This is a genomic window from Streptomyces sp. Ru71 (assembly GCF_002920535.1).
Classification (GTDB): domain Bacteria; phylum Actinomycetota; class Actinomycetes; order Streptomycetales; family Streptomycetaceae; genus Streptomyces.
Map to the genome: position 1 here is coordinate 1 of NZ_PQSS01000027.1, position 57,434 is coordinate 57,434.

The window sequence follows — 57,434 nt, forward strand, 5'->3', positions numbered from 1 at the left end:
TGCGCGCCGGGACCGGGTCGCGATCCAGCTGCCGATGATCCCCGAGGCCGTGTTCGCCATGCTGGCCTGCGCGCGGCTCGGACTGCCGCACAGCGTGGTGTTCGGCGGGTTCTCCCCGGCCGCGCTCCAGTCCCGTATCGAGGACGCCGAGGCACGGCTGCTGATCACCTCGGACGGCCAGTACCGCCGGGGCCGGGCGGAGCCGATGAAGGCGCACACGGACGAGGCGACCGCGGCCACGCCCTGCGTGGAGCACGTCCTGGTGGTCCGCCGCACCGGCATCGACGTGCCCTGGACCGAGGGCCGCGACCTGTGGTGGCACGAGGTGGTGGACGGCCGGCACGACCAGCACACCGCCGAGGACTTCGACGCCGAGCACCCGCTGTTCATCCTGTACACCTCGGGCACGACCGGCCGGCCGAAGGGCATCCTGCACACCTCCGGCGGCTACCTCACCCAGGCCGCCGCCACCCACAGCACGGTCTTCGGCCTCGATCCCGACACCGACGTCTACTGGTGCACGGCCGACATCGGCTGGATCACCGGGCACACCTACATCGTGTACGGGCCGCTGGCCAACCGCACGACGTCCGTGATGTACGAGGGCACGCCCAACACCCCGCACGAGGGGCGCCACTTCGAGATCATCCAGAAGTACGGGGTCTCCGTCTACTACACCGCCCCCACCCTCATCCGCACCTTCATGAAGTGGGGCGAGGACGTCCCGGCCCGCTACGACCTGTCGTCGATCCGGGTGCTCGGCAGCGTCGGCGAGCCGATCAACCCCGAGGCGTGGCGCTGGTACCGCGAGCACATCGGCGGCGACCGGGCGCCGGTCGTGGACACCTGGTGGCAGACCGAGACCGGCGCGGTCATGATCGCCCCCCTGCCCGGCGGCCCCGCCGCCAAGCCCGGTTCGGCGCAGACCCCGCTGCCGGGGATCTCCGCCAAGGTGGTCGACGACCAGGGCCGGGAGGTCGGCAAGGGGGAGAGCGGCTACCTGGTCCTCGACCAGCCGTGGCCGTCGATGCTGCGCGGCGTGTGGGGCGACGACGCGCGCTACCGGGAGACGTACTGGTCCCGCTTCTCCGCGCAGGGCTACTACTTCGCCGGTGACGGCGCCCGCTACGACGAGGACGGCGACATCTGGCTGCTCGGCCGGGTCGACGACGTCATGAACGTCTCCGGGCACCGCATCTCCACCGCCGAGGTCGAGTCGGCGCTCGTGTCGCACCCCGCGGTCGCGGAGGCCGCCGTGGTCGGCGCGTCCGACGCGACGACCGGGCAGGCCATCGTCGCCTTCGTCATCCTGCGCGGCGGCACGGTCTGGTCCGCGGGCGACGTCACCGGTGCGCTGCGCGAACACGTGGCCCAGGAGATCGGCCCCATCGCCAAGCCCCGGCAGATCATGGTCGTCCCCGAGCTGCCCAAGACCCGCTCCGGGAAGATCATGCGCCGGCTGCTGCGCGACGTCGCGGAGAACCGTGAGGTCGGCGATGTCACCACCCTCGCGGACGCCTCGGTCATGGACCTGATCAACGCCGGTCTGTCCGGCGGTTCACCGCAGGCCGGCTGACCGGCTGCTGCACGAGGGGAGTCGGACATGGGACCCACCAGCACCCCGGCCGAGCGGGTCGTGCTCGTCACCGGCGAGGGCGACCTCGCCGCCGACGTGGCGGCAAGCCTCCTGGAGCGCGGCGCCCGGGTGGCGCTGGCCGGGCCCGACGCCGACGCGGCCCGCCTCGCGCCGCCACCGGGACCGGCGCTGCTCGCGCTGCCCTGTGCCCGCGACGACCTCGTCGGTCTCGGCCGGGCCGTCGACACGGTCGTCGAACGTCTCGGCCGCCTCGACCACCTGGTGAACCTCGTCGCGGCCCGCCCCCGCCCCGGTCCGCTGATGGAACTGGACCCACAGGCCCTGCACGACCTCCTGCACGGCGGCCTCGTCACGCCGCTGGCCTGCGTGCAGCGCGCCTACCGGCGCTGGATGGCCGCGCACGGCGGCTCGGTGGTCAACGTGGCCGCCGCCACGGGGCGGGACGGACCGCAGGACGCGGCCCTGGCCGGCCTGACCGAGCTCACCGAGTGGCTGGCCGCCGAACTGGCACCCCGGGTCGACGTCCACACCCTGCTGCCCAGCCCCTCACTGGGCCCGGGCGCCTACCGGGCCGGCGTGCCCGAAGTGGTGTGCGACCTCCTGACCCGCCGGACCAACCCCGAGCACGGGCCGGTGCTCGTGCTCAGCGAGGAACCCGCCTGCCCCTCCCGTGCCGCCTGACCGCGGCGTACGACGACGCCGGCACCGACAACACGACCTGACACAGAACCCGAAAGGTGCGCAGCACTGATGCGACTCGTCCTCATCGGCCCTCCCGGAGCGGGCAAGGGAACCCAGGCGGCCGTGCTCAGCGAGCGGCTCGGCGTCCCCCACATCTCCACCGGAGACCTGTTCCGGGAGCACGTGACGCGCCGGACCCCGCTCGGACGGGAGGCCCGGCGCTACCTCGACACCGGTGAACTCGTCCCCGACCACGTCACATCGGGCATGGTCCGCGAACGCCTCGCCCAGCCGGACGCCCGGCACGGCTTCCTCCTCGACGGATTCCCCCGCACGGTGCCGCAGGCGCGGGAGCTCGCCACCGTGCTGGGCGCCGCCGGCTGCGCACTGGACGCGGTGCTGGAGTTCGCCGCTCCCGACGAGGTCGTCGTGGCACGCCTGTCGGACCGGGGCCGCCCGGACGACACGGAGGACGTCATCCGCAACCGGCTGCGGGTGTACCAGCGTCTGACGGCACCCCTGCTCGCCCACTACGCGGGCATCCTGCTGACGGTCGACGCCGTCGGCCCGGTCGAGGAGGTCACGGAACGGGCCCTGGACGGTCTGTCCGATCTCCAGCGACGGGCCGGATGACCCCCAGAGCGGCCCAGGCCCGTTCGCCTAGCACTCGATGATGTTCACCGCGAGACCGCCGCGGGCGGTCTCCTTGTACTTCACGCTCATGTCCGCGCCCGTGTCCTTCATCGTCTTGATGACCTTGTCGAGGGACACCTTGTGCGAGCCGTCGCCGCGCAGCGCCATGCGCGCCGCCGTGACCGCCTTGACCGCGGCCATGCCGTTGCGCTCGATGCACGGGATCTGGACCAGGCCGCCGACCGGGTCGCAGGTCAGGCCGAGATTGTGCTCCATGCCGATCTCGGCGGCGTTCTCCACCTGCTCCGGCGAGCCGCCCATGACCTCGGCGAGCGCGCCCGCGGCCATCGAGCAGGCGGAGCCGACCTCGCCCTGGCAGCCGACCTCGGCGCCGGAGATGGAGGCGTTCTCCTTGAACAGCATGCCGATCGCGCCCGCGGCGAGCAGGAAGCGGACCACGCCGTCCTCGTCGGCGCCCGGCACGAAGTTGATGTAGTAGTGCAGGACGGCGGGAATGATGCCGGCGGCACCGTTGGTCGGGGCGGTGACGACCCGGCCGCCCGCCGCGTTCTCCTCGTTCACGGCCATCGCGTAGAGCGTGATCCACTCCATCGCCAGGGCCTTCGCGTCGCCCTCCGAGCGCAGCTTGCGCGCGGTGGTCGCGGCGCGGCGCCGCACCTTCAGCCCGCCCGGCAGGATCCCCTCGCGGCTCATGCCGCGCTCGACGCACTCCCGCATCACCCGCCAGATCTCCAGCAGACCGGCGCGGATCTCCTCCTCGGTGCGCCAGGCCCGCTCGTTCTCCAGCATCAGCGAGGAGATCGACAGGCCCGTGTCCTTGGTCAGCCGCAGCAGCTCGTCACCGGTGCGGAAGGGGTACTTCAGCACGGTGTCGTCGAGCTTGATCCGGTCCGCGCCGACCGCGTCCTCGTCGACCACGAAACCGCCGCCGACCGAGTAGTACGTCTTGGTCAGCAGCTCGGCGCCCGAGGCGTCGTACGCCCACAGGGTCATGCCGTTGGCGTGGTAGGGCAGGGCCTTGCGGCGGTGCAGGACCAGGTCGTCGTCGAAGGAGAAGGCGATCTCGCGCTCGCCGAGCAGAGTGATCCGGCCCGCAGCCTTGATCGCCTCCACCCGCTCGTCCGCCGTCTCGACGTCCACCGTGCGCGGGGAGTCCCCCTCCAGGCCGAGCAGCACGGCCTTCGGGGTGCCGTGGCCGTGCCCGGTCGCACCGAGCGAGCCGTACAGCTCGCAGCGCACGGACGCGACCGAGGCCAGCAGGTCCTCGTTGCGCAGCCGGCGCGCGAACATGCGCGCCGCCCGCATCGGGCCGACCGTGTGGGAGCTGGACGGGCCGATGCCGATCGAGAACAGGTCGAAGACCGAGATGGCCACGGGAAGACTCCTGTAGGACGGGGGTGGGGGGCACCGCGCGTGGGGTTCTCCCAGTGTGCGCGATGCCCCGCAAACAGTGACTTACTTGTTCAGACCGGGGTACAGCGGGTGCTTTTCCACCAGCGCCTGGACCCGGGCCTTCAGCGCGTCCGCGTCGTACGACGGCTTCAGCGCCTCGGCGATCACGTCCGCGACCTCGGCGAAGTCCTCGGCCGTGAAGCCGCGGGTCGCCAGGGCCGGCGTGCCGATCCGCAGACCCGAGGTGACCATCGGCGGGCGCGGGTCGTTCGGGACCGCGTTGCGGTTGACCGTGATGCCCACCTCGTGGAGGCGGTCCTCGGCCTGCTGGCCGTCCAGCTCGCTCTCGCGCAGGTCGACCAGGACCAGGTGCACGTCGGTGCCGCCGGTCAGGACGTTGATTCCCGCCGCACGGGCGTCCGGCGAGGTCAGCCGCTCGGCGAGGATGCGGGCGCCCTCCAGGGTACGGCCCTGGCGCTCCTTGAAGTCCTCGGACGCCGCCAGCTTGAAGGAGACCGCCTTGGCCGCGATCACGTGCTCCAGGGGGCCGCCCTGGAAGCCCGGGAAGACCGAGGAGTTCAGCTTCTTGGCGAAGTCCTGCTTGGCCAGGATGATGCCGCCGCGCGGGCCGCCCAGCGTCTTGTGCGTGGTGGACGTCACGACGTCGGCGAACGGCACCGGGTTCGGGTGCAGCCCGGCCGCGACCAGACCGGCGAAGTGCGCCATGTCGACCCACAGGTACGCCTCGACCTCGTCGGCGATCCGGCGGAACTCCGCGAAGTCCAGCTGGCGCGGGTACGCCGACCAGCCGGCGATGATCACCTTGGGGCGGTGCTCCTTGGCGAGCCGCTCGACCTCGGCCATGTCGATCAGGCCGTCGTCGCCGACGTGGTACGGGACGACCTTGAACTGCTTGCCCGAGAAGTTCAGCCGCATCCCGTGGGTGAGGTGGCCGCCGTGCGCCAGGTTCAGGCCCAGGATGGTGTCGCCGGGCTGGGCCAGCGCGAACAGGGCCGCCTGGTTGGCGGAGGCGCCGGAGTGGGGCTGCACGTTGGCGTACTCGGCGCCGAACAGCTCCTTGACCCGGTCGATGGCGATCTGCTCGGTGACGTCGACGTGCTCGCAGCCGCCGTAGTAGCGGCGGCCCGGGTAGCCCTCGGCGTACTTGTTGGTCAGCACCGAGCCCTGGGCCTCCAGGACCGCCACCGGGGCGAAGTTCTCGGAGGCGATCATCTCCAGCGTGGACTGCTGGCGGTGCAGCTCGGCGTCGACCGCGGCGGCCACGTCCGGGTCGAGCTCGTGCAGGGGAGTGTTCAGAAGCGACATGGTGGAGTGTGCGCCCTCTCAGCCGGCGGTGAAGGCGGTGTACTCGTCGGCCGACAGCAGGTCCGCCGGCTCGTCCGAGACGCGGACCTTGAACAGCCAGCCGCCCTCGAAGGGGGCCGAGTTCACCAGGGACGGGTCGTTCACGACGTCCTCGTTGACCTCGGTGACCTCGCCGTTGACCGGGGAGTACAGCTCGGAGACCGACTTCGTCGACTCCAGCTCACCGCAGGACTCGCCCGCCTCCACGGTGGAACCGACCTCGGGGAGCTGGACGAACACCACGTCACCGAGCGCGTTGGCCGCGTGCTCCGTGATGCCGACCGTCGAGACGCCGTCCTCGGCGGCCGACAGCCACTCGTGCTCCTTGCTGTAGCGCAGCTGCTGGGGGTTGCTCATGGCCTGAATTCTCCTGTACGCGCGGGAGTGCTGATGAATGGGGGACTGCGAAGACACGTGTGACCAGGGGCGATGTGCCCCATGTCACGTCCGATGGCCTACGACAGTGTCACTTCTGACGCTTGTAGAACGGCAGCGCCACGACCTCGTACGGCTCGTGCGTGCCTCGGATGTCCACGCCGACACCGGCCGTGCCCGGCGCCGCGTGCGCCGCGTCGACGTAGGCCATGGCGATCGGCTTGCCCAGCGTGGGGGAGGGGGCGCCCGAGGTCACCTCGCCGACGACCTTGCCGTCCGCGACGACCTGGAACCCGGCGCGGGGGATGCGGCGGCCCTCGGCGACCAGGCCGACCAGGACGCGCGGCGGGTTGCTCGCGGCGCGCTCGGCGGCGGCGGCGAGCGCCTCGCGCCCGACGAAGTCGCCCTCCTTGTCGAACTTGACCACCCGGCCGAGCCCGGCGTCGAAAGGGGTCAGTTCGGCGGTCAGCTCGTGCCCGTACAGCGGCATGCCCGCCTCCAGGCGCAGCGTGTCCCGGCAGGACAGCCCGCACGGCACCAGGCCGGCGCCCTCGCCGGCCTTGGTCAGCGCCTGCCACAGCTCGACGGCGTGCTCGGGCTTCACGAACAGCTCGAAGCCGTCCTCACCGGTGTAGCCGGTGCGCGCGATCAGCGCGGGCACGCCGGCGACGGTGCCGGGCAGGCCGGCGTAGTACTTCAGACCGTCCAGGTCGGCGTCGGTGAGGGACTTCAGGATGCCGGGGGACTCGGGGCCCTGCACGGCGAGCAGCGCGTACGCGTCCCGGTCGTCGCGGACCTCGGCGTCGAAGCCGGCGGCGCGCTCGGTCAGCGCGTCCAGCACGACCTGGGCGTTGGAGGCGTTGGCGACGACCATGTACTCGGTCTCGGCGAGCCGGTAGACGATCAGGTCGTCCAGGATGCCGCCGTCGGCCTGGCAGATCATGGTGTAGCGGGCGCGGCCGGTCTTGACCGCGCCGATGTTGCCGACCAGCGCGAAGTCGAGGAGGGCGGCGGCCTGCGGGCCGGTGACGATGATCTCGCCCATGTGCGAGAGGTCGAAAAGCCCGGCCTTGGTGCGGACGGCGTTGTGCTCGTCGCGCTCGGAGCCGTAACGCAGCGGCATGTCCCAGCCGGCGAAGTCGGTCATGGTCGCGCCGAGCGAGCGATGCACGGCATCGAGCGCGGTGTGACGGAGTTCGGTACTGCTCATCGGTCGGTCGTCTCCCAGGGGAAGGACAGGCGAGGAAGTTCCTCCCCATCTGTCATCGGAACCTGAGAGGTTCGCCATGACCGCGCATGCGGTCCTGGCTTGCACCTTGGGTGGAGCCGCCCGGACGGTGGCGACCCGCTTTTCAGATGTGCCTCGCCCGCGCGGTAACGGGGCCTGAGAGATTCAAGGGAGGGACTTGCTCCTTCGGCGCCCCAGCTGTGGCTGGGAACTCTCCCGCGCGGATTCAAACGGCCGGTATGCAGTTGGCGGGCTCATCATTGCATGCCTCGTCCGTTCGCGGCAGGCCGCATCTGTAACCGGGTTGTGGCGGTACGCACACGAAAACGCGAGGCAACCGGCATTACCTTCTCTTTACGTTTGATGGGCAGGTCACTACCTGACCCCCAGGGGAGGACGATGACGGTGGACAGGACCACGGCGTATGCGACGACCTCGGGCATCGCGCTGCCCTCGCAGCCCGCGACGCCCGCCCTGGAGACCCGGCCCGCCCCGGTGGTGCGGGACCTGCGCGAGCGGGCCGGCCGCAGCCCGCGCGCCCTGCTGTTCGGCCCTGGGGACGTGGTCGTGGTCACCGGGCTGCCCGGCGGCGGCAAGTCCACGCTGATGCGGCGCGCGGTGCCCGGGCCGCGTGTCGACTCCCAGGACACCCGCGACCGCTTCGACGCCCGGGTGCCCCGGCTGCTGCCGTACGCGGTCTACCGCCCCCTGGTCCGCCTCGCCCACTACGCCGCCCTGCGCCGTGCCCTGCGCGGCGGCGAGGGCGTCGTCGTGCACGACTGCGGCACCCAGTCCTGGGTGCGCGCCTGGCTGGCCCGCGCCGCCCGGCGGCGCGGCGGCACGCTGCATCTGCTGCTCCTCGACGTCGACCCGGAGACGGCCCTGACCGGCCAGCGCGAGCGCGGCCGCGGGGTCTCCCACTACGCCTTCCGCCGCCACCGCCGGGCCACGGCCCGCCTCCGCGACGCAGTCCAACGCGGCGACCTCCCACCCGGCTGCACCTCGGCGACCCTCCTGGACCGCGAGGCGGCCAACACCCTGCACCGCATCACGTTCACGGGCTGAGGGGCCCGCACGGGCGGGGCTTTGTCCTGGGGTGCCGGGGTGTGGTGTGCGGGTGCGCCGCGGGCGGCCGGGTGCCGGTCCGGGGGCGACGGGCGTCGGTGCCTGCCGTGCGGGTGCGCCGAGGCGCGTCAGGCCGAGATGCCGGCGGGCGGGTCCGGTCGGCCGCATCCGCCCCACCCCGCCCCAGTCACCGCAGCCCCGGCGCCACCCCGCGCCGTATCCCAGAAGGCGTCCGCGCGCGGTGGTGCCCGGGCTGAAACTCCTTTCGCTCCCAGCGGTTAGCCTTTCAGCCACAGCAGCGGTTCGAAGCAGATGGTGGAGAGATGGACTTCCCGGCCGACCTTCCGGCGGACTTCCCGGCCCCGGCGCACCCCCATCCGCACGGCGGATGGCCCGGCAACGAGCTGGAGGAGGTGCTGTCGGCCTCCCTCGGCGTGCCGGGGGCCGGCGGCAGGATCGTGGAGGTCCTGGGCCGCAGCTTCCTGTGGATCCCGCTGCCCAACGGCGGCGGCCCGCACAGCGGCCCCCTGGACCTGCCCACCACCGAGCTCGACGGCCAGGCCTACGTACCCGTCTTCAGCTCCGAGGAGCAGTTCCGCCAGGCCACCGGCTCCCACATGGCGTACACCGTCGCGCCCGCAGTGGAGTTCGCCCGCGGCCTGCCCGCGCAGGTCGGCATCGCGGTGAACCCGGGCGGCGTGGTCGGCGTCCCGCTGCCGCCGGAGGCGGTGGCCGAGCTGTGCCGCTCCGGCCGCACCCCGCTGGACGGCCCCGCGAGCGGCGGCCGGGTCCGCCTGTTCGAGCCGGACTGGCAGGACGACCCCGTCGACTTCCTCTCCGCCGCGTCCGCCGAGTTCGAGGCCACCGGCATCGTCCTGACCGCCCGCCGGTGCCTGGCCGCGATCGAGACGGCCGACCCGGTCATGTTCGTCGGCGTCGAACTCTCCCAGTGGGAGGGCGATCTGAGGAACGCCCCGCTGGACGCGCTGGGCCGGGCCCTGGGCAGCACCCCGGCCCCCTGGCCGGTCAACCTGATCCTGCTGGACCTGGCCGGCGACGACCCCGTGGCGCTCTGGCTGAGGGAGAAGGTACGGCCGTTCTACAGCAAGGCGGGCTGACCCGCCCAACGCACCGCTCTCCCCGGTCCTCCCCACCCGCCACTTAACCTGGTTTCATAGCTCGGTCGAGGGTGTTGTAAGAAAGGGCGATTCGAAGTGAGCGCGAGCGGCACGGCCGCGACCGGCCAGGTCGAGCACATGCTGCGCCAGGTGACGCCCGGGCGGTACGACGCCTACGAGGCGCTGCTGCGCGCCCTCGCCACGCCCGCCACCGGCCAGATCTGGATGCTGCTGTGGCACGGCCAGGCCGGCTCCCCGGACGCCCAGTACGGAAGCATGGAGGTCGACGGCCACGGCTACGCCCCGTGCGTCACCTCCGCCCAGGAGCTGAGCGCCAGCGGCTGGAACCGGTCGTACGAGGTGGTCGACGGCCTGGAGGTGGCCCGCGCCCTCTACCCCGACCACTACGGCCTGTGGCTCAACCCGCACGCCCCCGGCGGCGGCGTCGGCATCCCCTGGCTGGATCTGCGCCGCATCGCCACCGGCCTGGACCGCCAGCCCGCCGGCCCCCTGCGCCTGTCGGAGCCGGCCATCGAGATCCCGCAGTTCTACGCCCTGCTCGCGCAGAACGCGCACCGCACCCCGGCGATCCGCTCGCTGCGCCGCGCCTGGGTGCAGCCGGCGCTCGGATCGCCGTACCTCGTCATCGGCCTGGACGTCTACGACACCTCGCCGGCCGCCGTGGACTCCGTACGCGCGATGATGCAGCAGTCCCTCGGCGCGGTGCCGGACGGCCTGCCGGTGTCGACCGTGGCGATGAGCGACGACTACGACCCGGTCGTGATGTGGATGCGGGCCACCGCCCGCCCGTTCTACGACCGTGAGGCCCACGCGGCGGCCCCGGCCCCGGCCCAGGCGCCCGCGGCCGGCTACGGCTACCCGCCGCCGGCACCCGGCCGGTACTGACGCCGGCTCAGCGCCACACGGGAACCGGAGAGCACTCCGCACCCTTCTGCGCGCGTAGATCAAGGCGGATGACCCCGTCCCGTCCGATTCGTCCCGGTTAGTCCCCGTCCGGCCCGCGCCACCCGCCGTCCGGATAACGGAACCCCCCAGACAGCATCACGTTTAGGCATCCTTTCACCGCCAAGTCTGGCAACTGATCGCACAAGCGTTGAAGACTCCCGCTCCAAGGGGCCCAGTCGCCCCTGTGTACGACTGAGTACGACGGACTGACCATGCCGCCACAGCGGCAAGTGCGGGCCGGCTACCGCCGGTTGAGAGGGGTCCCTGCCAGATGACGGCACCATTGCACGAGCCGACCGCGGAAGCGGCCCCGAGCGCGGCCGAGGAAGCGGCGGTTGCGACCACCGGCGCGAAGGCCGTCCAGGGCCGGTCCCTGGGCCGGATCGCCTGGGAGCGCCTGAAGCGGGACAAGCTCGCCCTCACGGGCGGCGTCGTCGTGCTGCTCCTCATCGTCGTCGCCCTGCTCGCACCCTTGATCACCAAGGCGGCCGGGCAGGACCCGAACGCCTATCACGAGAACCTGATCGACCCGCTGTTCGGCACCCCCAAGGGGTCGCTGGGCGGTATGAGCGGGGAGCACTGGCTGGGCGTCGAGCCCGTCAACGGCCGCGACATCTTCGCCCGTATCGTCTACGGCGCCCAGATCTCCCTGCTGGTCGGCTTCCTGTCCGCGATCGTCGCCGTCGTCCTCGGCACGGTCCTGGGCATCCTCGCCGGCTTCTTCGGCGGCTGGGTCGACTCGCTGATCAGCCGGGTGATGGACGGCCTGCTGGCCTTCCCGCAGCTGCTGTTCACCATCGCGCTGGTCTCCGTCATGCCGAACAACATGCTGGGCCTGTCCGGCACCGGCGTGCGCGTGTTCATGATGATCGTGGTCATCGGCTTCTTCGGCTGGCCCTACATCGGACGCGTGGTGCGCGGCCAGACGCTCTCGCTGCGCGAGCGCGAGTACGTCGAGGCCGCCCGATCGCTGGGCGCCGGGCGGCTGTACATCCTGTTCAAGGAGCTGCTGCCCAATCTCGTGGCGCCGATCATCGTCTACACGACGATGATGATCCCCACCAACATCCTCACCGAGGCGGCACTCAGCTTCCTGGGCGTGGGCGTCAAGCCGCCCACCGCCTCCTGGGGGCAGATGCTTTCGAGCGCGATCGACTACTACGACTCGGACCCCATGTACATGGTGGTCCCCGGCGTGGCGATCTTCGTCACCGTTCTTGCCTTCAACCTCTTCGGCGACGGCGTGCGCGACGCGCTCGACCCCAAGGGCTCCCGCTGAAGTGCCGTACCCCAAGCGACCCGTGGCAGCACCTGGCACGGGGTCTCTCATCAAATCCGGAGGATCCGAGATCGTGACTACGCAACGCACCTCAGGGCGGCGCAAGCAGGCCATGGCCGCCGCCTTCGTGGTCGCCGGGCTGCTGACCACGGCGGCGTGCGGCGGCGGTGGCAGCGACGACGGTGGCTCGAAGTCCGGTGCCGCCGGCTTCGACGCCGCCAACAACAAGGTCGCCCAGGCCTCGCTGGCCAAGAAGGGCGGCACGCTGAGGTTCGGCGCCGCCCAGGACGCCGACTCCTGGGACACCACGCGCGGCTACTACGGCTTCATGTGGAACTTCTCCCGCTACTACAGCCGCCAGCTGGTCACGAACAAGCCGGCCCCGGGCAAGGAGGGCGCCACCCTCACCCCGGACCTCGCCACCGGCCTGGCCAAGGTCACCGACGACGGCAAGACCTACACGTACACGCTGCGCGACGGGATCACCTGGGAGGACGGCAAGCCGATCACCTCCAAGGACCTCAAGTACGGCATCGAGCGCATCTGGGCGCAGGACGTCCTCTCCGGCGGTCCGACCTACCTGAAGGACGTGCTCGACCCCAAGGGCGAGTACAAGGGCCCCTACAAGGACACCACCGCCGACCACCTGGGCCTGAAGGCGATCGACACGCCGGACGACAAGACCATCGTCTTCCACCTGCCGAAGGCCAACTCGGACTTCGAGGAGATGCTGGCCCTGACCTCGGCGTCCCCGGTCCGCCAGGACATGGACACCAAGTCGAAGTACGGTCTGAAGCCCTTCTCCTCCGGCCCGTACAAGTTCCAGTCGTACAACCCGGGCAAGGACCTCACCCTCGTCCGCAACACCAACTGGAAGCAGGCCTCGGACCCGGTCCGCAAGGCGTACCCGGACAAGATCACGGTCAAGTTCTTCTCCAACGCCAACGAGCTGGACCAGCGCCTGATCAACGGCGACCTGGACCTGGACATCAACCAGACCGGCATGTCGCCGCAGGGCCGCCAGATCGCCCTGAAGCAGCACAAGGCCAACCTGGACAACCCGACGTCCGGCTACATCCGTTACGCGGTCTTCCCGCAGAGCGTGAAGCCGTTCGACAACATCCACTGCCGCCTGGCCGTGATCTACGGCGCCGACCACGTCTCCCTGCAGACCGCGCGTGGCGGCCCCCTGGCCGGCGGTGAAATCGGCACCAACATGCTGCCGCCGTCCGTCGCGGGTGGCGAGGGCCAGAAGTACGACCCGTACCAGCTCGCCGGTGCCAACAAGAACGGCAACGCCGCCAAGGCCAAGGAAGAGCTGAAGGCCTGCGGCCAGCCGAACGGCTTCAAGACCACCATCGCGGTGCGCAACAACAAGCCGGTCGAGGTGGCCACCGCCCAGTCCCTGCAGGCGTCGCTGAAGAAGGTCGGCATCAACGTCGACATCGACCAGTACGACGGCTCGCAGACCACCGGCATCATCGGCAGCCCCTCGAACGTGCAGAAGAAGGGCTACGGCATCATCATCATGGGCTGGGGCCCGGACTTCCCGTCCGTGCAGGGCTTCGGTCTGCCGCTGTGGGACAGCAAGTACATCCAGCAGAGCGGTAACAACAACTACGCCCTGATCAACGACAAGACGATCGACGGGCTGTTCGACTCCTACGTGAACACGCTGGACGACGCCGGCAAGACCAAGATCGCCACGGAGATCAACCACAAGGTCATGGAGGGCGGCTACTACCTGCCCTTCGTCTTCGAGAAGTTCATCAACTGGCGCAGCGACAACCTGGCGAACGTCTACACCACCGACGGCTACAGCGGTATGTACGACTTCGTCAACCTCGGTCTGAAGAACTCGAAGTAAACCCGGCACACCCGCCGTACGGCACGAAAGGCAGGTGAAGGCCGGCGCGGCGTGACCGCGGGCCCCCGGACGACCTCCGGGGCCCGCGGTCCCGCGGCGGGCCGTAAGCTGTGCTCGCTTACCTCATCAGGCGGTTGTTCGCCGCCATAGTGATGCTCGTGGTCATCATCCTGGCCGTGTTCTGCATCTTCTTCCTGATCCCCAAGTGGGCGGGCGTCGACATCGCCCTGAGCTTCGTGGGCAAGCAGGCCGACCCGGGGGCCGTGGAGGGCGTGCGGCAGAAGCTCGGCCTCGGCGACCCGGTCTACCTCCAGGTCTGGCACTTCTTCAAGGGCATCATCGCCGGCCGCACCTACTCCGGCGGCGGTGACGTCGTGCACTGCTCCGCGCCGTGCTTCGGCTACTCGTTCAAGAGCGAGCAGGCCGTCTGGCCGGTGCTGACCGACCGTTTCCCGGTGACCCTGGGACTCGCGCTCGGCGCCGCCGTGCTGTGGCTGATCTTCGGTGTCGCGGCCGGTGTGCTCTCCGCCCTCAAGCGGGGCACCATCTGGGACCGCGGCGCGATGGTCGTCGCCCTGTCGGGTGTCTCCCTGCCCATCTACTTCACCGGTCTGCTCAGCATCGCGATCTTCGACATCGGGCTGCACTGGGTCGACTCGCAGTACGTGCCGTTCGCCGACAACCCGGCCCGCTGGTTCGAGAGCATGATCCTGCCCTGGGCCACCCTCGCCTTCCTCTACGCGGCGATGTACGCCCGCATCACCCGGGCCACCATGCTGGAGATCCTCGGCGAGGACTACATCCGCACGGCTCGCGCCAAGGGCCTGAAGGAACAGACGGTCATCGGCAAGCACGCCATGCGCTCCACCATGACCCCGCTGCTGACCATGCTCGGCATGGACCTCGGCGCCCTCATCGGCGGAGCCATCCTGACCGAGTCCACGTTCAACCTGCCCGGTCTCGGCCGTGCCGTGCTCGACGCCATCAAGAACCAGGACCTGCCCATCATCCTCGGCGTCACCCTGATCACATCTCTCGCGGTGCTCCTCGCCAACCTCGTGGTGGACGTCCTGTACGCCGTGATCGACCCCCGAGTGAGGCTCGCATGACCGAACTGAGCAAGACCGGGGCGGCCGTGGGCGAGCCCACCCCCGCCTCGGCGCCGCCGTCGGCCTTCCTCGAAGTGCGCGACCTGAAGGTGCACTTCCCGACCGACGACGGCCTGGTCAAGTCCGTCGACGGGCTCAGCTTCCAGCTGGAGAAGGGCAAGACCCTCGGCATCGTGGGCGAGTCGGGCTCCGGCAAGTCGGTGACCTCGCTCGGCATCATGGGCCTGCACACCGCCGGCCAGTACGGCAAGCGCAAGGCGCAGATCTCCGGCGAGATCTGGCTGGACGGCACCGAGCTGCTGTCCGCCGACCCCGACCACGTGCGCAAGCTGCGCGGCCGGCAGATGGCGATGATCTTCCAGGACCCGCTGTCCGCGCTGCACCCGTACTTCACGATCGGTCAGCAGATCGTCGAGGCGTACCGCACCCACCACAACGTCGACAAGAAGACCGCGCGCAAGCGGGCGGTCGAGATGCTCGACCGGGTGGGCATCCCGCAGCCGGACAAGCGGGTGGACAGCTACCCGCACGAGTTCTCCGGCGGTATGCGCCAGCGCGCGATGATCGCCATGTCGCTGGTCAACAACCCCGAACTGCTCATCGCGGACGAGCCGACCACCGCCCTCGACGTCACCGTCCAGGCGCAGATCCTCGACCTGATCCGCGACCTGCAGAAGGAGTTCGGCTCCGCGGTCATCATCATCACCCACGACCTGGGCGTCGTCGCCGAACTCGCCGACGACCTGCTGGTGATGTACGGCGGCCGCTGCGTCGAGCGCGGACCCGCCGAGAAGGTGTTCTACGAGCCCCGCCACCCCTACACCTGGGGCCTGCTCGGCTCGATGCCGCGCCTGGACCGCGAGCAGCAGGAGCGCCTGATCCCGGTCAAGGGCTCCCCGCCCTCCCTCATCAACGTCCCGTCCGGCTGCGCCTTCAACCCGCGCTGCCCGTACGCCGACGTGCCCAAGGACAACGTCACCCGCACGGTCCGCCCCGAGCTGGCCGAGGTCGGCAGCCGCCACTGGGCCGCCTGCCACATGAGCGCCGAGCAGCGGGAGCGTATCTGGACCGAAGAGATTGCGCCGAAGCTGTGAGCGAGAACTCCAAGGACACGGACGTGACCCTGCCCGCGCAGAGCGACGGCACCGAGCCGAAGGCCGCCGGTGCGGCCACCCTCACCAAGGACGCCGCCGAGGGTGACGTCCTGCTGAAGGTGACCGGGCTGCAGAAGCACTTCCCGATCAAGAAGGGCCTGTTCCAGCGGCAGGTCGGCGCGGTCCACGCGGTGGACGGCATCGACTTCGAGGTGCGCCGCGGTGAGACCCTCGGCGTGGTCGGCGAGTCGGGCTGCGGCAAGTCGACCATGGGCCGGCTGATCACCCGGCTGCTCGAACCGACCGGCGGCACGGTCGAGTTCGAGGGCAAGGACATCACGCACCTCGGGGTGGCGGGCATGCGCCCGATGCGCCGCGACGTGCAGATGATCTTCCAGGACCCGTACTCGTCGCTGAACCCGCGCCACACCATCGGCACGATCGTCGGCGCCCCCTTCAAGCTCCAGGGCGTCACGCCCGAGGGCGGCATCAAGAAGGAGGTGCAGCGGCTGCTGTCGGTGGTCGGGCTCAACCCCGAGCACTACAACCGCTATCCGCACGAGTTCTCCGGCGGTCAGCGCCAGCGCATCGGCATCGCCCGCGCGCTCGCGCTCAACCCGAAGCTGGTGGTGGCCGACGAGCCGGTCTCCGCTCTGGACGTGTCGATCCAGGCGCAGGTGGTGAACCTGCTGGACGACCTCCAGGAGGAGCTGGGCCTGACGTACGTCATCATCGCGCACGACCTGTCGGTCGTCCGGCACGTCTCGGACCGGATCGCGGTGATGTACCTCGGCAAGATCGTGGAGCTGGCCGACCGCGACCAGCTGTACCGGTCGCCGATGCACCCGTACACCAAGGCCCTGATGTCGGCGGTGCCGATCCCGGACCCGCGGCGCAAGCACGCCAAGAGCGAGCGCATCCTGCTCAAGGGCGACGTGCCCTCGCCGATCTCGCCGCCCAGCGGCTGCCGCTTCCACACGCGGTGCTGGAAGGCGACGCAGATCTGCAAGACCACGGAGCCGCCGCTGATCGAGCTGCGGCCGGGGCAGCGGGTGGCCTGCCACCACCCGGAGAACTTCGAGGACCAGCAGCCGCAGGACACGGTTCTGCTGACCGCGGCCAAGGAGGCGGCGGAGCTGGTCTCCAACGAGGTCCTGGCGGAGTCGGCGGCGACGTCGGCGGCGGTCGCGGCCGAGGTGGCGGCGGCAGAGGCCACCACCGGGGACGAGACGCCGGCCGCGGAGGCGGCTGACGCCGCTGCGGAGGCGGACGCGGCTCCCGCGGAGGCGGACGAGGCTTCCGGAGAGGCTGAGGAGGCTTCCGAGGAGGCGGCTGACGGCGCTTCGGCGGCGGACGAGGCTGCTCCAGAGGCGGACGCGGCTGCGGACGCGGCGGCTTCCGACACGGAAGACGCTGCTCCGGAGGCCGAGGAGGCTTCCCCGGAAGCCGGTGACACCGCTCCCGAGGCCGGTGACACGGCTGCCGAGACCGGTGACGCGGCTGCCGAGGCCGGGGAGTCGGGCACCGCCGGGAAGTCGGACAAGTAAGCGCCCCAGGGGCGTGCGCCTTGCTTTGCCAGGTGCACGCCCCGCGAGGCGTCAGAATGTTCGGGTGATCCCCCAGCTCTTCAGCCCCTCCGTCCAGCACACGCTCGACCTGGTCGGCATCTTCGTCTTCGCCATCTCCGGCGCGCTGCTGGCCGTGCGCAAGAACTTCGACGTCTTCGGCATCGCCGTCCTCGCCGAGGTCACCGCGCTGGGCGGCGGGCTGTTCCGGGACCTGATCATCGGCGCGGTGCCGCCGGCCGCCTTCACGGACCTCGGTTACTTCCTCACGCCGCTGCTCGCCACGCTCGTGGTCTTCTTCCTGCACCCGCACGTCGAGCGGATCCAGGCCGCGGTCCTCGTCTTCGACGCCGCCGGCCTCGGCCTGTTCTGCGTCGCCGGGACGACGAAGGCGTACGCCTACGGCCTCGGCCTGACCGCGTCGGCCACCCTGGGCCTGGCCACCGCGGTCGGCGGCGGCGTGCTGCGCGACGTACTCGCCAACGAGGTGCCCTCGCTGCTGCGCTGGGACCGCGACCTGTACGCGGTGCCGGCGATCGTCGGCTCCACGATGGTCGCCCTGTGCATCCGCTACGAGGCCCTCACCCCGCTGGCCAGCGGCCTCGCCGCGCTCGCGGCCTTCGTCCTGCGGCTGCTCGCGATGCGCTTCCACTGGCGGGCTCCGCGCGCCTGGAACCGGCGTTCGACGGTCACGGAGGAGTAGGTCTCAGTCCTTGCGCCCGGCCCCCCGCTGGGCGGGAGCCCCACTGGCCAGCTCGGCCCGCGTGGTGCCGGAGTGCGACGGCGACCGGGGAGCGGTGGGGGTGTGGTCCTTGACGCCGTGCTTGCCCATCTGCACCGACAGCCAGCGGAAGACGGTGTCCACCTGGGGCTTCCACAGGGCCATGGTGTGCCCGCCCGCGGTGCGCGGCAGATAGACCACGTGCACGGTCGTGGGCGCCTTGGCGGCCTGCTTCAGCGCCAGGGCCGCCTCGTAGCCGTCGCCGGGCTGGCCGGAGAGGTAGAGGGCGACCTGCGGCGGCGTCGCGGCCTTGCGCAGCAGCACATAGGGGTTGTTCGCGGCCCGCAGCGCCGGGGTCTGTGCGGCGAGGGAGTTGCTCTCGCCGATCGGGTCGTTGTACCCGGACAGGCTCACGGCGGCCCGGTAGCGGTCGGGGTGGGCGACGGCGAGCTTGGCGGCGCAGTGCGCGCCGGCGGAGTACCCGGCGACCGCCCAGCCGCCCGGCGAGGGCTGCGTGCGGAAGTTGTCCTTGACCATCTTGGGCACGTCGATGCTGAGCCAGGTGTCGGCGTTGACCGTGCCGGGGATGTTGGCGCAGCCCGTGTCCACACCGGCCAGCAGGTTGGTGCGCGGCGCGACCAGGATGAACGGCGCGACCTCCCCGGAGCGCATCAGCGGCAGCAGCTGCTCGTGGGCCTTCATCGAGCCGAACCAGGCCTTGGCCGAGCCGGGGTAGCCCGGCAGGAGCTCGACGACCGGGAACTTGTAGTGCCGCCAGGCGGGCAGGTGGTACTGCGGCGGCAGCCAGACGTAGACCTCGGCGTCCACCCCGGACACCTGGCCCTTGAGCTGGGTGACCTGCACCCCGCCGGCCGCGCGCATCCCGGGCCCCGTCGCCGGGCTGAACTTCTGTTCGACCTTGGGCAGCTTGTCCAGCGCGATGTTGCCGGTGCCGTTCGCACCGAGGTCGGCGGCCTGGTGGACGTGGTCGCCGGTGCCGAGCAGGTCGTCCCAGTTGTCGTACAGGTTGTTGGAGTTGTTGACCAGGACGAAGACCAGGGCGACGGCGGTGCCCTGGGCGAACAGCAGCATCAGCAGCCGGGCGGCGGCGCGCAGCACCTTCGGTCCGCGCAGCCGCGACCACAGGACCAGCGGAACGAGCACGGCCACCACGGCCAGCACGATCAGGGTGTAGAGGAACGGAGTCCCGGTGAGGCTCATGTCCCTAGAGAGGGCGATAACCGCGACAAGGTTTACGGACTAGTACGGACACTTACCGATTAATTGCCGAACCCTCACCTGTGCGGCGGTGCGCGGAGGGCTCGCGGCCGGATCGCGGCGGAGAAAAGCTACCGCTTAGTAGTTACCTGTTGTACCGTTCAGTCATGTCAGAAGCAGCTTCCGCAGCGGCCCGCCGGGCCACGATCGGCGACAGCGAGTTCGACCGGGACACCGCCGTCACCCGCCGCGCCCCGGGCGTCTACGACATCGACCTCTCGGCCGGCTGGACGATCATCAGCGCCGTCAACGGCGGCTACCTGCTGGCCGTCCTCGGCCGCGCCCTGGCGGACGCCCTGCCCCACCCCGACCCCTTCACCGTCTCCGCGCACTACCTGACGGCCTCTCAGCCCGGCCCCGCCGTGGTCCGCACCGACGTCGTGCGCGCCGGCCGCACCCTCTCCACCGGCCAGGCCTCCCTCTTCCAGTACGACGAGGAGGGCCGCGAGGTCGAGCGGATCCGCGTCCTGGCCTCCTACGGCGACCTGGCCGCGCTCCCCGACGACGTGCGCACCACGGCGAAGCCGCCCGCCCTCCCGCCCATGGAGCACTGCTTCGGCCCGGAGGACGGTCCCAAGCCGGTCGACGGCAGCTCGGCCATCGCCGACCGGCTGATGCTGAAGCTGGACCCGGCCACCCTCGGCTGGGCGCTCGGGCAGCCGTCGGGCAAGGGCGAGATGCGCGCCTGGTTCGGTCTCGCCGACGGCCGCGACCCCGACCCGCTCTCCCTGCTGCTCGCCGTGGACGCCCTGCCGCCGACCGCCTTCGAGATGGGGCTCAAGGGCTGGGTGCCCACCGTCGAACTGACCGTCCACGTCCGGGCCCGCCCGGCCGCCGGCCCGCTGCGGGTGGCCATCACCACCCGGAACCTGGCCGGCGGCTTCCTGGAGGAGGACGCCGAGGTCTGGGACAGCGCCGACCGCCTGGTCGCCCAGTCCCGGCAACTGGCCCGGGTCAGGCTCGGCTGAGCGGGGCGCGGCCGAGCCAGGCCGCGAGCCTGTCGTAGACACCGGCGTCCTCGGCGGCGGGCCGCACCCGCTCGAAGGGCGTGTCGCCGCCGCGCCGGGTCGCGGGCAGCACGCGCTCGGCCGTGGCCAGCGCGAAACCGGCCAGTTCGGGGTCCAGGGCGAGCGGGTGGCCGACGGCCTCGGACAGGTCCCAGGTGTGCGTGACGATCTCCATCACATAGCCGGAGAGCGCTTGCCACCCGGCCACCTCGCCCCACGGCACCCGCACCGGCGCCGCCATCCGTTCGTCGGACTCCCACGCCTTCAGCACCCGGGCCCTGACCTCGTCGTAGGCCTCGGGCCAGCCGGCGTCCTCCACCCCCTCCGCGAACGGGTGCACGGCCATGCCGTCCCCGCCCTCGCCCACCACCGCGATCCGCAGCGTGCCGCCGACCATGTGACTGAGCAGCCGGCGCACGTCGAACTCGGTGCAGGGGGTGGGTCCGTCCAGCTGCTCGGGCCGGACGGTACGGATGAGGGCGGCGGCCTGCTCGGTGGCGCGGGCGTAGACGGGGCGCGGGTCGATGACGTTCATCGGGTACCTCTCTCTCGGTCGGTACGCCGATGCTCGGCCCATAACCTGACAGCTTCCGTCAGCATTTGCCTGCGGCTCTGCTCCGGCGGGATTCTGATGCCGTGAAGTCCGACCGCCTGCTGTCGATCCTGCTGCTGTTGCAGACCCGCGGCCGCGTCCCCGCGCACGAACTGGCCGAGCGTCTTGAGGTGTCGGTGCGCACCATCTACCGCGACATCGAGGCCCTGTCCGCCTCCGGCGTCCCCGTCTACGCCGAACGCGGACGGCACGGCGGCATCCGGCTGCTCGCCGGCTTCCGTACGGATGTGACGGGCCTGACCGCCGACGAGTCCCGGGCCCTGTTCATCCTCGCCGCCCAGGGCGCGCACGCCGCCCTCGGTCTGGACGCCGCACTGGGCTCCGCACTGCGCAAGGTGATGGCCGCGCTGCCGGAACCCCACCGCCCCGCGGCCGAGGTGACCAGCCGGCGCATCCTGGTCGACGCCACCCGCTGGCGCGGCGGCCCCCGGCAGGCCGTCGACCTGGACGTGCTGCAGGACGCCGTGTTCACCGACCGGCGCTTGAGGCTGCGCTACCGGCACAGCGGCGACAGCGAGCCGCGCACCTACACCGTCGACCCCTACGGCCTGGTCTCCAAGGCGGGCGTCTGGTACCTCGTCGCCGACCGGCGCGGGCGGCCGCGGCTCTTCCGTGCCGACCGGGTGCGCTCGGCGACGTCGCTCGACGCCCCGGTGCGGCGCCGGCCCGGCGTCGAACTCGCCGACGTCTGGGAGGTGCTGCGCCGTCAGGTGGAGGAGCGGCCGGGCGGTCTGGAAGTGGTGGTGCGGGTCCGGCGCGACCGGCTCGGCATGTTCCAGCGCATGATGGCCGCCACGCTCGTCGAACCCCCCGACGACGACGGGCGGGGCGACTGGGTGACCGCCCGGCTGTCGTACGGCGTCGTCGCCGAGGCCCGTCAGCTGCTCGCGTTCTCCGACCGCGTCGAGGTGCTCTCGCCGCCCGAGGTCCGCGCGGAACTGGCCCGCGCGGCACGGTCCGTGACGGAGCTGTACGGGCCCGGCTGAGGCGCCTCAGTTCTGCCAGTGCCGGCGGCCGATGCTGATCAGGCGCATCTGGCGGGTGGCCAGCCGGGTGACCCGCTCCCGCTCCTCCTCCCGCGTCTCCTCGGGCCGCTCCAGGGTCTCCAGGAAGAGGGAGGCGGTGATGAGCATCTGGTCCACGTAGAGGGTGGCGAGCATCAGCAGGTCGTCCTCGCTCCAGCCCTCGGAGACGGGGTCGCCCGCCAGCTCGGCCTTCACCTCCTCGGCGAACCGCTCCAGTTCGCCGCGGATCGCCTCGCGCACCGGCTGGACCCCGCCATGTCGCTCACGGGCGATAAACCGGACATGTGCGGGGTACGCGTCCACATGACGGGCGATCAGCTCGACGGCGCGCACGATGCGCTCCTCGTGGTCGCCCGCCGTGGACACCGTGGTCCGGATCATCGGGTGCAGGCTGCCCAGCGCCTCCTCGACCAGCGCCACGCCCAGATCCGCGATGGAGCGGAAGTGGCGGTAGAAGGCGGTCGGGGCGACCCCGACGGCGCGGGTGACCTCGCGCAGTCCCAGGCTGCTCAGGCTCTGCTCCTCCAGCAGGGCGAGCGCCGCGTCCAGGAGCGCCTGGCGGGTCTTCTGCTTCTGGGCCTGCCGGATGCCGAGGGTGTGACTCATGCCATGCAGTTAACAACTGTTCTCCGGAATTGGAAAGCCGTCCGGCGCGCTAGACTGGGGAGTCAGTGAACAACTGTAACTACAACCGTTCACCGAAACTTCACGAGAGCATCTCGGAGGGGGTTTCATCCCATGCTCTTCCTCGTCGCCGCACTTCTGCTCCTCGGTGTCGTGATGGGCACCGTGGCCCACGCGCCGCTGTCCTTCACCGCCGTCGCGGCCGTCGTCATCGCCCTGTGGCTGGCTGTCTTCGCCCTGCGCGAGCGCCACGCCCGCCGGCGCGGCACGTCGGCCCGTTGACCGTCCAGCCGTCCATCTCCGACCGTCGGGAGCCGACCATCATGCAACTGACCGCACCGGCCGCGCGCCGCACCGGCAGCCGCGACACCGACGGCATGGCCGTCGCGTCGTTCGTCCTCGGCCTGCTGGGCCTGCTCGTCCTCAACCTCTTCCTCGGCCCCATCGCCATCGCCCTGGCGGCCATCGCCCTGTGGCGCGGCACGACCCGCCCGGGCCGCGCCTACCTGGGCCTGACCCTGGGAGTGGCCGACCTGGTGGTCCTCCTCGCCTTCATGCAGGCGGACCACTCGGTGTCCTGGAGCTTCTAGACCGCCGACGGGCCGCCAGTGCGCTGGCGTCTGGCCGCCATGGGCGGACGCCCGTACCACCGTGGGCAGTCGTTCCGCAGGGCGGAACGGGTGGGCACGGCCTGCAGCGCCGGGCGCGACGCCACCCACTCCAGCCGCAGCCGAGGTAAGGCGCACAACCTCGCTGCAACCCCGGCCGACTCTCCACCCAAGCCCAGCCGAAGACGCCCCGTAGAATCGGCGTCACCATGGCTTACCTCGACCACGCCGCGACCACCCCGATGCTCCCGGAGGCGGCAGAGGCCCTGACCGCCCAGCTGAGCATCACGGGCAACGCCTCGTCCCTCCACGCATCGGGCCGCAGGGCACGCCGCACCGTCGAGGAGGCCCGCGAGACCCTCGCGGAAGCGCTCGGCGCCCGCCCCAGCGAGGTGGTGTTCACCTCCGGCGGCACCGAGGCGGACAACCTGGCGGTCAAGGGCCTGTACTGGTCCCGCCGCGCCGCCGACCCGGCCCGCACCCGGGTCCTCGCCAGCCCCGTCGAGCACCACGCCGTCCTGGACGCCGTGCACTGGCTCGGCGAGCACGAGGGCGCCACCGTCGAGTACCTCCCGGTGGACGCCCACGGCCGGGTCCACCCCGACGCGCTGCGCGAGGCCATCGAGCGGGACCCGGGCGACGTCGCCCTCGCCACTGTCATGTGGGCGAACAACGAGATCGGTACGATCCAGCCGGTCCGTGAACTCGCCGACGTGACCGCCGAGTTCGGCGTCCCGCTGCACTCCGACGCGGTGCAGGCCTTCGGTCAGGTCCCGGTCGACTTCGCCGCCTCCGGACTCGCCGCGATGACCGTCTCCGGCCACAAGATCGGCGGTCCCTACGGCATCGGCGCCCTGATCCTCGGCCGCGAGTACAGCCCCGTGCCCGTCCTGCACGGCGGCGGCCAGGAGCGCCACGTCCGCTCCGGCACCCTGGACGTCCCGGCGATCGCCGCGTTCGCGGTCGCCGGCCGCCTCGCCGCCGAGCAGCGCGAGTGGTTCGCCCGGGAGATCGGTGCCCTGCGCGACCAGCTGGTCGACGCCGTCCGCGCGGCGGTGCCGGACGCGATCCTCGGCGGCGACCCCGCGCCGGAGGGCCGGCTGCCGGCCAACGCCCACTTCACCTTCCCCGGCTGCGAGGGCGACTCCCTGCTGCTCCTGCTGGACGCCCAGGGCATCGAGTGCTCCACCGGCTCCGCCTGCACCGCGGGGGTGGCCCAGCCCAGCCATGTCCTGCTCGCCACCGGCGTCGACCCCGACCTGGCCCGCGGCACCCTGCGCTTCTCCCTCGGCCACACCTCCACCGAGGCCGACGTCGAGGCGCTGGCGAAGGTCATCGGGCCGGCGGTGGAACGGGCCCGCGCGGCGGGGCTCGTCTGACCGACGGCGCCGCCCGCCCCGGGCGCGCGAAAAGGACCTACGAGACGGGTTCCCTTCGCCGGCATGGTCCGGATCAGGTATTGGGGGTCGCCGTCGGGTCGCTCGCCCTTCGGCCTCTCAGCCCGACCGTCGACGTCGGCCTCAGCGGAAGCCGAAGCTTCTCGCTCAAGTCGGCTACTCCGGTTGGACTCCCTCACTCGCCCCGTAGGCCACTTACCAGGATAGAACGGCTGCAGGGCAAAGGAAGAGGGGCAAACCGGATTTTTTACCACCGGGTTCGCGCGCCTCACGCGGGTGCCGTGCGCGCCCGTCGCACCAGCCCCAGATAGCGGTCCCAGTCCCAGTGCGGACCCGGGTCGGTGTGGTCCGTGCCCGGCACCTCGACATGGCCGATGATGTGCTCCCGGTCCACGGGTATGCCGTAGCGCCGGCATATCCCCGCCGTCAGCCGCGCCGAGGCGGCGTACATGGCGTCGGTGAAGTCGCGCGGCCGGTCCACGAACCCCTCGTGCTCGATGCCTATGCTGCGCTCGTTGTACTCCCGGTTGCCCGCGTGGAAGGCCACGTCCAGCTCGCGGATCATCTGCGTCACGCGTCCGTCCTTGCGGACGATGTAGTGCGCCGCCGCCTTGTGGCCCGGGTCCTGGAACACCTTCACGGCGCTGCCGTAGCCGCCCTGCGTGACATGGACGACCACCCGGTCGATCGGGTAGTCGTCCGGCCGGTCGGCGCGGCGGTAGTTCGCCGGGGAGGCCGCCACCCACAGCGCGCCCCGGAAGTCGACCGCGCCCGCCACCCGCGGCTTCTCCACCCCCGGCAGCCGCCACCACAGATGCCCCAGCTCGTCACGGGCCAGCACCGCCGTGCCCACGGCGGCCGCCGCACCGCCGATGAGCAGGGCACGCCGCCCGATCCGCCGGTCCGCGTCGCTCTTCGCATCCCCCATGTGATCGTGAACGCATATCCGGCCGTCCCGGTTCCCGCGCACCCGTACTCTGGAAGGGCTATGACTGACACCCCGCAGCGCTCCCGCCCCCTCCGCGTCCTCGCCGCCATGTCGGGCGGCGTCGACTCCGCCGTCGCCGCGGCCCGCGCCGCCGAGGCGGGCCACGACGTCACCGGCGTCCACCTCGCGCTCTCCGCGAACCCCCAGTCCTTCCGCACGGGCGCGCGGGGCTGCTGCACCATCGAGGACTCCCGCGACGCCCGCCGAGCCGCGGACGTCATCGGCATCCCCTTCTACGTGTGGGACCTCGCCGACCGCTTCCGCGAGGACGTCGTGGAGGACTTCGTCGCCGAGTACGAGGCCGGCCGCACCCCGAACCCGTGCCTGCGCTGCAACGAGAAGATCAAGTTCGCCGCGCTGCTCGACAAGGCGCTCGCCCTCGGCTTCGACGCGGTGTGCACCGGCCACTACGCCAAGGTGATCGTCCGCGAGGACGGCACCCGCGAGCTGCACCGCGCCTCCGACATGGCCAAGGACCAGTCGTACGTGCTCGGCGTGCTGGACGACAGGCAGCTGGCGCACGCGATGTTCCCGCTCGGCGACACGGTCACCACCAAGGAGGAGATCCGCGCGGAGGCCGAGCGCCGCGGTCTCGCCGTCGCCAAGAAGCCCGACTCGCACGACATCTGCTTCATCGCCGACGGTGACACCCAGGGCTTCCTCGCCAAGCGCCTCGGCAAGGCCGAGGGCGACATCGTCGACGAGTCCGGCAACAGGCTCGGCACCCACGAGGGCGCGTACGGCTTCACCATCGGCCAGCGCAAGGGCCTGCGCATCGGCACCCCGGCCCCCGACGGCAAGCCGCGCTACGTCCTCGACATCTCCCCGGTGACCAACACCGTCACGGTCGGCCCGGCCGCCGCCCTGGACGTCACCGCGCTCACCGCGATCAAGCCGCGCTGGTGCGGCATCGCCCCGGCCGGCCCCGGCACCTACACCGCCCAGCTGCGCGCCCACGGCGGTGAGACCGAGGTGAGCGCCGAGCTGGTCGACGGCGAGCTGCGGGTCACCTTCACCGAGCCGGTCCGCGGCGTCGCCCCCGGCCAGGCGATCGTCCTGTACGACGGCACGCGCGTGGTGGGCTCGGCGACGATCGCCGCGACCACGCGCGCGACGGCGGGCGTGGCCTGACGCGGCCGCCCGTCGCCTACCCGCAGAAGTACTCCGTGAGCACCGGGCCCAGGACGTCCGGCTCGACCATGTGGGTCTGGCCCTCCAGGACCCGGAAGTCGCCGCGGGGTGCCGCCTCGGCGAGCGCCCGGTTCCCCTCGCGCATCCACGCCGGGCTCGCCCCGCCCGCGACCACGAGGAAGGGCACGGAGATCGCGGCGAGCCGCTCGCGGGGCAGCAGGCCGTCGCCCATCACCGCCGCGTCGTACGCCAGGCTGGGCGCGATCGCCTCCATGCCGGCCCACATCGGGGACTGCCGTGCGCCCCGGATGACCTCCTCGCCGAGGCCGGTCAGGCGCAGGAACAGCTCCACCGCGTCCCCGCGCCGGTCCTCGGCGAGCGCCGCCGTCAGGTTGCGCGCGTAGGCGGCCTGCTGCTCGGCACCGCCCGGGAGGAAGTCCGCGAACGGCACCTCGTACACACCCGCCCGGCGGACCGGCAGCCCGCTCGCCACCGCCTCGACGACCAGCGCACCGCCCGAGGAGACGCCGAACAGGGCCGCCTCCCCGCCCACCGCGTCGATCAGCGCGGCCAGGTCCTCGACCTCACGCTCCACCGCGTACGGCTCCGTGTCGCCGCTCTCGCCGCGCCCCCGCCGGTCGTAGACCACGGCCGTGCAGCGCTCGGCGAGCCGCCCGGCCAGCGGGGCCAGCGTGCCCCCGGTGGACATCGCGCCGCTGACCAGGATCACGGCGGGGCCGTGTCCGTGGCGGGTGCAGGCGATGCGGGTGCCGTCCCGCGAAACCGCCGTCAGCCTGTCGTGACCGTCCTGCTTCTCCTGCTTCTCCATGGCACTGCAGACTGCCGCAGAACGGCCGGCTGATCGCTCACGACACTTCGACGTCGTAGAAGCACAGACGGCCCTTGATCTCGGCGACCTCCGGCTTGGGGTCCGGGTAGGACCACACCAGGTCGGGTGCGCCGGGCAGCGACCAGTAGGACGCCGTGCCCTTGAACGGGCAGTAGGTGTGCGTGTCGGAGGGGGCGAGGAGGTCGAGCCGGACGTCCTCGGCGGGCAGGTAGTACCGCGGCGGACAGCCGGTCTCGCGCAGGACGAGCGTGCGGTCGCTCTCGGCGATGACGTGGCCGTCGTGGACCACGCGCACGTGCCGGTCGCTCCGCTCGACGGTGATGGTGTGTCCCTGGGTCATGTCCCGGCAGCGCTTTCCGCGCGCGTGTTCTTCCCGCGTACGGTGACTCCATGCGTATCTGTGTCTTCCTCTCCGCCGCCGACCTCGACGACCGCTACACCACCCCCGCGCGGGAGTTCGCCGAACTGCTGGGCAAGGGCGGCCACACGCTGGTGTGGGGCGGCTCGGACGTCGGTCTGATGAAGGTGGTCGCCGACGGTGTGCAGGAGGCCGGAGGCCGGCTGTGCGGGGTCTCGGTGGACTTCCTGGCGCACAAGACCCGCCCGGGCGCCGACGAGATGGTGATCGCCAAGGACCTCGCCGAGCGCAAGAAGCTGCTGCTGGAGAAGGCCGACGCGGTGGTGATCATGGTGGGCGGCACCGGCACGCTCGACGAGGCCACCGAGATCCTGGAGCTGAAGAAGCACGGCCACACCGACAAGCCCGTGGTGCTGCTGAACACCGCGGGCTTCTACGACGGGCTCAAGGTGCAGTTCCGGCGCATGGAGGACGAGGGCTTCCTGCCCCGGCCGCTCACCGACCTGGTGTTCTTCGCCGAGGAGCCGGTGGGCGCGCTGGCCTACCTGGAGGAGAGCCAGGGCATCGTGTGAGCCGGCGGTGATGCGAGCATGGCGGGCATGGCTACACATGTGATCACCGGAGCCGGCTCCGGCATCGGCGCGGCCGTGGCCCGCCGCCTGCACGCGCGCGGGGACGACCTCGTGCTGCACGCGCGCGACGCGGGCCGTGCGAAGGAGCTGGCCGCCGAGTTCCCCGGCGCGAAGACCCTGGTCGGCGATCTCGCGGACCCCGAGAAGCTGTCCTGGGCGCTGTCCCACCAGTCCCTGCCGGACCGCGTGGACTCGCTGCTGCACATCGCGGGCGTCGTCGACCTCGGCCGGGTCGGCGACCTGACCCCCAAGTCCTGGCGCCACCAGCTGGCCGTCAACCTGATCGCCCCCGCCGAGCTGACCCGCCTGCTGCTGCCCCAGCTGCGCGTCGCCCGCGGCCACGTGGTCTTCGTCAACTCCGGCGCCGGCCTCAACGCGCACGCCGAGTGGTCCGCGTACGCGGCCTCCAAGCACGGGCTGAAGGCCCTCGCCGACTCCCTGCGCCAGGAGGAGCACGCGAGCGGCGTCCGCGTCACCTCCGTCTACCCCGGCCGCACGGCCAGCCCCATGCAGGCCAAGGTCCACCAGCAGGAGGGCAAGGAGTACGACCCGGGCAAGTGGATCGACCCCGAGTCGGTCGCCACGACGATCCTGATGGCGATCGACCTGCCGCGCGACGCGGAGGTCAACGACCTGACGGTGCGCCCCGGCCGCTGACACCCCGCGGGGACGGCGCCGGGAGTCCCGGCCGCAGGCACTCGGGGAACGACCCCCGGTGACGCTTACGTAGGCTTCAGGCGTGAGCGAAGACAGTCAGTTCAGGTTCGGTGCGGCCACCGGCGTCGGTTCGATGCCCGGTGGTGACGCCCGGGAGGCCGCCAAGACCGTCACCGGGTCCTTCGAGGACTTCCCGTTCCTGCCCGAGCTGCCCGCGCGCGGACCCGGCGCGGACATGATCGGGCGCACCGCCGGGATGCTCGTCGAGCTGTACGCGCGCGTGGAGCCCAGCGGCTGGCGCATCGGCGACCGGCCGGGCCGCGACAGCAAGCGGGCCCGGTCGTGGCTGGGGGAGGACCTCGACGCGATGGAGGAGTTCACCCAGGGCTACCAGGGCCCGCTGAAGGTGCAGGCGGTCGGGCCGTGGACGCTCGCCGCGAGCCTGGAGCTGAAGAACGGCGAGGCCGCTCTCGGCGACCCCGGCGCCTGCCGCGACCTCGCCGCCTCCCTCGCCGAGGGACTGCGGCTGCACCTCGCCGAGGTCCACCGCCGCGTCCCCGGCGCGCAGCTCGTGCTCCAGCTGGACGAGCCGTCCCTCACCGCCGTCCTGCGCGGCCAGGTCAGGACCGCCAGCGGCTACCGCACCCACCGGGCCGTCGACCGCCAGATCGTCGAGGCCACGCTGCGGGACGTCGTCGGCGTGCACGGCGACGGACCGGTCGTGGTCCACTCCTGCGCCCCCGACGTGCCCTTCGCCCTGCTGCGCCGGGCGGGCGCGGCGGCCGTCTCCTTCGACTTCTCCCTGCTCACCGAGCGTGACGACGAGGCGATCGGTGAGGCGGTGGAGGGCGGCACCCGGCTGTTCGCCGGTGTCGTCCCGGGCACGGACGGCCCGTTGTCAGACCCTGCCGGTAGCGTCATGGGTGTCAGGACGCTGTGGCGCAGGCTGGGGCTGCATCCGGGGCTGCTCGCCCGGGCGGTCACGGTCACGCCGGCGTGCGGGCTCGCGGGCGCCTCTCCGGCGTACGCGCGTCAGGCGCTCGCCCACTGCGTCCGGGCGGCGAGATCCCTCGCGGACAACCCTGAGTAACGGGAGGAAACACGGTGGCCGGCGACAAGCAGCAGGCGGAGACGGCAGTGCCCGCCGAGGCACGTGAGAAGCACGCGCAGCTCGCTGAGCAGATCGAGGAGCACCGCTTCCGGTACTACGTGAAGGACGCTCCCGTCATCAGCGACGCGGAGTTCGACCGGCTCCTGAAGACCCTTGAGGCGCTGGAGGAGCAGTACCCGGAGCTGCGCACGCCGGAGTCGCCGACCCAGAAGGTCGCGGGCTCGTACGCGACGGAGTTCACGTCCGTCGAGCACCGCTCCCGCATGCTCTCCCTGGACAACACCTTCAACGACGACGAGCTCGCCACCTGGGCCGACCGCATCGCGCGCGAACTGGGCGACCAGACGTACCACTTCCTGTGCGAGCTGAAGGTCGACGGCCTCGCCGTGAACCTCACCTACGAGCACGGCCGGCTCACCCGCGCGGCCACCCGCGGCGACGGCCGCACCGGCGAGGACATCACCCCCAACGTCCGCACGATCGCGGAGATCCCGGACCGCCTCAAGGGCGACAAGGTCCCCGCCCTCGTGGAGATCCGCGGCGAGGTCTACTTCCCGGGGGAGAAGTTCGAGGAGCTCAACGCCCGTCTGGTCGAGGCGGGCGACAAGCCCTTCGCCAACCCGCGCAACGCCGCCGCCGGTTCGCTGCGCCAGAAGGACCCGCGCGTCACCGCCACCCGCCCGCTGCACATGGTCGTCCACGGCATCGGCGCCCTGGAGGGCTACGAGGGCCTCACCCGCCTCTCCCAGGCCTATGACCTGCTGGGGACCTGGGGTCTGCCCACCTCCCGGCACAACAAGGTGGTCGACGGCCTCGACGGCGTGCGGGAGTTCATCGCCTACTACGGCGAGAACCGGCACTCCGTGGAGCACGAGATCGACGGCGTCGTCGTCAAGCTCGACGAGATCCCGCTCCAGGGCCGGCTCGGCACCACCTCCCGCGCGCCGCGCTGGGCCATCGCCTACAAGTACGCGCCGGAGGAGGTCAACACCAAGCTGGTCAACATCCGCGTCGGCGTCGGCCGCACCGGCCGGGTCACCCCGTACGCGCAGGTGGAGCCGGTGACGGTGGCCGGCTCCGAGGTCGAGTTCGCCACCCTGCACAACCAGGACGTGGTCAAGGCCAAGGGCGTCCTCATCGGCGACACGGTCGTGCTGCGCAAGGCCGGTGACGTCATCCCGGAGATCCTCGGCCCCGTCGTCGACCTGCGCGACGGCACCGAGCGCGAGTTCGTGATGCCGAGCGAGTGCCCCGAGTGCGGCACGCCGCTGCGGCCCATGAAGGAGGGCGACGTCGACCTGCGCTGCCCCAACGCCCGCACCTGCCCGGCCCAGCTGCGCGAGCGCCTGTTCTACCTCGCGGGCCGCAAGGCCTTCGACATCGAGCACTTCGGGTACGTCGCCGCGGCCGCCCTCACCAAGCCGCTGGAGCCTGAGGAACCGCCGCTCGTCGACGAGGGCGACCTGTTCGACCTGACCGTCGAGCAGCTGCTGCCCATCAAGGCGTATGTCCTCGACCAGGACAGCGGTCTGCCCAAGCGCGACCCGAAGACCGGCGAGGAGAAGATCGTCACCGTCTTCGCCAACCAGCAGGGCGAGCCGAAGAAGAACGCCCTGGCCATGCTGGAGAACATCCAGGCCGCCAAGCAGCGCCCGCTCGCCCGGGTGCTCACCGGGCTGTCGATCCGGCACGTCGGACCGGTCGCCGCCGAGGCCCTGGCGCGCGAGTTCCGCTCCATCGACCGCATCGAACAGGCCAGTGAGGAGGAGCTGGCGGGCACCGAGGGCGTCGGCGCCATCATCGCCGCCTCCCTCAAGGAGTGGTTCGCCGAGGACTGGCACCAGGAGATCCTGCGCAAGTGGAAGGCCGCCGGCGTCCGCATGGAGGAGGAGAGCACCGGGGAGGACGAGGGACCGCGCCCGCTGGAAGGGCTTACCGTCGTCGTCACCGGCACCCTGGAGCACTTCACCCGGGACGGGGCCAAGGAAGCGCTGCAGAGCCGCGGCGCCAAGGTGACCGGATCGGTGTCGAAGAAGACCTCGTTCGTCGTCGTGGGTGACAACCCGGGATCGAAATACGACAAGGCGATGCAGCTCAAGGTGCCGGTACTGAACGAGGACGGCTTCAACGTCCTGCTCGGCCAGGGACCGGACGCCGCGGCGGACGTCGCGCTTTCGGCCGAGGAGTAGCGGTTGAAGGCCACTCGATCGGCGCATATCAGATGCATACGGGTGGCCGGGGCGCATTCGGGCAACCGTCGACGACCGCTGCCCGTGGAAGCCGTCTGCGGCCTACTGTTGAGATGTGCGCCTGCCGTGCCCAGCTGCGGTCGGGGCATTCCCGTGCTCTTCATGGGCAAGGGGAAGGGTTTTCCAACGCGGAGCCGTTGATGGATGTCGGGCATCGGGCCGCGTGGCGTGGGCACCGCCGGCAGTGAGAGGGACGGGAATGGAACCGACCGAGAGCACCGCCCCCGGCTCACGGCTGCGCCTGCGCCGTGTGGCGGGCGTATGGCGGGGGAGCCGGTGGGTGACACGTGCGGGGCGCGAGGGCGCCCGGGAGCGTGCCGCCCCGCAGCGCATGTGCACCGACGCACCCGACCCCGCCCGCCACGGCGCCGGCCCGCCGCCCGGCGCCGACGGACCCGACGCCCCCCGGAGCCGCACCGGCCTGGCCGCCGGCGTCGACCGGCTCGCCCGGGTCCGGCGCCGTGCCGGTCTGGCCGCCGGCGTCGAAGCGCTCGGCCCCGCACGGCCGGCCGCCGGCCTGCCCGGCGCCGAGCACGAACGCCACCTGTCCTGGCCCCCGCTGCCCGCGGCGGTCGTCGCGGCCGCCGGGTTCGTCCTGGGCGCCGGCTTCTACCGCGCCTTCGCCAGCGGCCACGCCCTCTTCCCCTCCGGCTCGGTCGGCTGGTCGCTGGCCCTGCTGACCGGCGTCATCGTCGGCCACCTGGTCATGCTGGGCCGCGCCCGCTGGTGGGGCGGCACCGGCTCCGGAGCCGCCCTCACCCTCGCCGTCCTGCTGCTGTACGGCTGGGTGCCGGCCGGCATGGTCAGCCTCACCGTCGTCGTCCTGGTCGGCATAGCCCGGCGCCACCGCTGGCGGCAGGGGGTGCTGCACGGCGCGGTGGACCTGCTCGGCATCGGCGCCGGCGCCCTGGTGCTGGCCGCCTTCGGCGCCGTACCGTCCGTCGAGGCGCCCTCGGACCCCGGCACCTGGACCTTCTACACCGCCCCCGAGGTGGTGCTCGTCGCGGTCGCCTACCTCGCGGTGACCCGCACCCTGCTGTGGTACCTGCACGCGCCGCGGTCCGGCGGTCTGCCCACGGTCGCGCGCACCGCGCTGGTCAGACAGGGGCTGGTCGCCGTCGCGCTGCTCGGCATAGCCCCGCTGGTGTGCGTGGTGGCCACCGCCAAGCCCGTGCTGCTGCCGCTGTTCGCCATCCCGCTGATCGCCCTCGACTCCACCCTGTGGATAGCCCGGGCCCGGGCCGAGGAGCAGCTGCGTGACCCGCTCACCGGGCTGCCCAACCGCCAGTGGCTGCTGGAGCGTATCTGGACCGCGCTGGACGACGCCGAGCGCATAGGCGCCCGCGCCGCCCTGATGCTGATCGACCTGGACCGTTTCCGGTCGGTCAACGACACCCTCGGTCATCTCGCCGGTGACCGGCTGCTGCTGCAGATAGCCGACCGGCTGCGGCTGGCCCTGCCGCGCGGGGCGGAGGTGGCGCGGCTCGGCGGCGACGAGTTCGCCGTGTTACTGCCGGTCGCCGACTCCACGACCTCGGCGATGCGCGTCGCCCGCGGCCTGGTCGCCGACCTCAGCTCCCCGCTCGACCTCGACGGCCTCACCCTCGTGCTGGAGGCCAGCGCCGGCGTCGCCGTCTTCCCCGACCACGCGCTCGACGCGGAGGGCCTGCTGCGCCGCGCCGACGTGGCGATGTACCAGGCCAAGCGGGACCGCACCGGCGTGGAGGTCTACGAGTCCAAGCGGGACTCCAACACCCCCGACCGGCTCGGACTGCTCGGCGATCTGCGCCGGGCGCTGGACGCGCACGAGGTCCAGCTGCACTACCAGCCCAAGGTCCGCTTCGACGGCCAGGTGGCCGGCCTGGAGGCGCTGGTGCGCTGGGTGCACCCGGAGCGCGGGAAGGTGCCGCCGGACGAGTTCATAGCGATCGCCGAGTCCTCGGGCCTGATGCCGCACCTGACGGAGTACGTCCTGGACACCGCGCTCGGCCAGGTCGCCGAGTGGCGCTCCCAGGGGCTGTTCGTCCCGGTCGCCGTCAACGTCTCCCCGCGCGACGTGCACACCCCCGGCTTCGCCGGCTCCGTCGCCGCCCGGCTGGCCCGGCACGGGGTCCCCGCGGGGGCGCTGCAGCTGGAGATAACGGAACACGTCCTGCTGGAGGACCCGCAGCGGGCCGCCGACACCCTCGCCGGGCTCACCGGACACGGCGTGAAGATGTCCCTGGACGACTTCGGCACCGGCTACTCCTCCCTGGTCCATCTGCGCCGCCTCCCGGTCAGCGAGCTGAAGATCGACCGCTCCTTCGTGGCCCGGCTCGCCGTGGACACCGAGGACGCCGAGATCGTGCGCTGCACGGTCGACCTCGCCCACTCCCTGGGCCTGCTGGTCGTCGCCGAGGGCGTGGAGGACGACGAGACCTGGGAGCGCCTGCGCGATCTCGGCTGCGACGCCGTCCAGGGCTGGCTGGTCGCCGCCGCGATGCCCCCGGAGGAGACGACGGCCTGGCTCCTGGCCCGCGGCTCCCGAGGCTGGCAACGTCCCAAGGCAGTCCTCCCCGCCGCCGAGTGAAACGGCCTTCGAGACTGCCGGGTGACGCCGAAGGGGGCTCACCCGGAGCCGCGTGACGCCCGGGTGGGCTGTCCGGTGCGCGCTCAGCGGCCCGCGCTGAAGTGTGCCGTCAGCAGCCGCAGTCTCTGCTCGTGGCCGCCCTCCGGGAGCCTGCCGCTGCGCATCAGGGTCACCAGGCCGTGCAGCCCCGCCCAGTAGGTCTCCGTGAGCAGAGCCAGGTCGTCGCCCTCGGCCGCGATCGGCTCCACCGCCCGCAGCAGCTCGCCGAAGGCGTCCTGCAGCGGGGCCGGCGCCTCGGGCGTGGCGAACGGCAGGTCGACGATGTGCGTGAACATCGCGTCGTACAGCGCCGGCCGCCGCCTGGCGAAGGCGGTGTAGGCCTCGCCCGCGGCCGCCAGCGCCTCCCGCGTGCCCGTCGCCGCCTCCCGCGCCGCGCGCAGCTCCGTGGCCAGGTCGGCGCAGCCCTGGACCGCGACCGCCGCCATGATCGCGTCCTTGCCCTTGAAGTGGCTGTAGAGGACGGGCTGGCTGTACTCGATCTCGGCGGCCAGGCGCCGGGTGGTCACCGCGTCCCAGCCCTCGGCTTCCGCCAGTTCCCGCGCGGCCGTCACGATCAGCCGCTCGCGCTCCGCTCGTTCGCGCTCCCGGCGCGTCTGGATCGTCATGGAAGAAATTCTAGCAGCGCTAGCGAATCTGTCGGCGCTCTGCTAGCTTCGCTCTTGTTCCTAGCGCTGCTAGAAAACCGACACAGGGGGACTCCATGACCGTCACCACCTACACCCTGGCCGTGCTGCTCGACCTGTTCTGCCTCTTCCTCGGCTACCGCTTCTGGTTCCAGCCCGCCCCCGCGGCTGCCGGCTACGGCGTCCCGGCCGACCCGCGCGGCGACGCCGGCGCCTACCTGTCGGTCAAGGGACTCAGGGACGGCACCTTCGGACTGGTGGGCCTCGCCCTGCTCGCCTTCGCCGGAGCCCGCGCCGAGGCCTGGTTCATGCTCTGCGTGGCGCTCGTCCCGCTCGTGGACACCTGCATCGTGCTGCGCAACGGCGGCGCGAAAGCCGTCGCCTTCGGGATCCACTTCGCCACCGCCGTCGTTGTACTGATCAGCGCCGGACTGCTCTTCGCGGTCTGACCGCGTCCGGCAACGGTCTGACCACATCCGACAAGGGGAACGCGTCATGTCGCTGTTCGTACCGAAGTTCGACGAGACCGTCCTGGTCCGCGACGCCGATGCGGAGGTCGTCGGCGGCGACCCCGTCGCCGTCAGGCTGCTCGCCGACAGCAGCGCCAGCGGCGGCGCGCTGTCCACCGTCCGCGTGACCCTCGCCGAGGGCGCCGACGGCGCCAGACCGCACGTCCACCACAACTCGGCCGAGATGTTCTACCTGCTGGACGGCGAGGCCGAGGTCCTCTCCGGCGAGGACGTCGTCACCGCCGAGCGCGGCGACCTGATCATCGTCCCGCCGGACCGCCCGCACGCCTTCGCCGCCGCCCCGGGCAGCACCGCCGACCTGCTCATCGTCATCACCCCGGGCGTCGAGCGCTTCGAGTACTTCCGCCACCTTCAGCGCATCCGCCTGGGCGAGGCCACCGTGGAGAGCCTGCTGGAGGTACAGGAGCGGTACGACAACCACTTCCTGAAGAGCGACGCCTGGGACGGCCGCCGCCGGTGACCGCCGGGGCCGCGGCAAACCGTTTCACGGGCACGGGCCCCCGCCCCATAGGATTGGCCCCAAACCACACACACTCACCCCAGAGGATCGCTGCATGCCTGGCATCACGCGCGAGGAGGTCGCCCACCTCGCCCGGCTGGCGCGTCTGGAGCTGAAGCCCGAAGAGCTCGACCACTTCGCAGGCCAGCTGGACGACATCATCGGCGCGGTGGCCCGCGTCAGCGAGGTCGCCGACCAAGACGTACCGCCGACCTCGCACCCGCTCCCGCTGACGAACGTCATGCGCGCGGACGAGGTCCGTCCCTCGCTCACCCCCGAGCAGGCGCTCTCCGGCGCCCCCGCCCAGGAGCAGCAGCGTTTCAAGGTGCCGCAGATCCTGGGGGAGGACTGACCATGACGGACAGCATCATCAAGCTCACCGCGGCCGAGATCGCCGCGAAGATCGCCTCCGGCGAGCTCACCGCCGTCCAGGTCACCGAGGCCCACCTGGCCCGGATCGAGGCCGTCGACGAGAAGGTGCACGCCTTCCTGCACATCGACCGCGAGGGCGCGCTCGCCCAGGCGCGTGCCGTCGACGAGAAGCGCGAGCGCGGCGAGAAGCTCGGCCCGCTGGCCGGCGTCCCGCTGGCGCTGAAGGACATCTTCACCACCGAGGGCGTGCCCACGACCGTCGGCTCGAAGATCCTTGAAGGCTGGATCCCGCCGTACGACGCCACCGTCACGCGCAAGCTGAAGGCCGCCGACGTCGTCATCCTCGGCAAGACCAACATGGACGAGTTCGCCATGGGGTCGTCGACGGAGAACAGCGCCTACGGCCCGACCGGCAACCCGTGGGACCTCACCAAGATCCCCGGCGGCTCCGGCGGCGGTTCCTCCGCCGCGCTCGCCGCCTTCGAGGCCCCGCTCGCCATCGGCACCGACACCGGCGGCTCCATCCGTCAGCCGGCCGCCGTCACCGGCACGGTCGGCGTGAAGCCGACGTACGGCGCCGTCTCCCGCTACGGCATGGTCGCCTTCTCCTCCTCCCTCGACCAGGGCGGCCCCTGCGCCCGCACGGTCCTGGACGCGGCCCTGCTGCACGAGGTGATCGCCGGCCACGACCCGATGGACTCCACCTCCATCGACGCCCCGGTCCCGCCGGTCGTCGAGGCCGCCCGCAACGGCGGCGTCGAGGGCATGCGCGTCGGCGTGGTCAAGCAGTTCCGCGGCGAGGGCTACCAGGCCGGCGTCATCCAGCGCTTCGACGAGTCCGTCGCGCTGCTGAAGGAGCTGGGCGCCGAGATCGTCGAGCTGGACTGCCCGTCCTTCGACCTGGCGCTGTCGGCGTACTACCTGATCGCGCCCTCCGAGTGCTCCTCCAACCTCGCCCGCTTCGACGGCCTGCGCTACGGCCTGCGGACCGGCGACGACGGCGGCCACTCGGCGGAGGAGGTCACCTCCCTGACCCGCGAGGCCGGCTTCGGCCCCGAGGTCAAGCGCCGCATCATGCTGGGCACGTACGCGCTGAGCTCCGGCTACTACGACGCGTACTACGGCTCCGCGCAGAAGGTCCGCACGCTGATCAAGCAGGACTTCGACAAGGCCTTCGAGCAGGTCGACGTGATCGTCTCCCCGACGACCCCGACCACCGCCTTCCCGATCGGCGAGCGCGCCGACGACCCGATGGCGATGTACCTCGCGGACCTGTGCACCATCCCGACCAACCTGGCGGGCAACGCGGCCATGTCCCTGCCCTGCGGTCTCGCCCCGGAGGACAACCTCCCGGTCGGCCTGCAGATCATCGCCCCGGTGATGAAGGACGAGCGCCTGTACAAGGTGGGCGCCGCGGTCGAGGCCGCCTTCGTGGAAAAGTGGGGGCACCCGCTCCTGGAGGAGGCACCGTCGCTGTGAGCAAGCTGTCCAAGGCCAAGGACTTCAAGAAGTCCAAGTCCGGTACGTACCTGTCGATGGCCACCACCGCGTTCGGCGCGCTCGGTGTCGCCAAGCAGATCAAGAAGGCCCGCGCCGAGCAGGACACGCTGCGGCTGATCGACGCCACCGTCTCCGCGGTCGCGATCGTCACCGGCCTCGCCATCCTGTACCGCGAGCTGAAGCGGCTGGGCGACGACGACGTCCTGCTGGGCTGAGAGGGAAGTTTCACCGTGACCACCACGACCGACCTGGTGTCGTACGAGGAAGCACTCGCCTCCTACGACCCCGTCATGGGCCTTGAGGTCCATGTCGAACTCGGCACCAAGACCAAGATGTTCTGCGGCTGCTCGACCGCGCTCGGCGCGGACCCGAACAGCCAGACCTGCCCGGTCTGCCTCGGCCTGCCCGGCGCGCTCCCGGTCGTCAACGCGACCGGCGTCGAGTCCGCGATCAAGATCGGCCTCGCGCTGAACTGCGAGATCGCCGAGTGGTGCCGCTTCGCCCGGAAGAACTACTTCTATCCGGACATGCCGAAGAACTTCCAGACCTCCCAGTACGACGAGCCGATCGCCTTCAACGGCTACCTCGACGTGCAGCTGGAGGACGGCGAGACCTTCCGCGTGGAGATCGAGCGCGCCCACATGGAGGAGGACACCGGCAAGTCGATGCACGTCGGCGGCGCCACCGGCCGTATCCACGGCGCGTCCCACTCCCTGCTGGACTACAACCGCGCCGGCATCCCGCTCATCGAGATCGTCACCAAGCCGATCGTGGGCGCCGGTGAGCGCGCCCCCGAGGTGGCCAAGGCGTACGTCCGTGAGCTGCGCGAGCTCATCCGTGCCCTCGGCGTGTCCGAGGCCCGCATGGAGATGGGCCAGATGCGCTGCGACGTGAACCTGTCGCTGATGCCCAAGGGCAGCGAGAAGTTCGGCACCCGCAGCGAGACGAAGAACGTCAACTCGCTGCGCTCGGTGGAGCGTGCGGCCCGCTACGAGATCCAGCGGCACGCGGCCGTGCTCTCCTCCGGCGGCACCATCGTCCAGGAGACCCGCCACTTCCACGAGGACACCGGCTCCACCACCTCGGGCCGGGTGAAGGAGGAGGCCGAGGACTACCGGTACTTCCCGGAGCCCGACCTGGTCCCGGTCGCGCCCTCGCGCGAGTGGGTCGAGGAGATCCGGGCGGCCCTGCCCGAGCTGCCGCTGGCCCGCCGCAACCGGCTGCTGGCCGAGTGGGGCATCTCCGCCACCGACATGCAGGCGATCCTCAACGCCGGTGCGCTGGACCTGATCGTCGCCACCATCGACGCCGGGGCCGACGCCGCCTCGGCCCGCAAGTGGTGGATGGGCGAGCTGGCCCGCAGCGCCAACGAGTCCGGCAAGGCGCTGGACGAGCTGGCGATCACGCCGCAGCAGGTGGCCCGGGTGACCGAGCTGGTCGCCAAGGGCGACCTGAACGACAAGCTGGCCCGGCAGGTCATCGAGGGCGTTCTCGCGGGCGAGGGCACCCCGGACGAGGTCGTCGACAAGCGCGGTCTGAAGGTCGTCTCCGACGAGGGCGCGCTCACCGCCGCCGTGGAGGAGGCCATCGCCGGCAACCCGGGCATCGCGGACAAGATCCGCGGTGGCAAGGTGGCCGCGGCCGGCGCCCTGGTCGGCGCGGTCATGAAGGCCACCCGCGGCCAGGCCGACGCGGCCCGCGTCAAGGAGCTGATCCTTCAGAAGCTGGGCGTCAGCGAGGGCTGAGCCCGCGACGCCGCACGGCACAGGCCCCGGGGACCTTGGAGTCCCCGGGGCCTGTCGCATGTGAGTGACACCACTTCGGGTGACAGAGTGCCGCCGGCTGTCCTGTGACCTCCCTCCCAACTGCTGTGAACAAGGACACGAAAGCCGCAAAGGATCATTTCCACCTGTAAGAGTGGCTTCGCATTCGTCATGCGTTCTTTGCGGGCTGTTCGGTTAATGAGCGATTGTTCCCGGTCAAAGATCCACAATTCAGTCACTCTGGGAGCAGGTTCGTGGCAGCCCTTGCACAATGGTGTGTCCGACGGCGCCTGATCGCCGTTCTGCTGTGGCTCCTCGCCTTCGGCGGAGTCACCGCGGCCGCCGCCGTGACCGGCTCCGCCTACTCCAACGACTACGACGTCCCGGGCACCCAGTCGGGCCACGCCGCCGAACTGCTCCAGGCCGGCTTCCCCGGGATGGGCGGCGACAGCGACACCGTCGTCTGGCACACCACGTCCGGCACCGTACGCGCCGCCGACGTCGAGCAGACGATGACCCGCACCCTCGACAAGATCGACGACCTGCCCGGCGTGGCCTCCGTCAGCGGCCCCTACAACGGCCAGGGCGCCGGCCGGATCAGCGCCGACGGACACACCGCCTACGCCACGATCACCTTCGACGCCCCCGTCGAGCACATCGCCGCCGCCGAGGCGAAGTCCGTGGTGGACACCGCCAAGGCCGCCGAGACCGACGGACTCCAGGTCGAGCTGGGCGGCAGCGCCATGGCGCTCACCAAGACCTCCGGCGGGCATCTCGCCGAGATCGTCGGGGTCGTCGTCGCCGCCGTCGTCCTCTTCCTCGCCTTCGGCTCGCTCGCCGCCTCGCTGCTGCCCATCGCCACCGCCCTGGTCGGCGTCGGCACCGCCTACGCCGGGATCGAACTGCTCGGGCACGCCATGACGGTCGCCGACTTCGCGCCCATGCTCGGCATGCTGATCGGGCTCGGCGTCGGCATCGACTACGCGCTGTTCATCGTCACCCGGCACCGAAGGGGCCTGAAACGCGGGCTCAGCGTGACCGAGGCGGCCACCAACGCCGTCGCCACCACCGGCCGCGCCGTCGTCTTCGCCGGCGCGACCGTGTGCATCGCCCTGCTCGGCATGCTGATACTGCGGCTGAGCTTCCTCAACGGCGTCGCCGTGGCCGCCTCGCTGACCGTCGTGCTCACCGTCGCCGCCTCCGTGACCCTGCTGCCCGCCCTGCTGTCGTTCATCGGCATGCGCGCCCTCAGCCGCCGCGAGAGGCGCCGACTGGCCGAGCACGGGCCCGAGCCGGAGCTGCCGACCGGTTTCGCGGCCCGCTGGTCGGCGTTCGTCGAGCGGCACCCCAAGAAGCTCGGCGGCATCGCCGTCGCCGTCATCGCCCTGCTCGCGCTGCCCACCCTCTCCCTCCACCTGGGCACCTCCGACCAGGGCAACGACCCGAAGACCTCCACCACCCGCAAGGCCTACGACCTCCTCGCCGACGGCTTCGGACCCGGCGTCAACGGCCCGCTGACCCTGGTGACGCGCGTAGACGGCGCCCAGGACAAACTCGCCCTGGACAACCTGGACGCCACCCTGCGCTCCACCCGGGGCGTCGCCTCGGTCACCCCCGTGACCTACGGGCCGGGCGGCGGCACCGCCCACCTCACCGTCGTCCCCGAGTCCGCGCCGCAGTCGCAGGAGACCAGCGAGCTGGTCGACCGGCTGCGCACCGAGGTGCTGCCCCGGGCCGAGGCCGGCACCTCCCTCGACGTGTACGTCGGGGGCGTCACCGCCTCCTACGACGACTTCGCCGGCGTGATCGTCGGCAAGCTGCCCCTCTTCGTCGGGGTCGTCATCGGACTGGGCTGCCTGCTGCTCCTGCTCGCCTTCCGGTCCATCGGCATCCCGCTCAAGGCCGCCGTGATGAACGTCGCCGCCGTCGCCGCCGCGTTCGGCGTCGTCGTCGCGATCTTCCAGTGGGGCTGGGGCAGCGAACTGCTGGGACTCGGCCGCGCCGGCCCCATCGAACCGTTCCTCCCCGTGATCATGGTGTCGGTCCTCTTCGGCCTCTCCATGGACTACCAGGTCTTCCTGGTCAGCCGGATGTACGAGGAGTGGCTGGAGACCGGCGACAACCGCCGGGCCGTCCGTGTCGGCCTCGCCGAGACCAGCCGGGTGATCAACTCGGCGGCGGTCATCATGATCTCCGTCTTCCTCGCCTTCGTGCTCAGCGGCGACCGGGTCATCGCCATGTTCGGCATAGCGCTGGCCGCCGCCGTCGCCCTGGACGCCTTCGTCCTGCGCACCCTCCTCGTCCCGGCCCTGATGCACCTGCTCGGCGCCGCCAACTGGTGGCTGCCGCGCCGGCTGGACCGGGTGCTGCCCCGCATCAGCATCGAGCCGCCCGAGTGCCGCGCCGCCCATGAGAGGCTGGCCGCTGCGACGGACGCCGAGGTGGCGGACGTGCTGGCGAAGGAGCGGCAGGATGTACGCGATATCCCTGGGTGACGACGGCGCACGAATGCGGCCGCTGGAGCCCTGGCACGCCGAGGAGTTCCTGGCGCACCTGCAGCGGGGACGCGACTTCATCAACCAGTACGTCCCGTTCGGCTCCAAGGCCGTCGACGTCGCCACCGCCCGCGAGGCCCTCCAGCGGTACGCCGACATGCGCGCCGCCGACACGGCCTCGCTGCACGGGATCTGGCTGGACAACAAGCTCGTCGGCGGCGTGCTCACGCTGAACTTCGATGCCGCCAACGGCACCTGCGAGGTCGGCTGCTGGCTGGAGCCCGCCGCGACCGGACGCGGGCTGATCACCCGGGCCATGCGGGTGCTGATCGACTGGGTGGTCGAGGAGCGCGGAATCCACCGCGTCGAATGGGTCGCCTCCGCGGGCAACACGCCCAGCCTCAACGTCGCCCGGCGCCTCGGCATGACCCGCGACGGCGTGCGGCGCTCCGCCTACCTCCACCACGGGGTACGGCACGACCTGGAGGTCTGGTCCGTCCTCGCCCCCGAGTGGCGCGAGGCGCGCGCCACGCGCGCGTGACGCGTGCGGCGGGGCACTGATCGACGTTAAGGGACCTCTCAGACTCCGTCCGTACGGTGCCGGGCATGGCTACCAAGACTGAGGACCAGGCCGCGGTGACCGCGGCCGACGAGGTGACGGAGACCGAGGAGGAGACACAGACCGGGCAGGGCACGCCGCAGACGGAAGAACAGGAGGCCGCGCCGCACGAGGGCGGCCCCTCCGGGGTCGGCCAGGGCGCCGGTGCCGTGGTCTCCGCCGGGCTCGGCGTCGTCTCGCTCACCGGCAGCTGGATGGGCACCGTGGCCTCCGCGCGCGAGTCGCTCATCGGCCAGCTGCAGACCTCGTCGTCCTCCGACGTGGCGAAGATGGTCAAGGAGGGCTACGGCGACGCCTGGCACGCCACGGCGCTGTGGGGCGGCCTGTTCGCGCTGTCGGCGCTGGTCGTCGGCGTGGTCGTCCTCGCCCGGCCCGCGTTCGGCGAGCCCGGCCGGCCGCAGGCCCCGTGGATCAGGTCGGCCGCCTGGGCGGGCGTCTCGCTCGGCGTCGTCGGCCTGCTGCTGGCGGTCCTGAAGTACACGGACGTGCTGCTGGGCCTGCCCGCCACGGGCTGACCTCCGCCCTGGTCTTAGGCCCCCGGCAGTGCCTTACGCCGGTCCTCGGACCGCCTGCCCGCGTCTAAGGCCCCCCACGGCACGCAAGATGCGGAAGTCTCCCGATGTGGCGGACCCCCCTGGGAGACGAGAGTTGAGGCATCGCAGCAAGCGAACCCACTCTCGTCTCACAGGGGGACACACATGTACGAGTACGAGGTCCAGCAGGCCCGCACCGCAGAACTGATCCGCCGCGCCGAGCAGGAGCGCCTGGTCCGTGAGGCCGTCCGCGCCCGCCGTGCCGCCCGCCACGATGCCGCCACACGCACCGCCGAGGCGGAGGGCCATACCGGCCGCTCCCGCCGCCGCTGGTCCACCAGGGCCGCGTGAACGGCGTGACGCCGGGTGCGGGAGGCCGTACGGGGGTCGGCCACCCGCACCCGGAGAGATCCACCGAACCCCCTCCGCCCGGCACCACCCCGCACACCGGCCTCCCCACGGGGCCGGTGTTCGGTTTTCCGGCGGCGGCCCCGGCCGGGCTCCCGGTGCCGCCGGCTCCTGCCGGACGGGTGGCCGCTGCCGGGTCCCCGCCGGCCCCTGCCGGGCAGGTCGCCGCTGCCGGGTCGTTGACCAGCGGTGTCGCTCTGCCCGGGGCGAAAAACGGTGCGTGGATGTCAGAGCCTCATGGGATGCTCTGCGCCGTGGAGACCAAGTCCGTCAGTCCGGTGTTCGTCGGTCGTGCCGACGAGTTGGGGGCATTGCACGACGCGCTCGCCCGCGCCGCCGCGGGCGAGCCGCAGGCGCTGCTCATCGCGGGGGAGGCCGGCGTCGGCAAGACACGGCTGGTGGAGGAGTTCGCCACCGCCGCCTGCCGGCAGGGCGCCGTCGTCGCGCTCGGCGGCTGCGTGGAGATCGGCGCCGACGGGCTGCCGTTCGCCCCGTTCTCCGCCGCCCTGCGCGCCCTGCGCCGCGCACTGCCCGCCGACGTCGCCGCCGCGGCCGCCGGCCAGGAGGAGGAACTGGCCAGGCTGCTGCCCGAGCTGGGCGAGGCCGGCCCCGGCCGGCACGACGAGGAGGGCATGGCCCGCCTCTTCGAACTCACCGCCCGCCTGCTCCAGCAGATCGCCGCCGAGCGGACCGTCGTCGTCGCCCTGGAGGACCTGCACTGGGCCGACGCCTCCACCCGTCACCTGCTCGCCTACCTGCTGCGCACCCTGCGCTCCGGCCGCCTCGTCGTCCTCGGCACCTACCGCTCCGACGACATCCACCGGCGCCACCCCCTGCGCCCCCTCCTCGCCGAACTCGACCGGCTGCGCACGGTCCGCCGCCTCGACCTAGCCCGCTTCACCCGCGACGAGGTGTGCCGCCAGGTCGCCGGCATCATCGCCGGCGAACCCGACCCCGCCCAGGTCGACGACATCTTCGAACGCTCCGACGGCAACGCCTTCTTCGTCGAGGAGCTCGCCGTCGCCGCCCACGCGGGCTGTTGTACCGGCCTCACCGACACCCTGCGCGACCTGCTCCTGGTCCGCGTCGAGGCGCTGCCCGAGAGCGCCCAGCGGGTCGTCCGGGTGGCCGCCGAGGGCGGCTCCACGGTCGAGTACCGGCTGATCGCCGCCGTCGCCTCGCTCGCCGAGGACGACCTCATCGAGGCCCTGCGGGCCGCCGTGAACGCCAGCATCCTCATCCCCACCCCCGCCGGCGACGGCTACGGCTTCCGTCACTCCCTGGTCCGCGAGGCCGTCAGCGACGACCTGCTGCCCGGCGAGCGCTCCCGCCTCAACCGGCGCTACGCCGAGGCCCTGGAGTGCGACCCCACCCTCGTCCCCGCCGACCAGCGCGCCATGCGCCTGGCCAGCTACTGGTACCACGCCCACGACCCCGCCAAGGCCCTGCCCGCCGTCCTGGACGCCTCCGTCACCGCCCGGCGCCGCCACGCCTACAGCGAGCAACTGGGCCTGCTGGAGCGGGCGATGGAGCTGTGGGACGCGGTCCCCGAGGACGTACGGGCACGGCTGCGGCCCCTCGACCACGCCGAGGCGTATCCCGCGTGCGGCTGCGACCCCGCCGGCACGCCGCTGCGCTACCTCGACCTGATGGCCGAGGCGGCCGTCGCCGGCCGGCTGGCCATGGAGCGCGAACGCGCCCTGAAGATCACCAAGCGGGCGCTGCGCCTGCTGGAGGACGACCCGGATCCGCTGCGCGCCGCCTGGTTCTGGAGCCAGCGCTCCCGCCTGGTGCAGGCCCTCGCCCGCGGCGACGGCTGGGACGAACTCGCCACCGCCCAGGAGCTGGTGCGCGGCCTGCCGCCGTCCACCGTGCACGCCGAGGTGCTCACCGTCGCCGCGGGCTGGTCGATGCTGCACAAGCCCGGCGCGGAAGCCCTCGCCGCCGCCGAGCGCGCGGTGCAGTACGCGCGCATGGTCGGCGCCCGGTCCATCGAACTCAACGCCCGGCTGACCCTCGGCGGACTCATGGTCGACTCCGGCGCCGTCGAGGACGGCCTCGCCGAGATGCGCCAGGTGCTGGAGCAGGCGGCCCAGGAGGGCGTGCCCAGCGTCGCCGGCCGCGCCTACGTCAACCTGCCCTCCGAGCTGGAGTCGGTCGGCCGCTCCCGCGAGGCCGCTGCCCTGCTGCGCGACGGCGCCGCCTACGCCCGCACGTACGGTCTGCTGGACTCCGAGTCATGGGTGTGGGGCAACCTGTCCGACTCGCTGTACTCGCTGGGGGAGTGGGACGGCGCCGCCCAGGCCGCCGAGAACGCCCTGAGGCGCGGACAGAGCGCCAAGCCGCAGGGCGCGGGTGCGCTGTGCCTGGCCCATCTCGCCCTCGCCCGCGGCGAGGTGACCGAGGCCGAACGCCAACTGCAGGCCGCCCGCGGCCACTTCGGCTCGCACGACCCGATGCCCCAGCAGTGGCTGCCGGTGGCCCGCATCGCCGTCGGCGTCGCCGCCGCCCAGGGCCGCCTGCCCGACGCCCGCGCGGAACTGGCCCGGGCCCTGGACACCGGCACACCGCCCGGCACCCAGCGCTTCGTCTGGCCCCTGCTGCTGGCCGCCGCCACCGCCGAGGCGGACGCGCTCGCCCTGCCCGTCGCGGCGCAGGGCCGCGAGCAGGCCCTCGCCCGTATCGCGGAGGCGGTCAAGAAGACCACCACGGGCGCCCCGATATGGCGAGCCCACGAGCAGTGGGTCCGCGCGGAACTGCTGCGCGCCGAGGGCCGGGCCACCCCCGACACCTGGTCGCCCGTCGTCACCGCCTTCGAGGCCCTGGAACGCCCCTACGACCTCGCCCGTGTCCGCTACCGCCTGGCCGAGGCGCTGGTGACCGAGGGCGGCGACGACGAGCGTGCCCGCGCCACCGAGCTGCTGCGGCTGGCGCACGCCGTCGCCGAGCACCTCGGCGCCCGCCCGCTGGCCGACTCGGGCGCGCTGCTCGCCCGCCGTGCCCGGCTGCCCCTGACCGGCCCGGCCCAGTCCCGGTCGGCGCCCGCCGACCCGGCCGAGGCGCTGGGCCTGACCACCCGGGAACGCGATGTGCTGCGCCTCGTCTCGGCCGGCCGCACCAACCGCCAGATCGCCGAGGAGCTGTTCATCTCCCCGAAGACCGCGAGCGTCCACGTGTCGAACATCCTGGCCAAACTGGGCGTCTCCGGCCGGGGCGAGGCGGCGGCCGTGGCCCACCGGCTGGGCCTGTACTCCGAGGCCCTCACTGGGCGGGACATCCGGTGAGACGTACGCTGGACGGACCTGGCAGGGGGGAGGGGCGATGTTCAACGCGTTCGAGGAACTGTTCGCGCCCGGCCGCAAGCACACCCACGACGAGCAGAACCGGCTGGAGCTGACCCGGGAGGACGTCGGCGACGGCGATCCCGGGCGCGGCCCGATAGACCTGGCGTCCGGCAAGGTGGTCGTACGCCCACCGCACCCGGAGCCGGAGGAGGACGAGCCCGGGGAGCAGTGAGACGGCCGGTCAGCTCACCCGCAGCTCCAGGATCCGGTCGTCCCCGTTCTTCGGCTCGCCCCGCCCGTCGGTGTTGCTGGTGACGACCCACAGCCGGTCGCCGCCCGCCGGGACCACCGTGCGCAGCCGGCCGTACTCACCCCGCAGGAACGCCTGCGGGGCCGCCGACGCCCGCGTGCCCTTCAGGGGGATGCGCCACAGCCGCTGTCCCTTCAGCCCGGCCATCCACATCGAGCCCTTGGCCCAGGCGACACCGCTGGGTGAGGCCTCGTCCGTGTGCCACTGGGCGACCGGGTTCACATAGGCGGGGTTGCCGGAACGCCCCTCCGCGTCCGGCCACCCGTAGTCGCCGCCCGGCTTGATCGCGTTCAGCTCGTCCCAGGTGTCCTGCCCGAACTCCGAGGCGAACAGCCGCTGGCGGTCGTCCCAGGCCAGGCCCTGCACATTGCGGTGGCCGTAGGAATACACCGGGGAGTCGGGGAAGGGGTTGCCCGGCGCGGGCTCACCCTCGGGCGTGAGCCGCAGGATCTTCCCGCCCAGGGACTCCTTGTCCTGGGCGAGCCCCCGCTCCCCGCTCTCACCCGTACCGGCGTACAGCATCCTGTCCGGCCCGAACGCGATCCGCCCGCCGTTGTGGATGATCCCCTTCGGTATCCCCTTGAACACCGTGTCCGGGGCGCCCAGCTGCTCGCCCTCCGGCCGCTTGTCGTCGTACAGCACGCGGGCGATGCGGTTGTCCGAGGCGGAGGTGAAGTAGGCGTAGATCATGTGGTCCGAGGCGTAGTCCGGGGAGAGCGCGATGCCCAGCAGCCCGCCCTCGCCGGCCGCCGCCACCCCGGACACCTCGCCCAGCTCGGTCTTCGTCCCCGTCTCCGGGTCGACGCGGGTGATCGTCCCCTGGTCCCGCGAGGAGACCAGCAGGTCGCCGTCCGGCAGCGGGGCGAGGCCCCACGGGGAGTCCAGCCCGGTCGCGACCGTACGCAGCACCTTCACGGTGCCCTTGGCGGGCGGCGCGGACTCACCGGGCGAGGCGGACGCGGCGGGGGAGGAGGGGTGCGGGGCCGCGCTGCCGGACGCCGGAGCCGTCCTGCCCGGGCCGTTCCCGTCGGCGGAACAACCGGCTGTCACCATCAGCGCCGCCGTGGCCAACACGGCCGACACAGCTCGACGTTGCACGATCATGGTCCCTTCACCCGACGACCCCTACCTGTCATACACCGCCGCCGTGTCCGCTGCCCCGGGGTAGCACGATTCCCCGCACCCACCCAGGGGCGCGGGGAACTGCGCGACCAGCCACGACGAACCCGCGGACGACCTACGACCCCTCAGTCCCAAGATCCCCGAGCCGCAGGCAACGCGGACAGCTCCGCCAGATCCCGCGCGGTCAGCCGCACCCCCGCCGCCCCCGCGTTCTCCGACACCCACCGCTCCCGCTTCGCCCCCGGCACGGGAACCACGTGCCGGCCCTGCGCCAGCACCCACGCCAGCGCCACCTGGGCAGGGGTCACGTCGTCCCCGTGGCGCCCGGCCACGCGTCGCAGGCCGGCGATGATCGGCTGGTTCGCCGCCATCATCTCCGCGGTGAACCGGGGATGCCGCGCCCGCATGTCGTCCGGTTCGAACCCCTCGCCCGGCGTCAGCGTCCCGGTCAGGAAGCCATTGCCCAGCGGCATCGCCGCCAGGAAGCCGATCCCACGCGCCTCACACCACGGAAGCAGCGACCGCAGCGCCTCCGGCGACCACACCGACAGCTCGGCCTGCACCGCGCTCACCGGGAACACCTGCTGCACCCGCTGCAACTGCCGCAGCGTCCCGTCGTACAGCCCGGCCCCGGCCCGGCGCCCGCCCCGCACGCCCACCGCGCACAGGCCGAGCGCGCGCACCTTCCCGGCCCGCACCAGCTCCGCCATCGCACCCCAGGTCTCCTCGACGGGCACCTCCGGGTCGGCGCGGTGCAGCTGGTACAGGTCGATGACATCCGTCTGCAGCCGCCGCAGCGAGGCGTCGCACGCCCGCTTCACATACCCCGGCCGCCCGTTGGCCACGATGTGCTGATCACCGACCAGCAGCCCGACCTTCGTCGACACGAACGCGTCCGCCCGCCGCTCCTTCAGCACCCGCCCCAGCAGCAGCTCGTTGGTGAACGGCCCGTACATGTCCGCGGTGTCCAGCAGCGTCGAGCCCAGATCGAGCGCCCGGTGAACCGCCCTGACCGACTCCTCGCCCCGCTGCCGCGACCCGCTGTACGCCCAGCTCATCGGCATGCACCCGAGTCCGACGGCCCCCACGGAGAGTGCCGCCGCGCCGATCGTCCTGCGCTCCACCTGCTCGTGACCCTCCCTCTCCTGGCGTCCCCAACCTAACCTCTGCGCCTGCGCGGACCTGACATAGCCTCCACCCATGACCGGTGACCTGACTGCTGACGTGTGGCTGCCCATCCCGCCCGACGAGATCGAGGGCCTGCCGCAGGGCCCGACGTACCGCTTCTGGAACGGCGAACCCGACTTCCCCGCCGACCCGGCCGACTGCGCCTTCTACGTCGTGCCGTACATGAAGCCCAGCGGCCTCGGCATCCGCCCGCTGCCGGCCATGCGCGGCGTCCAGGTCGTCCAGACCCTCTCCGCGGGCATCGACCACGTCGAACCCGGCCTGCACCACCTGCGCCCCGGCGTCCGCCTGTGCAACGCGCGCGGTGTGCACGAGGCGAGCACCGCCGAGCTGACCCTGACCCTGATCCTGGCGCCCTTGCGCGGCATCCCGGACTTCGTGCGCGCCCAGGAGCGGGGCGAGTGGCTCGGCGGCTTCCGCCCCGCCCTCGCCGACCGGACCGTCCTCATCGTCGGCTACGGCTCCATCGGCGCCGCGATCGAGGACCGGCTCGCGCCGTTCGAGCTCGCGCGGGTCGTGCGCGTCGCGCGCTCCGCGCGCACCACGGAGCGCGGTCCTGTGCATCCACTCACCGAACTGCCCGCCCTGCTGCCCGAGGCGGACGTCGTCGTGCTGTCCACCCCGCTCACCGACACCACCCGTCACCTGGTGGACGGTGACTTCCTCGCCCGGATGAAGGACGGCGCCCTGCTCGTCAACGTCGCCCGCGGGCCCGTCGTCGACACCAAGGCCCTGCTCGCCGAACTGGAGAGCGGCCGCATCACCGCCGCACTCGACGTCACCGACCCCGAACCGCTGCCGCGCGAGCACCCGCTGTGGCGCGCGCCCGGCGTGCTCATCAGCCCGCACGTCGGCGGCCCCACGTCCGCGTTCCTGCCGCGCGCCAAGCGGCTGCTGGTGGACCAGTTGACCCGCTTCGTGAACCGGGAGCCGCTGCGCAACGTCATCCTCACGACAGGGTCCGAGGGCGGCGCGTAGAGCGGGCCGGCCCCCGCGCGATCCGCGGCGGGTACCCTCCGCAGTCCCCTGAACGCGGGCCGTGCCCACGCTTCCGCCGTCCGTCACGGAGCGTAGAGGAAGTATGTCCCTGAGTGACGAGACTGGTGTATCGTCCCGACAGGGGCTGCGCCGGGCGCCGTTCGGCGCCGGGGGTGGACAGATCGGACTTGTGAGGGGGGCGACGGACGATGCACGGCCTATGGACCGACGATCCGGCGCTGACGGGCCGCCGACCCTGGCGCACGGCCGCCTACGGACGCGGTCACCACACGGGCCACGGCGGTCAGCAGAGCCACCATGGTCAACACCTCGGTCACAGCAGTCACCGCGGTCACCACAGCGGTCACCACACCCCGCACGCCCGCAGGCCCGGCGCCCGCAGGAGGAGTGCCCACCCAGCGCACCGGGACCCTCGGGACCCGGGAGCGGCGCGGACCGGGAGGCCGCGGTGAGCTCGTCCCCGCCTCCCCTGACCACCCTGGACGGCGCCCTGCGCACCCCGCCGCCGTCCCCCGCGCCGCTGCTGCGCCCACCGGCCGGCGCCGGCGGACGAGGTCTCTGGCACCAGCTGCTGCTGGCCCTGCTCTGCGCCGCCTACGGCGTCGGCGCCGCGCTGGACTGGGGCTCCCGCGAACTCGCGCTCGTCATGGGCGACTTCGGGCTGGCCGCCGCCGCGGGCACGGCGGCGGTGTCCTGCTTCCTCCACGCGCGCACCCGCCGGGTCCGCTTTCGACCCGCCTGGCTGCTGTTCGGGTGCTCCTCGGCGATGGCGGCCCTCGGCAACGGCGTCTGGGGGTGGTACGAGGTCGTCCTGGACCGGCCCGTGCCCAGCCCCTCCGTCGCCGACCTGTTCTTCCTGTGCTTCGCGCCGCCCGCCATCGTCGGCCTGCTGGTGCTGGCCAAGCGGCCGGTGTCGAAGGCCGGTTGGGTGTGCCTGGCGCTGGACGCCTGGCTGATCGCCGGCTCGCTGCTCACCCTGGCCTGGAGCCTCGCGCTCGCCCAGGCGGCCAAGTTCGACGGGCCGAGCGTCGCCCACGCCGCGCTGTCGCTGGCGTATCCGCTGCTGGACATCGCCCTGGTCAGCATCGTGCTGGTGCTGCACTTCCGGCGCTCGGCGGTCAACCGCACGGCCGTCAACACCGCGATCGGCGCGCTCGCCCTGACGGTGATGTGCGACGCGCTGTTCACCTCGCCGCTGCTGCACAACAACTACCACTCGGGGCAACTGCTCGACGCGGGCTGGTTCGCCGGCTCCCTGCTGCTCGCCTACGCCCCCTGGGCCGCGCCCCGGCGCGGACGGGCGGACGCCGTCCACGGGCACACGCGCGTGGTCCACGAGCACCTGCCCGGCGGCCGGCGGGGCGGCGACCACCCGGTGCCGGACGCGCCCGTCACGCCTTCCCGCACCTCCGCGGCCGCCGCGACGACGCCCGGCCCCGCACAGCTCCCGGCCGCCGCCGGCGACCCCAGCCGGTATCCGGCCACCCGGCCCATCACCGGCTCCCTCGCCGCCCTCGCGCCCTATCTCGCCGCCGCCGTCTGCACGCTGGGGATCCTCTACAACGTCCTCAACGGCCACAGCGTCTCCCGCGTGGTGCTGCTGACCGGCGGCACGGTCGTGCTCGCCCTGGTGGTCCGGCAGGGCATCATGCTGCTGGACAACATCACCCTCACCCAGGAACTGGCGCAGAAGGAGAACCACTTCCGCTCCCTGGTGCAGGGCTCCAGCGACGTCATCATGATCGCCGCGCCCAGCGGCATCCTGCGCTACGTCTCCCCGGCCGCCGCCGGCGTCTACGGACGCCCGGCCGAGGACCTGGTGGGCACGGAGCTGGCCGGTCTGATCCACCCCGAGGACTTGGGCTGCGTGGTGCACGAGGTGCGCCGCTTCCTCGCCGCCAACCCGCACGACGAGCCCACCACCCGCATCGAGTGCCGCTTCCGTTCCGGCGACGGCGGCTGGCTCAACGTCGAGTCGACCATCAACCGCCACCACGGCGGCCTGATCTTCAACAGCCGGGACGTGACCGAAAGAGTGCGCCTGCAGGCGCAGCTCCAGCACAACGCCGAGCACGACCCGCTCACCGACCTGCCCAACCGCTCCCTGTTCACCCGGCGGGTGCAGCAGGCGCTGTCCGGCCGCCGCGCCAGCGACCGCGGGCTCGCCCTGCGCAACACCGCGGTGCTCTTCATCGACCTCGACGGCTTCAAGGCCGTCAACGACACCATCGGCCACCAGGCCGGCGACGAGCTGCTGGTGCAGGCCGCCCGCAGGCTCCAGGACGCGGTCCGGCACGGGGACATCGCCTCCCGGCTGGGCGGCGACGAGTTCGCCGCCCTGATCACCGGCGACAACACCCGCGACCGCACGGCACGGGAGCGGCACATCCTGGAGCTCGCCGACCGCCTCAGGGTGACGCTGTCCCAGCCGTACGAGATCGACGGCAACGACGTACGGGTCGCCGCCTCCATCGGCGTCGCCTTCGCCGAACCCGGCCTGGGCGCCGGCGAGCTGCTGCGCAACGCCGACCTCGCGATGTACCGGGCCAAGGCGGCGGGCAAGGGCCGGGTGGAGCTGTACCGGCCGCAGATGCAGCAGGACGTCGTCCGCAAGGCGGAACTGGCCACCCGGCTGAGAGCGGCGCTGCACGACGGCGAGTTCTGCCTGCTGCACCAGCCGGTGGTGCGGCTGGACGACGGCCGGATCACGGCGGTGTCCGCGCAGGCGCGCTGGCGCTCCTCGCAGGGCGTGCTGTTCACGCCCGCCGAGTTCCTGCGGGTCGCCGAGGACAGCGACAAGACCGCCGAGCTGGGCCGCTGGATGCTCCAGGAGGCCGTCGAGCAGGCCGCCGAGCGCACCGGGAGCGGGCGGGCCGTACCAGTGGCGGTGCGGGTCTCGGCTCGCCGGCTGCTGGACCGGTCGATGCCGCTCGGCTCGATCGAGGCCCTGCTGACCCGGCACGGGCTGCCCTCCGGGGCCCTGGTGATCGAGCTGGCCGACCTGGACCCGCGCGTCCCGCTGGAGGAGCTGGAGCGCCGCCTGACCGCCCTCAAGCGGCTCGGCGTACGCATCGCCCTGGACGGCTTCGGCAGCGGCTACGCGGCCATCACGGCCCTGAGAAGGCTGCCCGTGGACGTGCTCAAGCTGGACCGGGGTCTGGTCGAGGGGATCGTGGAGTCCGCCCGGCTGCACAAGATCACCGGCGGGCTGCTGCGGATCGCCGGCGACCTCGGACTGCAGTCCGTGGCCGAGGGCGTGGACCTGCCCGAGCAGGTCGTCGCCCTGCGCGCGATGGGCTGCACCCATGGCCAGGGCATGGCGTTCGCCGGTCCTTTGGACGAGTACCGGCTGCGCAGAGCGCTCACTTCCGGCCACTGCCCGGTGCCGCACGGCCCGGCCGAGCCGGCCTTCGCGGGCGGTTACCGCGCAGGTGTTCCCGTCGTTCTGGGAGGCGGGACGGCACTGCGCTCACATAATGAGACTCCCGTCCCACCCACTTGACACCGGGTGTGTGCCGGGGGGAGGGTCAGTGCCATGCGCACCCGAATTCTCGTACTTGGAAAGCGCGTCGGCTGACGCTGAGCCCTGATCGCTCAGCGAACCCCACCCGGCGCGCTCCCCTCGCTTGCCTTATGGCACGAGGGGTTTTTTGTTGCACAGGCAGCAAACGCACACCGCCCAAACTTCGCAAAAACCCTCAGCATCGAGAAGAGAATGCCGATGACCGAGCAGGCCACCGGGGCCCCTCATCCGCAGCCGCGGCCCCGTTCCGGAGGACAGCAGGCCCCCGTCGAGCACGTCACGGGTGCGCAGTCCCTCATCCGCTCCCTTGAGGAGGTCGGCGCGGACACGGTATTCGGCATTCCCGGCGGTGCGATCCTTCCCGCCTACGACCCGCTGATGGACTCCAAGCGGGTGCGCCACGTCCTGGTCCGGCACGAGCAGGGCGCCGGCCACGCGGCCACCGGCTACGCACAGGCCACCGGCAAGGTCGGCGTCTGCATGGCCACCTCCGGCCCCGGCGCCACCAACCTGGTCACCCCGATCGCCGACGCGCACATGGACTCCGTGCCGATGGTCGCGATCACCGGCCAGGTCGCCTCCACCTCGATCGGCACGGACGCCTTCCAGGAGGCGGACATCGTCGGCATCACCATGCCGATCACCAAGCACAACTTCCTGGTCACCAAGGCCGAGGACATCCCGCGGGTCATCGCGCAGGCGTTCCACATCGCCTCCACCGGCCGCCCGGGCCCGGTCCTGGTCGACATCTCCAAGGACGCGCTCCAGGCGAAGACCACCTTCACCTGGCCGCCCACCATGGACCTGCCCGGCTACCGCCCGGTGACCAAGCCGCACGCCAAGCAGATCCGCGAGGCCGCCAAGCTCATCAACTCCGCCAAGCGCCCCGTCCTGTACGTCGGCGGCGGCGTGCTGAAGGCCCAGGCCACCGCCGAGCTCAAGGTGCTGGCCGAACTGACCGGAGCGCCCGTCACCACCACCCTGATGGCGCTCGGCGCGTTCCCCGACAGCCACCCGCTGCACGTGGGAATGCCGGGCATGCACGGTGCGGTCACCGCCGTCACCGCGCTGCAGAAGGCCGACCTGATCGTCGCCCTCGGTGCCCGCTTCGACGACCGCGTCACCGGCAAGCTGGACAGCTTCGCGCCGTTCGCGAAGATCGTCCACGCCGACATCGACCCGGCCGAGATCGGCAAGAACCGCGCCGCCGACGTGCCGATCGTCGGTGACGCCCGCGAGGTCATCGCCGACCTGATCCAGGCCGTGCAGAAGGAGCACAGCGAGGGCCACAAGGGCGACTACAGCGCCTGGTGGAAGGACCTCAGCCGCTGGCGCGACACCTACCCGCTCGGCTACGACCAGCCCGAGGACGGCTCGCTGTCCCCGCAGCAGGTCATCGAGCGCATCGGCCGGCTCGCCCCCGAGGGCACGATCTTCGCCGCGGGCGTCGGCCAGCACCAGATGTGGGCCGCGCACTTCATCAACTACGAGAAGCCCGCGACCTGGCTGAACTCCGGCGGTGCCGGAACCATGGGCTACGCCGTCCCGGCCGCCATGGGCGCCAAGGCCGGCGCCCCCGACCAGACGGTCTGGGCGATCGACGGCGACGGCTGCTTCCAGATGACCAATCAGGAGCTCACCACCTGCGCCCTGAACGGCATCCCGATCAAGGTCGCCATCATCAACAACGGCGCCCTCGGCATGGTCCGCCAGTGGCAGACGCTGTTCTACAACCAGCGCTACTCCAACACCGTCCTGCACTCCGGCCCGGAGCACGACGGCAAGGCGCCCGCCCAGGGCACCCGCGTCCCCGACTTCGTCAAGCTGTCGGAGGCCATGGGCTGCTACGCGATCCGCTGCGAGGACCCCGCCGACCTCGACAAGGTGATCGAGGAGGCGAACTCCATCAACGACCGCCCCGTCGTCATCGACTTCATCGTCCACCAGGACGCCATGGTCTGGCCGATGGTCGCCGCCGGCACCTCCAACGACGAGATCATGGCCGCCCGGGACGTCCGCCCCGACTTCGGCGACAACGAAGACGACTGACCGAGGAAGAGAGCTTCACGAATCATGTCCAAGCACACGCTCTCCGTCCTGGTGGAGAACACGCCGGGCATCCTCGCCCGCATCGCCGCCCTGTTCTCCCGGCGCGGCTTCAACATCGACTCGCTCGCGGTCGGCGTCACCGAGCACCCCGACATCTCCCGCATCACCATCGTGGTCGGCGTCGAGGACCTCCCGCTGGAGCAGGTGACCAAGCAGCTCAACAAGCTGGTCAACGTGCTCAAGATCGTCGAGCTGGAGCCCTCCCAGGCCGTGCAGCGCGAACTCGTCCTGGTGAAGGTGCGCGCCGACAACGAGACGCGCTCCCAGATCGTCGAGATCGTCCAGCTGTTCCGCGCCAAGACCGTCGACGTCTCCCCCGACGCC

At 72.0% G+C, this 57,434-nt stretch carries 52 protein-coding genes and 2 riboswitches (1 of these 54 running past the window's edge); of the genes, 39 read left to right on the top strand and 13 right to left on the bottom strand.

The features are described 5' to 3' along the window. From acs to C3489_RS17930, 3 genes are all read left to right on the top strand, one after another. The coding region (gene acs, locus C3489_RS17920; protein WP_103782857.1) for an acetate--CoA ligase at positions 1-1,576 on the top strand (1,576 nt) is incomplete at its 5' end. A 27-nt stretch (positions 1,577-1,603) separates the two neighbouring features. Continuing rightward, positions 1,604-2,278: an SDR family NAD(P)-dependent oxidoreductase gene (locus C3489_RS17925; RefSeq protein WP_103782858.1), complete on the top strand. Its 675-nt coding sequence runs from the start codon at positions 1,604-1,606 to the stop codon at positions 2,276-2,278. Between the two features lie 69 nt (positions 2,279-2,347). Next, complete coding sequence (locus C3489_RS17930; RefSeq protein WP_103782859.1) at positions 2,348-2,911, top strand: adenylate kinase; 564 nt, start codon at positions 2,348-2,350, stop codon at positions 2,909-2,911. A 27-nt stretch (positions 2,912-2,938) separates the two neighbouring features. Here C3489_RS17930 and C3489_RS17935 read toward each other — a convergent pair whose 3' ends face one another. From C3489_RS17935 to gcvT, 4 genes are all read right to left on the bottom strand, one after another. Continuing rightward, positions 2,939-4,306: an L-serine ammonia-lyase gene (locus C3489_RS17935; protein ID WP_103782860.1), complete on the bottom strand. Its 1,368-nt coding sequence runs from the start codon at positions 4,304-4,306 to the stop codon at positions 2,939-2,941. Between the two features lie 81 nt (positions 4,307-4,387). Beyond that, on the bottom strand, positions 4,388-5,650 hold the full coding sequence (glyA, locus tag C3489_RS17940) for a serine hydroxymethyltransferase (RefSeq protein WP_103782861.1): 1,263 nt from the start codon (positions 5,648-5,650) through the stop codon (positions 4,388-4,390). A gap of 18 nt (positions 5,651-5,668) precedes the next feature. Next, the gene (gcvH, locus tag C3489_RS17945) at positions 5,669-6,046 is read right to left on the bottom strand and encodes a glycine cleavage system protein GcvH (RefSeq protein WP_103782862.1); all 378 of its coding nucleotides are present in this window, start codon (positions 6,044-6,046) and stop codon (positions 5,669-5,671) included. 109 nt (positions 6,047-6,155) lie between these two features. Next, positions 6,156-7,274 (bottom strand): glycine cleavage system aminomethyltransferase GcvT, encoded by a 1,119-nt coding sequence (gcvT, locus tag C3489_RS17950; protein ID WP_103782863.1) that lies wholly within the window; start codon positions 7,272-7,274, stop codon positions 6,156-6,158. Between the two features lie 152 nt (positions 7,275-7,426). Then, positions 7,427-7,521, bottom strand: a riboswitch (glycine riboswitch). A gap of 170 nt (positions 7,522-7,691) precedes the next feature. Here gcvT and C3489_RS17955 point away from each other — a divergent pair. The 9 genes from C3489_RS17955 (at position 7,692) to C3489_RS17995 (ending at position 18,058) form a co-directional block, all read left to right on the top strand. Continuing rightward, complete coding sequence (locus C3489_RS17955; protein WP_103782864.1) at positions 7,692-8,357, top strand: AAA family ATPase; 666 nt, start codon at positions 7,692-7,694, stop codon at positions 8,355-8,357. A 323-nt stretch (positions 8,358-8,680) separates the two neighbouring features. Continuing rightward, entirely contained in the window at positions 8,681-9,475 is a 795-nt protein-coding gene (locus tag C3489_RS17960) for an enhanced serine sensitivity protein SseB (RefSeq protein ID WP_103782865.1), read from the top strand. 96 nt (positions 9,476-9,571) lie between these two features. After that, complete coding sequence (locus C3489_RS17965) at positions 9,572-10,381, top strand: enhanced serine sensitivity protein SseB C-terminal domain-containing protein (protein ID WP_103782866.1); 810 nt, start codon at positions 9,572-9,574, stop codon at positions 10,379-10,381. 331 nt (positions 10,382-10,712) lie between these two features. Further along, positions 10,713-11,720 carry an ABC transporter permease gene (locus C3489_RS17970; protein WP_103782867.1) on the top strand — a complete coding sequence of 336 codons (1,008 nt, stop codon included), beginning with the start codon at positions 10,713-10,715 and terminating at the stop codon, positions 11,718-11,720. Positions 11,721-11,793: 73 nt separating this feature from the next. After that, the gene (locus C3489_RS17975; protein WP_103782868.1) at positions 11,794-13,587 is read left to right on the top strand and encodes an ABC transporter substrate-binding protein; all 1,794 of its coding nucleotides are present in this window, start codon (positions 11,794-11,796) and stop codon (positions 13,585-13,587) included. Positions 13,588-13,697: 110 nt separating this feature from the next. Further along, the gene (locus C3489_RS17980; RefSeq protein ID WP_103782869.1) at positions 13,698-14,696 is read left to right on the top strand and encodes an ABC transporter permease; all 999 of its coding nucleotides are present in this window, start codon (positions 13,698-13,700) and stop codon (positions 14,694-14,696) included. Continuing rightward, positions 14,693-15,790 (top strand): ABC transporter ATP-binding protein, encoded by a 1,098-nt coding sequence (locus C3489_RS17985; RefSeq protein WP_103782870.1) that lies wholly within the window; start codon positions 14,693-14,695, stop codon positions 15,788-15,790. The genes C3489_RS17980 and C3489_RS17985 overlap by 4 nt, the downstream gene beginning before the upstream one ends. 23 nt (positions 15,791-15,813) lie before the next feature. Beyond that, positions 15,814-17,337, top strand: a complete 1,524-nt coding sequence (locus C3489_RS17990) for an ABC transporter ATP-binding protein (RefSeq protein ID WP_181139725.1) — start codon at positions 15,814-15,816, stop codon at positions 17,335-17,337. Between the two features lie 64 nt (positions 17,338-17,401). Continuing rightward, positions 17,402-18,058: a trimeric intracellular cation channel family protein gene (locus C3489_RS17995; protein WP_103782872.1), complete on the top strand. Its 657-nt coding sequence runs from the start codon at positions 17,402-17,404 to the stop codon at positions 18,056-18,058. Positions 18,059-18,061: 3 nt separating this feature from the next. Here the strand turns inward: C3489_RS17995 and C3489_RS18000 are convergent, their stop codons facing one another. After that, the gene (locus tag C3489_RS18000; RefSeq protein WP_103782873.1) at positions 18,062-19,297 is read right to left on the bottom strand and encodes an esterase family protein; all 1,236 of its coding nucleotides are present in this window, start codon (positions 19,295-19,297) and stop codon (positions 18,062-18,064) included. A gap of 164 nt (positions 19,298-19,461) precedes the next feature. Here C3489_RS18000 and C3489_RS18005 point away from each other — a divergent pair, with 164 nt between their 5' ends. Beyond that, positions 19,462-20,322: a thioesterase family protein gene (locus C3489_RS18005; protein WP_103782874.1), complete on the top strand. Its 861-nt coding sequence runs from the start codon at positions 19,462-19,464 to the stop codon at positions 20,320-20,322. Here C3489_RS18005 and C3489_RS18010 read toward each other — a convergent pair. Beyond that, positions 20,309-20,896: a TIGR03086 family metal-binding protein gene (locus C3489_RS18010; RefSeq protein WP_103782875.1), complete on the bottom strand. Its 588-nt coding sequence runs from the start codon at positions 20,894-20,896 to the stop codon at positions 20,309-20,311. The two genes, C3489_RS18005 and C3489_RS18010, sit on opposite strands and share 14 nt — an antisense overlap. 101 nt (positions 20,897-20,997) lie before the next feature. Here C3489_RS18010 and C3489_RS18015 point away from each other — a divergent pair, with 101 nt between their 5' ends. Then, entirely contained in the window at positions 20,998-21,960 is a 963-nt protein-coding gene (locus C3489_RS18015; RefSeq protein WP_103782876.1) for a YafY family protein, read from the top strand. A 6-nt stretch (positions 21,961-21,966) separates the two neighbouring features. Here C3489_RS18015 and C3489_RS18020 read toward each other — a convergent pair whose 3' ends face one another. Next, complete coding sequence (locus C3489_RS18020; protein WP_103782877.1) at positions 21,967-22,605, bottom strand: TetR family transcriptional regulator; 639 nt, start codon at positions 22,603-22,605, stop codon at positions 21,967-21,969. A gap of 132 nt (positions 22,606-22,737) precedes the next feature. Between C3489_RS18020 and C3489_RS18025 the strand changes: the two genes are divergently transcribed. From C3489_RS18025 to C3489_RS18035, 3 genes are all read left to right on the top strand, one after another. Next, entirely contained in the window at positions 22,738-22,905 is a 168-nt protein-coding gene (locus C3489_RS18025; RefSeq protein ID WP_103782878.1) for a hypothetical protein, read from the top strand. 41 nt (positions 22,906-22,946) lie between these two features. Continuing rightward, a complete protein-coding gene (locus tag C3489_RS18030) occupies positions 22,947-23,213 on the top strand; it encodes a DUF4190 domain-containing protein (RefSeq protein ID WP_103782928.1) in 267 nt (88 codons plus the stop codon). A gap of 227 nt (positions 23,214-23,440) precedes the next feature. Next, a complete protein-coding gene (locus C3489_RS18035; RefSeq protein WP_103782879.1) occupies positions 23,441-24,610 on the top strand; it encodes a cysteine desulfurase family protein in 1,170 nt (389 codons plus the stop codon). Between the two features lie 33 nt (positions 24,611-24,643). Further along, positions 24,644-24,815, bottom strand: a riboswitch (TPP riboswitch). 81 nt (positions 24,816-24,896) lie between these two features. Here C3489_RS18035 and C3489_RS18040 read toward each other — a convergent pair. Then, positions 24,897-25,556, bottom strand: coding sequence for an N-acetylmuramoyl-L-alanine amidase (locus C3489_RS18040; RefSeq protein ID WP_103782880.1), 660 nt, complete (start codon positions 25,554-25,556; stop codon positions 24,897-24,899). Between the two features lie 60 nt (positions 25,557-25,616). Between C3489_RS18040 and mnmA the strand changes: the two genes are divergently transcribed. Then, positions 25,617-26,747 carry a tRNA 2-thiouridine(34) synthase MnmA gene (gene mnmA, locus C3489_RS18045; RefSeq protein WP_103782881.1) on the top strand — a complete coding sequence of 377 codons (1,131 nt, stop codon included), beginning with the start codon at positions 25,617-25,619 and terminating at the stop codon, positions 26,745-26,747. 16 nt (positions 26,748-26,763) lie between these two features. Here mnmA and C3489_RS18050 read toward each other — a convergent pair whose 3' ends face one another. Further along, positions 26,764-27,576 (bottom strand): alpha/beta fold hydrolase, encoded by an 813-nt coding sequence (locus tag C3489_RS18050; RefSeq protein ID WP_103782882.1) that lies wholly within the window; start codon positions 27,574-27,576, stop codon positions 26,764-26,766. Between the two features lie 37 nt (positions 27,577-27,613). Then, positions 27,614-27,937, bottom strand: coding sequence for a DUF427 domain-containing protein (locus C3489_RS18055; protein ID WP_103782883.1), 324 nt, complete (start codon positions 27,935-27,937; stop codon positions 27,614-27,616). Between the two features lie 50 nt (positions 27,938-27,987). On the opposite strand from C3489_RS18055, the gene C3489_RS18060 reads away from it, so the two are divergent. The 5 genes from C3489_RS18060 to C3489_RS18080 all read left to right on the top strand — a co-directional run bounded on the left by C3489_RS18060 (position 27,988) and on the right by C3489_RS18080 (position 35,173). Then, positions 27,988-28,527 (top strand): TIGR00730 family Rossman fold protein, encoded by a 540-nt coding sequence (locus C3489_RS18060; protein WP_103782884.1) that lies wholly within the window; start codon positions 27,988-27,990, stop codon positions 28,525-28,527. A gap of 27 nt (positions 28,528-28,554) precedes the next feature. Beyond that, positions 28,555-29,244: an SDR family oxidoreductase gene (locus C3489_RS18065; protein WP_181139722.1), complete on the top strand. Its 690-nt coding sequence runs from the start codon at positions 28,555-28,557 to the stop codon at positions 29,242-29,244. Positions 29,245-29,326: 82 nt separating this feature from the next. Then, entirely contained in the window at positions 29,327-30,334 is a 1,008-nt protein-coding gene (locus C3489_RS18070) for a methionine synthase (RefSeq protein WP_103782886.1), read from the top strand. Positions 30,335-30,348: 14 nt separating this feature from the next. Then, positions 30,349-32,544 (top strand): NAD-dependent DNA ligase LigA, encoded by a 2,196-nt coding sequence (gene ligA, locus C3489_RS18075; protein ID WP_103782887.1) that lies wholly within the window; start codon positions 30,349-30,351, stop codon positions 32,542-32,544. A gap of 259 nt (positions 32,545-32,803) precedes the next feature. Then, positions 32,804-35,173 (top strand): bifunctional diguanylate cyclase/phosphodiesterase, encoded by a 2,370-nt coding sequence (locus C3489_RS18080; protein ID WP_103782888.1) that lies wholly within the window; start codon positions 32,804-32,806, stop codon positions 35,171-35,173. An 83-nt stretch (positions 35,174-35,256) separates the two neighbouring features. On the opposite strand, the gene C3489_RS18085 is transcribed toward C3489_RS18080, so the two are convergent. After that, complete coding sequence (locus C3489_RS18085; protein WP_103782889.1) at positions 35,257-35,838, bottom strand: TetR/AcrR family transcriptional regulator; 582 nt, start codon at positions 35,836-35,838, stop codon at positions 35,257-35,259. Between the two features lie 95 nt (positions 35,839-35,933). Between C3489_RS18085 and C3489_RS18090 the strand changes: the two genes are divergently transcribed. The 12 genes from C3489_RS18090 (at position 35,934) to C3489_RS18145 (ending at position 48,091) form a co-directional block, all read left to right on the top strand. Further along, on the top strand, positions 35,934-36,305 hold the full coding sequence (locus tag C3489_RS18090) for a DUF4267 domain-containing protein (RefSeq protein ID WP_103782890.1): 372 nt from the start codon (positions 35,934-35,936) through the stop codon (positions 36,303-36,305). A 46-nt stretch (positions 36,306-36,351) separates the two neighbouring features. Further along, positions 36,352-36,846 carry a cupin domain-containing protein gene (locus C3489_RS18095; protein WP_103782891.1) on the top strand — a complete coding sequence of 165 codons (495 nt, stop codon included), beginning with the start codon at positions 36,352-36,354 and terminating at the stop codon, positions 36,844-36,846. 94 nt (positions 36,847-36,940) lie between these two features. Next, positions 36,941-37,237: an Asp-tRNA(Asn)/Glu-tRNA(Gln) amidotransferase subunit GatC gene (gene gatC / locus C3489_RS18100; RefSeq protein ID WP_018531282.1), complete on the top strand. Its 297-nt coding sequence runs from the start codon at positions 36,941-36,943 to the stop codon at positions 37,235-37,237. A 2-nt stretch (positions 37,238-37,239) separates the two neighbouring features. Continuing rightward, positions 37,240-38,736, top strand: a complete 1,497-nt coding sequence (gatA, locus tag C3489_RS18105) for an Asp-tRNA(Asn)/Glu-tRNA(Gln) amidotransferase subunit GatA (protein ID WP_103782892.1) — start codon at positions 37,240-37,242, stop codon at positions 38,734-38,736. Continuing rightward, the gene (locus tag C3489_RS18110) at positions 38,733-38,972 is read left to right on the top strand and encodes a hypothetical protein (RefSeq protein WP_103782893.1); all 240 of its coding nucleotides are present in this window, start codon (positions 38,733-38,735) and stop codon (positions 38,970-38,972) included. The genes gatA and C3489_RS18110 overlap by 4 nt, the downstream gene beginning before the upstream one ends. A 15-nt stretch (positions 38,973-38,987) precedes the next feature. Next, positions 38,988-40,502, top strand: coding sequence for an Asp-tRNA(Asn)/Glu-tRNA(Gln) amidotransferase subunit GatB (gene gatB, locus C3489_RS18115; RefSeq protein WP_103782894.1), 1,515 nt, complete (start codon positions 38,988-38,990; stop codon positions 40,500-40,502). 272 nt (positions 40,503-40,774) lie between these two features. Next, positions 40,775-43,015, top strand: coding sequence for an MMPL family transporter (locus C3489_RS18120; RefSeq protein ID WP_103782895.1), 2,241 nt, complete (start codon positions 40,775-40,777; stop codon positions 43,013-43,015). Continuing rightward, positions 42,993-43,556 carry a GNAT family N-acetyltransferase gene (locus C3489_RS18125; RefSeq protein WP_103782896.1) on the top strand — a complete coding sequence of 188 codons (564 nt, stop codon included), beginning with the start codon at positions 42,993-42,995 and terminating at the stop codon, positions 43,554-43,556. Before C3489_RS18120 ends, C3489_RS18125 begins: the two co-directional genes overlap by 23 nt. A gap of 65 nt (positions 43,557-43,621) precedes the next feature. Then, the gene (locus tag C3489_RS18130) at positions 43,622-44,149 is read left to right on the top strand and encodes a hypothetical protein (RefSeq protein WP_103782897.1); all 528 of its coding nucleotides are present in this window, start codon (positions 43,622-43,624) and stop codon (positions 44,147-44,149) included. A 183-nt stretch (positions 44,150-44,332) separates the two neighbouring features. Further along, the gene (locus C3489_RS18135) at positions 44,333-44,518 is read left to right on the top strand and encodes a hypothetical protein (RefSeq protein WP_103782898.1); all 186 of its coding nucleotides are present in this window, start codon (positions 44,333-44,335) and stop codon (positions 44,516-44,518) included. Between the two features lie 281 nt (positions 44,519-44,799). Next, the gene (locus tag C3489_RS18140) at positions 44,800-47,859 is read left to right on the top strand and encodes a helix-turn-helix transcriptional regulator (RefSeq protein WP_258054788.1); all 3,060 of its coding nucleotides are present in this window, start codon (positions 44,800-44,802) and stop codon (positions 47,857-47,859) included. Positions 47,860-47,896: 37 nt separating this feature from the next. Continuing rightward, on the top strand, positions 47,897-48,091 hold the full coding sequence (locus C3489_RS18145) for a DUF6191 domain-containing protein (protein ID WP_103782900.1): 195 nt from the start codon (positions 47,897-47,899) through the stop codon (positions 48,089-48,091). A 9-nt stretch (positions 48,092-48,100) separates the two neighbouring features. On the opposite strand, the gene C3489_RS18150 is transcribed toward C3489_RS18145, so the two are convergent. Both C3489_RS18150 and C3489_RS18155 read right to left on the bottom strand, forming a co-directional pair. Then, positions 48,101-49,273: a sorbosone dehydrogenase family protein gene (locus tag C3489_RS18150; RefSeq protein WP_103782901.1), complete on the bottom strand. Its 1,173-nt coding sequence runs from the start codon at positions 49,271-49,273 to the stop codon at positions 48,101-48,103. A 143-nt stretch (positions 49,274-49,416) separates the two neighbouring features. Further along, positions 49,417-50,415 (bottom strand): aldo/keto reductase, encoded by a 999-nt coding sequence (locus C3489_RS18155; RefSeq protein ID WP_103782929.1) that lies wholly within the window; start codon positions 50,413-50,415, stop codon positions 49,417-49,419. An 88-nt stretch (positions 50,416-50,503) separates the two neighbouring features. Between C3489_RS18155 and C3489_RS18160 the strand changes: the two genes are divergently transcribed. From C3489_RS18160 to ilvN, 4 genes are all read left to right on the top strand, one after another. After that, positions 50,504-51,457 (top strand): 2-hydroxyacid dehydrogenase, encoded by a 954-nt coding sequence (locus tag C3489_RS18160; protein WP_103782930.1) that lies wholly within the window; start codon positions 50,504-50,506, stop codon positions 51,455-51,457. Between the two features lie 469 nt (positions 51,458-51,926). After that, positions 51,927-54,980, top strand: coding sequence for a bifunctional diguanylate cyclase/phosphodiesterase (locus C3489_RS18165; protein WP_181139723.1), 3,054 nt, complete (start codon positions 51,927-51,929; stop codon positions 54,978-54,980). Positions 54,981-55,193: 213 nt separating this feature from the next. Continuing rightward, positions 55,194-57,050 (top strand): acetolactate synthase large subunit, encoded by a 1,857-nt coding sequence (locus tag C3489_RS18170; protein WP_103782903.1) that lies wholly within the window; start codon positions 55,194-55,196, stop codon positions 57,048-57,050. 24 nt (positions 57,051-57,074) lie between these two features. Beyond that, positions 57,075-57,434 carry the 5' portion of an acetolactate synthase small subunit gene (ilvN, locus tag C3489_RS18175; RefSeq protein ID WP_103782904.1) on the top strand. The gene runs 165 nt beyond the window's last position, so only the first 360 of its 525 coding nucleotides appear in the window; the start codon lies at positions 57,075-57,077; the stop codon falls past the right edge of the window.

Bases quoted from the DNA above. Each gene is read 5' to 3' on its own strand.
- C3489_RS18055 (WP_103782883.1), bottom strand. From the start codon at position 27,937: ATGACCCAGGGACACACCATCACCGTCGAGCGGAGCGACCGGCACGTG.
- C3489_RS18035 (WP_103782879.1), top strand. From the start codon at position 23,441: ATGGCTTACCTCGACCACGCCGCGACCACCCCGATGCTCCCGGAGGCG.
- C3489_RS17955 (WP_103782864.1), top strand. From the start codon at position 7,692: ATGACGGTGGACAGGACCACGGCGTATGCGACGACCTCGGGCATCGCG.
- gatC (WP_018531282.1), top strand. From the start codon at position 36,941: ATGCCTGGCATCACGCGCGAGGAGGTCGCCCACCTCGCCCGGCTGGCG.
- C3489_RS17970 (WP_103782867.1), top strand. From the start codon at position 10,713: ATGACGGCACCATTGCACGAGCCGACCGCGGAAGCGGCCCCGAGCGCG.
- gcvT (WP_103782863.1), bottom strand. From the start codon at position 7,274: ATGAGCAGTACCGAACTCCGTCACACCGCGCTCGATGCCGTGCATCGC.
- C3489_RS17960 (WP_103782865.1), top strand. From the start codon at position 8,681: ATGGACTTCCCGGCCGACCTTCCGGCGGACTTCCCGGCCCCGGCGCAC.
- glyA (WP_103782861.1), bottom strand. From the start codon at position 5,650: ATGTCGCTTCTGAACACTCCCCTGCACGAGCTCGACCCGGACGTGGCC.
- C3489_RS18135 (WP_103782898.1), top strand. From the start codon at position 44,333: ATGTACGAGTACGAGGTCCAGCAGGCCCGCACCGCAGAACTGATCCGC.
- C3489_RS18025 (WP_103782878.1), top strand. From the start codon at position 22,738: ATGCTCTTCCTCGTCGCCGCACTTCTGCTCCTCGGTGTCGTGATGGGC.
- C3489_RS18050 (WP_103782882.1), bottom strand. From the start codon at position 27,576: ATGGAGAAGCAGGAGAAGCAGGACGGTCACGACAGGCTGACGGCGGTT.
- C3489_RS18125 (WP_103782896.1), top strand. From the start codon at position 42,993: ATGTACGCGATATCCCTGGGTGACGACGGCGCACGAATGCGGCCGCTG.
- C3489_RS18030 (WP_103782928.1), top strand. From the start codon at position 22,947: ATGCAACTGACCGCACCGGCCGCGCGCCGCACCGGCAGCCGCGACACC.
- C3489_RS18130 (WP_103782897.1), top strand. From the start codon at position 43,622: ATGGCTACCAAGACTGAGGACCAGGCCGCGGTGACCGCGGCCGACGAG.
- C3489_RS18060 (WP_103782884.1), top strand. From the start codon at position 27,988: ATGCGTATCTGTGTCTTCCTCTCCGCCGCCGACCTCGACGACCGCTAC.
- C3489_RS18080 (WP_103782888.1), top strand. From the start codon at position 32,804: ATGGAACCGACCGAGAGCACCGCCCCCGGCTCACGGCTGCGCCTGCGC.
- C3489_RS18020 (WP_103782877.1), bottom strand. From the start codon at position 22,605: ATGAGTCACACCCTCGGCATCCGGCAGGCCCAGAAGCAGAAGACCCGC.
- C3489_RS18090 (WP_103782890.1), top strand. From the start codon at position 35,934: ATGACCGTCACCACCTACACCCTGGCCGTGCTGCTCGACCTGTTCTGC.
- gcvH (WP_103782862.1), bottom strand. From the start codon at position 6,046: ATGAGCAACCCCCAGCAGCTGCGCTACAGCAAGGAGCACGAGTGGCTG.
- C3489_RS18010 (WP_103782875.1), bottom strand. From the start codon at position 20,896: ATGAACGTCATCGACCCGCGCCCCGTCTACGCCCGCGCCACCGAGCAG.
- C3489_RS18150 (WP_103782901.1), bottom strand. From the start codon at position 49,273: ATGATCGTGCAACGTCGAGCTGTGTCGGCCGTGTTGGCCACGGCGGCG.
- C3489_RS18095 (WP_103782891.1), top strand. From the start codon at position 36,352: ATGTCGCTGTTCGTACCGAAGTTCGACGAGACCGTCCTGGTCCGCGAC.
- C3489_RS17985 (WP_103782870.1), top strand. From the start codon at position 14,693: ATGACCGAACTGAGCAAGACCGGGGCGGCCGTGGGCGAGCCCACCCCC.
- gatA (WP_103782892.1), top strand. From the start codon at position 37,240: ATGACGGACAGCATCATCAAGCTCACCGCGGCCGAGATCGCCGCGAAG.
- C3489_RS18170 (WP_103782903.1), top strand. From the start codon at position 55,194: ATGCCGATGACCGAGCAGGCCACCGGGGCCCCTCATCCGCAGCCGCGG.
- C3489_RS18140 (WP_258054788.1), top strand. From the start codon at position 44,800: ATGTCAGAGCCTCATGGGATGCTCTGCGCCGTGGAGACCAAGTCCGTC.
- C3489_RS17930 (WP_103782859.1), top strand. From the start codon at position 2,348: ATGCGACTCGTCCTCATCGGCCCTCCCGGAGCGGGCAAGGGAACCCAG.
- C3489_RS18040 (WP_103782880.1), bottom strand. From the start codon at position 25,556: ATGGGGGATGCGAAGAGCGACGCGGACCGGCGGATCGGGCGGCGTGCC.
- C3489_RS18000 (WP_103782873.1), bottom strand. From the start codon at position 19,297: ATGAGCCTCACCGGGACTCCGTTCCTCTACACCCTGATCGTGCTGGCC.
- C3489_RS18145 (WP_103782900.1), top strand. From the start codon at position 47,897: ATGTTCAACGCGTTCGAGGAACTGTTCGCGCCCGGCCGCAAGCACACC.
- mnmA (WP_103782881.1), top strand. From the start codon at position 25,617: ATGACTGACACCCCGCAGCGCTCCCGCCCCCTCCGCGTCCTCGCCGCC.
- C3489_RS18005 (WP_103782874.1), top strand. From the start codon at position 19,462: ATGTCAGAAGCAGCTTCCGCAGCGGCCCGCCGGGCCACGATCGGCGAC.
- C3489_RS17925 (WP_103782858.1), top strand. From the start codon at position 1,604: ATGGGACCCACCAGCACCCCGGCCGAGCGGGTCGTGCTCGTCACCGGC.
- C3489_RS18065 (WP_181139722.1), top strand. From the start codon at position 28,555: ATGGCTACACATGTGATCACCGGAGCCGGCTCCGGCATCGGCGCGGCC.
- C3489_RS18085 (WP_103782889.1), bottom strand. From the start codon at position 35,838: ATGACGATCCAGACGCGCCGGGAGCGCGAACGAGCGGAGCGCGAGCGG.